The sequence below is a fragment of the Ruegeria sp. AM2 genome (genome assembly GCF_056540685.1).
Genome location: NZ_JBQFXE010000011.1, coordinates 57,672 through 115,342, shown reverse-complemented (window position 1 = coordinate 115,342; position 57,671 = coordinate 57,672). Strand labels below are relative to the sequence as shown.

Sequence of the window (57,671 nt, the reverse complement as noted above, 5' to 3'; positions counted from 1 at the left end):
GGAAAAAATCCGGGTCCGATTGCATTGGCGGTGATCCCGAACTGAGACCAGGCTTCGGCCATGGCGCGGGTCAACTGCCCGACCCCTGCTTTGGAAGCCCCATAGGCGATGCCGCCAGGAAATGCTCGGGTCGTCTGGAGCGACGCAAAGTTCACGATGCGGCCCCATCCCCGCTCTTTCATAGCGGGAACCATGGCCTGACTCAGAAAAAACGGGGCGCTCAGGTTTAGTGCTAGTGTGGTATCCCACCCGTCTGCGGTCACTTCATCGGCGTGCTGGCGCGTGTTCACCCCCGCGGCATGCACAATGATGTCGGGGGGGCCGAATTTGGCGGTAATCTCTGCGCACAAAGATTCCAGCTTGGGCCGGTCTGCAACATCGCCTGTGACCGCTGCGCCCCCCTCTCCGATCTCATCACAAAGCGTTTCCAAGGCCGCAGCGCGACGCGCGACGCCGACAACCCGTGCCCCGGCGGCTGCCAAAGCCTTGGCGGCTTGCCGTCCGAGGCCGGAACTGGCCCCGGTGACACAAGCCACGCGGCCCTCAAGATCAAAGAGTGCGCGCGGATCACCCATCGGCGCTCAGGTCAAACTGTTCATCCGGGAAATACTTTGCCAGCCGCACATCTGCGGCGCGCGCATGTCCTTCCATTCCTTCAAGTCGCGAAATCCGCGCCGTTGCAACGGCAATTGGCTTTGACCCTTCGCGGGTGGCGCGTTGCCAGGTGACGATCTTCATGTATTTGTGCACGCTTAGGCCACCGGTATAGCTGGCAGCGCCTGAGGTTGGCAGGACGTGGTTTGTGCCCGTCGCTTTATCGCCATAGGACACCGTAGTTTCCTCGCCCAGAAACAGCGAGCCATAGCAGGTTAGACGGCCCAGCCACCAATCCAGATCTTCTGCCTGAACAGTCAGATGCTCGGGCGCGTAATCGTCGGAACAGGCGGCCATTTCTTCGCGGTCCGAGCACACGATGACTTCGGCATAGTCGCGCCACGCAGCCGAGGCGTTCTCGCGATTCAATTCCGGCAGGTCGGCTATGAGGTCGGGAACAAGCTCCATAACCTTTTCCGCCAAAGCACGATCATCCGTCACGAGCCAAACCGGCGAGTTGTAGCCATGTTCGGCCTGACTCACCAAATCCGTCGCAACCACGTGCGCGTCCGAGGTGCTGTCTGCAAGGATCAGACTGTCGGTCGGTCCGGCGATCATATCGATGCCAACCTTGCCATAGAGGATACGTTTCGCCTCGGCCACGAACTGGTTACCCGGTCCGACCAGAATATTTGCGCGTGGTAGCCCAAACAGACCATAGGTCATAGCAGCAACGCCTTGTACGCCGCCCATGGCCAGAATGCTGTCGGCGCCGCAGATATGCGCGGCATAGACGATGGCAGGCGCGACGCCTTCTCCGGGACGCGGCGGAGAACAAGCGGTGATATGCCGGCAACCTGCAACCTTCGCCGTGGTCACAGTCATGATCGCGCTGGCGATGTGGCTATAACGCCCGCCTGGCACATAGCAGCCTGCGGCATCTACCGGGATCGCCTTTTGGCCCGCTATGAAGCCGGGAACGATTTCCATCTGGACATCAGAGACAGTCGCTTTCTGCGTTTCGGCGAACCGACGGACATTGTCGTGGGCAAAACGGATATCGGCCTTCAGTTTTTCAGGCACCAAGGCAATAGCCGCATCAATCTCGGCCTGCGTCATCAGAACATTGCCGTCGTACTTGTCGAACTTGGCCGCGTATTCCTTCGCCTTGACGTCACCGCCCGCCTCGATGTCCCCGAGGATGGTCTTGACCGTCTCATGCACCTCGGACGCATGAGATTGTGGGGTAAGCGTTGCCTTTTTCAGGTATTCACGCGGCATAGCAGGCAGGTCCTATTGGTAAATTGCAGGAAGCAGTGTTGTCGACACCGCCGGAACATAGGCGATCAGGATAACCACAATCAGCATCGTTAATACGAATGGCACGGCGCGGGCGGCAATCTTCAGAATCGATTCACCGGTAATGCCAGATACAACGAACAGGTTCAGGCCCAGCGGTGGCGTGATAAAACCCACACCCAGCGCGGTGATCATCATGATGCAGAATTGAATCTCGTTCATGCCGATATTGTCCGCCAATGGCTTGAGGATCGGTGCAAGGATCACGATGTTTGGCGTGGTTTCCATCACGCATCCAGCCGCGATCAGGATGCCGATCATCAGCAGGATTAGAAGATAAGGATCGTCGGTCAGCGATGTCACAGCGGTCACAAAGCCCTGCGGCACACCCATGATTGCCAATGCCTCGGCCAGTGGAGCCGAAAATGCGATGATCGGAAGGATCACTCCGTTTACCTTGGCCGAACTGACCAGCATCGAAGGAAAGTCCGCAAGTGTCAGAGTGCGCAGGATGAAGCCCATAACAATGGTCACGACCACCGCAGTCGCTCCCGCTTCGGTTGGTGTCAGGCGTCCTGAGAAGATGCCATAGAAGATGATCCCTGGCACGATAAATGCATACCAGCCGGATTTCAGCGCTTTGCCCAGATTGGCCAGCCATTCCCCCATGGTCATCATGCCACCGCCTTCATACGAATAGAGGCGGTTCATGATGATATTGGTAACGAGGATCGAAACCAGAATGGCCAGACCGGGGATTAACGCGGCCAAAAACAAGGTGGATGCCGATATGCCCAGCACAAGACCGATGATGATGTAAGCAATCGAGGGCGGGATCAGGATACCAGTACAGGCCCCTGCAGCGACCAAGGCACACGCGTAAGGGCGCGGATAGCCGCTTTCGACCAGACGGTTGATCGTCATTCGACCCACGGCGGCGGCCCCCGCTGCATCCGAGCCAGAGATCGCGGCGAACATGCCGCAGACCAGAACGGTGGCCGAGCCGAAACCGCCCTTGGCAAAACAGGTCAGCGCTTCGGCCACGTCCAGGAATTTGCGCGACAGGCCAGTGCGGACCAGAACGTCTCCGGTCAGGATGAACAATGGCACAGCGGTGAGGGCAAAGGCGTCGATGCCGGTGAACAGGCTTTCGCCCACAAGGCTCAGCGGCAAGTCGCCGGACATGATCAGCATCACGATCGCGGCTGTGCCGATGGCGGCCCAGACAGGCACGGCCAAGGCAATCAGGCCGACGAAGAGGATCACGGGCAGATAAAAATCCCAACCCAGTTCAACAGTTTGATTGAGGGAACCCCAGAGCATCGCTTTCTCCCTCAGTCAAACAGCTTGTCGCCTTCGAAGACGGGCGTACCGTCACGAAGGGATTTCAGATCGCGCATCAGCGACTGGATCAATCGCCAGATCATGAGTGCAAAACCGGTTGGAACGGCCATCAGGAACCAGACCTTTGATATCCTCAGCCCGTCCGTCACTGACCCGAATTTGGCCGAGACATGCACGGCTTCATAAGACCAGTAGAGCGCGATAACCGCGACGCCGAACATCACCAGGTCACCAAAGATGTACAACAGCGCCTTGGGGCGCGGCCCGAGGTAGTGCATGATGACGTCGATGCGGATATGGGCGCGTTCTTTCACCGCCGCTGCCGCACCGATCCAGGCGAGGTAGATAAAGGAATACCGGACGATTTCTTCGCCCCAGATCGACGAGAACGCGAATATCTCGCGCCGAAGGACCTCGATGGCCATGGTGATGACCAGCATCACGTAAAACACCAGCAGCAGCCAGCGTTCGGCGTTGCGGTCTATGTTTTGAAGTAGCGTCATCTGTTCCCTCGACAGTCTAGCAGTCAGGCACAGGCCTTCTGGTTCGGGCCTTTACCGGCCTGACTGCATGCGTTTCGTAAGGTCGACCTGATAGGATCAGGCGTCGTGGACGAAGTACTTTCCTTGCGTCCCGGCGGCCTCGACCAGTTTCTCGAAGGCATCCATCGACCCGGCCAATTCGGTCTTGAATGGGTCCCAATCGGCGTTCTGATAACCGCCGACGCTTTCCCACTCGGCCAATTGATCCGAGCTGAGTGAATGGAACTCGACACCGGCTTTGTTCAATTCGGCCATTGCATAGGCACGGGCCGACGGAACTTTGGCCAGGTTCTGGTGGCTGGTCATTTCCGAACCCCACATGATGCCTTCCTGCACGTCCGACGGCATGGAATTGAACCACTCGAGGTTACAGGAATAGACCTGACTGTCCGGCACCGCCTGCGTGAAGGTCACATGGCTGAGGATGTCCTTGAAGCCGAACACGAACAGAGCACCGACGGATGGATCGAGCGCATCCGCAACACCCTGCTTGATGGCCGAGGGGGTCTCACCCCAAGCGACAGGTGTCGGGTTGGCGCCAACCATACGGTAGTATTGCTGCAGCATCTTTGAGCCCGGTACGCGGAACTTGATGCCGCTCATGTCGCCGGGTGTGATGACGGCGTTTCCACCCTGACGCACGGCGACGACACGCGGGTCGATTACGACATAGAACAGTGCCTTGAACCCGGCGGCTTCGACCTTGGGATGGACCTCATTCTGCCATGTATCGGAATGCACGAGGTTGGTGAATTTCTGGTTCGAGCCGCACAGGTAAGGCATGTTGATCAGGTCAACGGTCGAAGCAAACGGCGCAAAGTTCGACAGCGAGTGCTGCGCGGCTTGAATGGTTCCACCCTGCACTTTTTGCACCAGCGAGCCACCGGCACCAAGCTGACCACCTGGTGCAAGTTTGACATAGACCTTGCCGTTCGTTGCGTTCTGAATGTTTTCCTTCAGGTCCAGCTGCATGATCGGATAGCTGCGGGACGCGCCCAGAACATAGGCAGTCGCGATGGTCATTACGTGGTCCGCGGCCTGCTCACGCTCGCGTTCTTCCTTGGCGGTCTGCGCTGCAGCCTCGGACGACCACAGGACACCCCCTGCCCCGGCGACAAGCGCGGCGGTAAACGCGCCACTGGCGCTGAGTTTCAGGAAATTGCGGCGTTCGGCCGACGCAAGTTCGGTTTTGTCGTTGTTCATGAATTGCCCTCCCAAGCAAAAAATTCAGCTGTCGCTTTCTGCGTTGCGGTCAGCTTCCTTTTTCAGAATTGCGACTACGAACAGGATCGACGCCGCGAACAGAACCAACATCTCACCGACGTCCCCCAGAAACGCGCTGCTTGCAAAAGCGCCCATGGCCACGTTCGCAAAATAGATGGCAAACACGATGATGGATGCGGCAAGAAACATGTCCGGGGTCCTCGTAGAATCGGCTCTAATCTATTTGTAAGCGCTTACATAATAAATGCAAGCGCTTACATTATCGCTTCACACCGCGAGTAAACACAGCTAGAATTGAAAAAAACGATGCAAAGCTTCGAGAATGTCAAAACTCCGATCTGCCCCCACCCTAAGCGACGTGGCCAAACAGGCAGGTGTATCCACGGCGACGGTGTCGAGATGCCTCAATGACCCCGAACGCGTGGTCGAAGCCACGCGCAAGCGCGTTTTGTCGGCAGTTGACGCGTTGGGCTATACCCCGAATTTTGCCGCTCGGGTGATGGCGGCCAAGCGATCCTTCACGATTGGCGCGATCATTCCAACCATGGAAAACGCGATTTTTGCACGCGGATTGCAAGCGTTTCAGGAAGAACTGCACCGGCACGGATACACTTTGCTGGTGTCCAGTTCCGCCTACCAGCCCGAGGTCGAAGAAGAGCAGATCCGCAATCTGGTTGCGCGTGGGGCCGATGGACTTTTGCTGATCGGGCACGACCGCGAAAACCGCATTATCGACTATTTGGCCACTCAACGTATGCCGGTTGTCGTTGCTTGGTCTTTTCGTTCCGTATCAAAGATGCCATCGGTTGGGTTCGACAACAGGCAGGCGATGTTTGAGCTTGCGGAAGAGGTAATCCGGCTGGGTCACACCCGAGTTGCAGTAATCTCGGGGATTACAAAAGGCAACGACCGCGCGAGGCTTAGGATTGAAGGCGTCAGGGACGCGCTTCGGTCGCACGGGTTGTTGCCAGACGCGCTGGAAATCCTCGAAATGCCCTACGAAATCGAAAGCGGAGCAGAGGCTTTTCGTCAATTGATGGCCCTGAAGGCGCAGCCGACTGCGATCATGTGCGGTAACGATGTTCTGGCCGTTGGCGCGATCCGTCAGGCCGCGGCTATGGGATTTCACGTGCCGGAAGATGTTTCGATTACCGGGTTCGACGATATCGAGCTGGCGCGGATCGTAAATCCCGGTCTGACGACCGTTCATGTTCCACATCGGGACATGGGGCGACAGGCCGCCCAGGCGCTGATCGGCGTGATCGAGGGAAAAACGCCAACTTCGGTCCGATTGGACACCGAAATAATATCGCGCGGTTCCCTGTCCCGTAATAAGCTGGCGCAGGCCAGTTGATTAGTGCCGCCATTGCGGCTGGGGGAAAGCGGATATGAAATCACGAACAAAGGTCGCGGTGATCGGTGGCGGCATCGCGGGATGTTCCACGCTCTATCACCTGACGCAGGAGGGGTGGTCGGATGTCGTATTGATCGAACGGGACGAGCTGACGTCCGGTACGACTTGGCATTCGGCGGCACAGGTGACGAATTTTGGGATGAACCAGACAATGGTTGGCCTGAAGTCTCACTCGATCAAACTTTATAAACAACTGCGGGATGATCCTGAATACCCTGTCGGTTACCATCATGGCGACGGCGGCATCCGGTTGGGCAACACCGAAGCACAGATGCAGGGCTACCGGCACTTTGCATCGATGGCGCGCGGCATGGGTGTCGAGTTTGAAATCATTGATGCGCAGGAATGCGCCCGTCGCCATCCGCTGATTTCCACGGAAAACCTGGTTGGCGGCCTGTGGGACGGCGAAGACGGAGACATCGATCCCGCGCAACTATGTCAGGCGCTCGCATTTCACGCGCGAAAGGCCGGGGCGGAAATCTATAGGCATACGGCCGTTACCGGCCTGAGACAGCATCAGGATGACACCTGGACTGTCGAAACCGACAAAGGCAACATCGACGCAGATATTGTTGTGAACGCATGCGGTTACCGTGTGAATGAGGTCGGTGCGATGATGGGTGTTCATCATCCGGTTGCCTCGATGGAACATCAGTATTTCGTAACCGAAGATATGCCGGCAATCATTGAAGCTGGTCACCGAATGCCTCTGCTGCGATGCCCGATTTCGGATTTCTATTCGCGCCAGGAAAAGAACGGCCTTTTGGTGGGGTTCTATGAACAGGATTGTAAGCCCTGGGGGATGGACGGCATAAGCCCCGATTTCTCTAACGATTTGTGCCCCGACGACCTGGACCGCGTGATGGACGTTCTGGAGGGCGCGTTTCAACGTATGCCCGCATTGACCGAAGTTGGGATAAAGCGGGTCGTTAATGGCCCGATCACCTACACGATTGATGGGGCGCCGTTGGTTGGTCCAATCCCGGGGAAACGCAATGCATTTTGCATCATCGGGCTGCGGGCGGGGATCGGAGAAGGCGGTGGTCATGGTTGGTTGCTCGCCCAGCAGATCGTTCACGGTGAAGCATGTTACGACACCTGGTGCCTGGACCCACGCAGGTTCACCGGACATGCCAATGTTGAATTGACCGCACTTAAGGCAATCGAGGATTATCAGAACGAATTCCGTTTTCATTTCCCCCACGAACACCGTCCCGCCGGGCGTATGGCCAAAACAACTCCGCTGACGCCGGTATTGGCCGCAGAAGGTGCAGAGTTCACCGTTGTAAATGGTTGGGAGCGGGTGGATTACATCAAACCGTCCCCGGAATTTCACCCGACCTTGTCCTTTGGCTTCGATGAGGCCTTCGACGTCGTTGGCGACGAAGTTCGCAATGTTCAGCAGAATGTTGGGCTTTGCGAAGTCAACGGGTTCAATCGGTTTGAAATCACGGGGTCAGACCGTCACAGTTTTCTGGACAGGCTGTTCTGCGGCAACGTGACCAGGAAAGATGGCCGCGTGGGCCTTGGGTATCTTTTGAATCACCAAGGCATGGTCAAATGTGAAGCAACAGTTGCGAACCTGCCTGCTTCCGACAGGGGGCCGGATCGGGTTTGGTACGGCTCAGCCGCGGCGGCGGAATATCACGACATGGACTGGTTGGCCCAGCATTTGTCGCCGGACGAGGATGTTCACATCCGCAGCCTCACGAATGAGCAGACCATTCTGGTTCTAGCTGGGCCAAAGTCTCGGGAAGTCCTCTCGCGCTGCGCGCGTGGCGACTGGTCCGCATCAGCCTTTCCTTGGCTTTCGGTTCGCGAGTGCTTTGTAGGCTATGCTCCAGCAACGGTGATGAGCGTCAGTTTTTCCGGTGAGCTGGCTTATGAAATCCACGTGCCTAACGTTTCGCTGTATTCAGCCTATCTTGCTTTGAAGGAAGCAGGGCAAGCGTTTGGACTGCGGCTGTTTGGTGCGCGTGCGGTCAATTCCATGCGAATGGAAAAGGGGTTCTTGCATTGGAAATCAGATCTGATCACAGAATTTGATCCGTTCGAAACCGGGCTGTCGCGATTCGTCAACCTCGAGAAAGGCCCCTTTGTCGGGCGCGACGCATTGCGTGCGCGTCAGGGCGAGCCCGCCCGCAGGCAAATGGTGACACTTGAAGTATTCACAACCGATGCCCCTGCGCACGACGGAGCGTCCCTAATGTCTAATGGTCGTGTCGTCGGCACCGTCACATCCGGCGGCTGGGGGTATCGGAGCGGCAAGAACCTTGCGTACGCGTTTGTTGAACCGGACCTTGCGATGACAGGTTTAGAAATGGAAGTGGACCTCTGCGGTGCTATGGTCAAAGCTAGGGTGATTCCGACTGCGCCATATGATCCCGACTTCGCCAGGCTACGGATCTGAGTTAATTCGTTCCAACGATAGAACCGCTTTGGACTGTTGGCTGACCTCAGAACGTTGCGTCATCGCAATGTCTCGGCGTCTTCCTGCCTGAAGCGCGGCTTTGATGCCGCAAAAATGCCCAAAGCAACGGCGTGTGGCCGTGACCCCCGTTGTTCGCGATCCTGCCCGAATATATAGTGCCCGCAAATGCAGCCCGCCTTCGATCGAAGGAAGCTGGTTTGATGACGGGTGCTTCCTGCAAGAATTTGAGGGCGATACAGCGTGAGCGCGAATAACAGAAAGTCTGCGCCGCAGCGGCACGAGCTGCGAAAAGTGCGCAATCAGGGGAATAATTTTCTGGCTCTGGCATTTTTGTTCAGCATTTTTGTCAATCTGCTGATGCTAACTGGTCCGCTGTTTATGCTGCAGGTCTATGACCGAGTGCTGTCATCTAGATCAGTCGAGACGCTGTCGGCGCTCTTCCTGCTGGTCGCAATTCTATATGCGCTGATGGCGATGCTGGACTACGCGCGGGGTCGAATTGTCGCGCGATTTGGCGCTCAGTTTCAATCTTCGTTGGATGAACGTGTTTTTGACGGAACAATGCGGCGGGCTTTGTTCCCTCAGCTTCGTTCAAAGCCAGCCACCGCATTGCGAGACCTGGAGTCCATCCGTACGCTGTGTTCATCCCCCGTTCTACTGGCTGTGATGGACATACCATGGACACCGGTTTTTCTGGCCGCGATTTTCCTGTTTCACCCTTTGTTGGGATGGCTGTCGGTCGCTGGCGGGGCGCTATTGATCATTATCGCCGTTGTGAACCAGGCTATGACAAGCCGCAAAGTGGCGGAAGCCCAAAGCGCAGCGGCAAGGGCAAATGGGTTCGCTGAACATGCCCGACAAGCGGCTGAAGTCGTGCGGTCGCAGGGGATGCAGGCTGACGTCTCGACGCGGTGGCTCAAGCAACGTTCAGAAGCGCTAACACAAACCATTGCCGCAAATGACTGGACCGGCAGTTTCACATCGCTGACGAAATCGCTCAGGCTGTTTCTTCAGTCGGCAATGCTGGCATTGGGGGCGTGGTTGGTGCTGCGTAACGAAATGACCGCAGGCGCGATGATTGCGGGTTCTATCCTGCTTGGGCGCGCACTTGCGCCGGTTGAAACGGCCGTTGGGCAATGGGGCCTGATCGAGCGCGCCCGAACAGCCTGGATCAGCCTCAGCAAATTCCTCGATGAAACGCCCCCGGAACAGAAACGCACCAAGCTCCCAGCTCCGAAGGCGTCGTTGGAGGCAAAGGGTCTTACAGTGGTGCCTCCGGGATCAAAAACGCCGACGCTGCGTAATGGATCGCTGCAACTGAAACCCGGCAGAGCCTTGGGTGTGATCGGCAAAAGCGGTTCGGGCAAAACCACGCTGGCCAAGGCGCTGTTGGGTCTTTGGCCGCCGGTCGCCGGAGAAATCAGGCTGGGCGGCGCAACCTTGGATCAATACGATCCGGACGATCTTGGTCGCCACATCGGCTATTTGCCGCAGCAGGTTACCCTGTTTAACGGCTCGGTAGCAGAAAACATCGCACGCATGTCCGAGACGCCCGATGCCGAAGCGGTGGTTGAGGCCGCAAAACTGGCCAACGCGCACGAACTCATTCTGAGTCTCGAAAAAGGGTATGACACTTTCCTGGAAGGGAATGACAGCCAGTTGTCAGGCGGGCAAAAACAGAGGATCGCTTTGGCACGAGCACTCTACGGCGATCCGGTTTTACTTATTCTGGACGAACCGAACTCGGCACTTGATGCAGACGGGACGCATGCACTCAACACTGCGGTCCGGCGTTTCAAGGCGATGGGAAAATCGGCAATCATTATGACGCACAGGCCGCAGGCGATATCCGAGTGCGACGACTTGGTCGTCGTCGAAAGGGGCCAGATAGTTAAGTCAGGCGATCGGGATGATGTGCTGAATACGATGGTCCAGAATGCTGGCCTCATCAAGCGGCACCTGAACAAGGTAGGAGAATGATGCCTCAGACAAACCCAAAGCCGAAGTGGAGCATTGCAGTTCCCGCGTGGGTTGGCCTATTTGCACTGTTCGCGCTTGTTGTCGGACTGGGCCTTTGGAGCATTCTGACCGAATTGTCAGGTGCGATCATTTCCCAGGGCGTTGTCGAAGTGCAAAGCAATCGGCAAGTCGTCGAGCACCCCGACGGAGGAGTCGTCGGCGAAATCTTCGTTCGTGATGGCGACTCCGTTGCGCAGGGTGACTTGCTTTTGCAATTGGATGACACGTTTCTTGCGTCGGAAAAGATAATCGTCGAAGCCCAGCTTTTTGAGTTGCTGGCCCGCAAGGCCCGCCTGGAAGCGGAACGTGATGGGGCAAATGCCGATGCGCTTTCGGTGCGCCTGCAAGCGTTGCGAGACGAAGAGAATATTGACGCGGATCTTTTGGCGGGTCAGCAGCGGCTTTTCAGCGCCCGGTTGGATACATTGACCCAACAGATCGAACAATTTGGAAAGCAGAAGGTTCAGATTGAGAACGAAATTGACGGTATCAATGCCCAGTTGATTTCACTGACGACGCAGGTCGATCTGATTGTAAATGAGCTCAAGGATCAAGAGGATTTGCTGCAACGCGGTCTGACCCAAGCCAGCCGCGTGTCAGCTTTGCAGCGTGAAGAAGCCAGCCTGACCGGTGAAATTGGTCGATTGGAAGCATCCGTCGCACGCTTGACTGGGCAGATCGCAACGACCGAAATCCAGATTGTGGAACTGAAGGCCACGAGGCGGGAAGAGGCGATAACCGAGCTGCGCGAAGTTGAGGCAAGAGTGGTTGAGCTTTCGGAACGCCGGTTGTCGCTGACAGAAAGGCTGTCGCGTTTGGATATCCGATCGCCTGTTGCGGGATCTATCTATGACAGCCAGGTTTTTGCCATTCAATCAGTGGTGCAGCCAGGCGAGCCAATGATGTATATCGTGCCGCAGGACACGCCTTTGCTGGTCGCTGCGCGCGTAGATGCGCTGCACGTTGATCAGCTACACCAGGGTCAGGAAGTCGCTCTGCGTTTCCCAGCATTTAACCAACGAGAGACACCCGAGCTTGATGGCCATGTGCTCAACGTATCCGCAGACACGTTCACGGATGAGACCACCGGTTTCACCTTCTATCGTGCTGAGGTTGTCCCTGATGACGGCCAGCTGGAACGTTTGAACGGCCAGGCTCTGTTGCCCGGGATGCCAGTTGAAACCATGATCAAAACGGATGAGCGCACGCCCCTATCCTATCTGGTGAAGCCACTCGCCGACTATTTTTATCGTGCGTTCCGCGAGTGAACTTGCCGCCGGCGATTTGATCTAAACAGCTTCGAGATTACCCAGCAGTATCGAGGTCATGTCCGCGGTCATATCTCCATCGACCACGGTCACCGGCACCTTTGTGTCATAGTGTACGGAGCTTCGGCCAATTCCTGACAGGTCTGCGGCGGAATCGACAAAGACCCATTCGGCCTCGTGGGCGCTTGGAAGTCCGACGGCCACCTGCAGAACGGACAAGGCGTCCAATGCGGTAACCGATCCGTCGCGGGTGATATCAGCCGCGATCCAGTTTTCCGGGGCTGCCGACCCCCATGTGGGGTCAAGCCCAACGGCCATTCGCAAGACCTGCAACGCGTCCAACGCGGTGATCTCATTGCTGGCCGTGGAATAGGATTTGATGATTTCGACATGGCCCGGATACGTACCTGTTGGCAGGTTGAGATCAAATTCTCCCTGATCGTTGGCCTGGACACTCACGGCATTGCCGCCGCTTGGCGTAAAGCGGATTTCTGCCCCCCGCAGACCCGAATTTGCCGCAGTCGAGTCAATCGACACAGCCCCGACTACACCCGGCGCGGCATTGTTTTCAGGCCCGCTGTTCAGCCCAACCGGGATATGGTCCGCACCGGTGAATCCGGCACCAAACACCTCGGCGCTGGTCAAAGGTGAACCTGTCAACGTGTTCAGCACGATGTCCGCGCCGCGATACTGAATCTGTGCCCCCTGAGCGGTGGCGGTAAAGGTCAGTTGTGCTGGGCTGCGCAAGAACTCAAAGTTCGTGAGGTCGAGCTGATCGATGCCCGCTTGAAAATCGGTGACCGTTGTTAGACCGCTGTCCTGACGAACAACAAAGATATCTGCGCCGCTGCCTCCGGTCATGGTCGTCGCGGATGTGCCCGAGATCAGAATGTCGTCCCCTGCTCCGCCGCTCAGCGAGGAATCGAAGAGGCCGCCGGTCAGGATGTCGTTCATCCCGGTGCCTGTCACGGGGCCTGAACTTTCGGCGACGATGCCCAAGTTGCTGACATCCACGCTTAGCTGCGTCAGTCCCGCGTCTGCTTGCGAAGCGGCAAATACCTGTATGTCATTGCCGATTTGCGCGATGCTCAGAGTTTGGACGTTCTGCAGTCCGCTGGCCAATGTATCCGCGAAGCTGTCCCTGTGTATCAGCTGCCCATCCGGCGTCAGGGTGAACAGACTGAGCCCGTCGTCGCCGCCTCCGGCAAGCACAAAGACATGTCCATTGACGTCGATAACCGCCAGATCCTGGACGGCACCAAAACGTGTATGCAGTGTGTCAATTGCATGATCGGTCGGAACCAATTGACCGCTACTGGTCAGTTTCATGACGCTGAGAGAATTGCTGCCAGACCCTGCGACAATGACCCAGGACTGACCGTAGGCCTGCACGACCTCCATCGCCGCAGGCGTATTGATCCCAAGAGTTTGAACGTTTGGGTTGTCGCTGACTTTTGAAAGAGAACCGGTTCCCGGGTCGATGAGATAGGCGCTGACATTATTGCTGATCGAATCCGCGGCAACAACGAATTCCGAGGATCCTTTTTGGAGGCTGTGCATGGTGTCGGCGCGACCTGATAGCGCGTTCACTTCGTTCAGTGAACCATCAGCCTGCACCCGATATGTTGTGATCTGACCGGAGCTATTGTGTGACACAGCCACAAGGTCGAATGTGTCGGTTGAGTATTGAACGACGGATGAAACGCCGCCACTGGTTGCAAGTGTCCCGGTCTCGCGAATCGCATCGATCGTGCCGTCAGGGTCCAGTCCATAGCCAACCAAACCGGTTGCAGTGTCTACGTCAAGAATCAGCACTTCGGTTCCCGCCAGCGAGACTGGAACGCCAAATCGGCCCACGTGCTGATCGATAGAGACATCGAAATACTGAATGTCCGCTACCTGAGGCCCGGCACCGTCCTGCAAGTGCCACGAGACGATTCCACCGCCCTTTCCAGAGACGCTGTAAATGTAGGTTTCGCCGTTAAACGTTTTTAAAGCCGTATCGCCGATACCTGAATCGAGCGCTGCGGTCCCCGTTGCAACCACTCTTTCGAATTGAAGCATCATCACCAATCACCCCCACGCCATATCTGGCGATACGTGAACGATGATCTGATGCGGTGACAGAAAACAGAACGGAATTGTGGTGAAAGCAAGGACTTCAGTTTCAGATTAACTCAATTTTTCTGGTTCGAACGCATGATGCACCGGGTAACAAGTATGATGAACAAGGCCTTTTGGGGCCAAGGCTGTCATCCGGTTCTCTGCGGTTTTCCGATGTGAGGGCACGATGACCAAAGATACCGTTTCGAAAAACGCCTCGACCAATGACGCCTTGCCTGATGAGGGGCGGCGGGAACATATCCGTAAGTGGATCAAAGACAGGCTGAAACGCGGGGCGGACCGTGGCGTGGTCGGGGGGTTGGCGTCAACTTTAATGGCCCTGCCTGCATTTGCGCAAGCCACGGACTCTGATCTTGAAGACTTTCAGTTTGCCGAAGCGATTGCGGGCGTGAAGTCCGCCAAGTTGCTGCCCAACGGTGATGTGTTGCTGAAGATGTCGGATGGCAGATCAATGGTAGTCGCCGCAGAAAACGTTCAGGTTCTGGAAAACGGAACCGTGATGATTTCCGATGATACGGCCGGTGAAATTGCGCAACTGGCCGCCGTTGCCGAAGCCGGAGCCGCCGCGGCTGCTGCCGGCGGAGTCAGCGGTGCAAGTGTCGCGTTGGGTGGGCTCGGTCTGGCAGGGGCTGCCGCTGCAGCTGGCGGCGGTGGCAGTGGCGGTGGTGAGGATGACGAAACGCCTCGGGAAGCACCAAGACCACCCAGCCTGAACCTTGTTGAGTTACAGTCAAGCGCGTTGAATAACCTCAGCACAAACATAGCACCCGCCGAAAACGCGACATCCATAGAGGTAACGATTGGCTCGGTGACGAAAACCGTTGCTCCGGCGGCCGATGGCAGTTGGAGCGTGTCCTTGTCGCAGGCCGAGGCCGCCGGGCTTCCGCAGGGCACAACCTCGGTATCGGTCCGAAGCCTTGACGCAGGCGGGGTTGAGCTTTCGTCAGCAGACAAGCAGTTCCTGGTCGACACGGTCCCGCCCAGCCTGACAGTCGACTCGTATTCTTCGGGTGCCGTTTTGAACGCAGCCGAACAAGGGGCAGCGCTTCGGATCACCGGCTCATCCGACGCCGAATCCGGGCAGGTCGTTACCGTCTCGGTAAACGGTCAGACTTATACTGGTAAGATATCCAGCGGCAGTTGGAGTGTTGATGTCCCGGCTGCGGATCTGTCATCTTTGGCGGATGGATCAACGATTGCGGTGACCGCCAATGTGTCGGATCGCGCAGGCAATCCGGCGACTCAGGCCAGCGGCAGTTTTCAGACGGATTTCACCGCGCCGACGCTTACTCTTGATCCAGTCGCCGGAGGGTCCATCGACCTGGCGGATGTCGTCGGCGACCTGGTTCTAACTGGTAACACGTCGGCCGAAGACAGTCAGACCGTCACAATTACTTTCGAGGGTCAGAACTATGTTGGGTCAGTGTCCAGTGGCAGCTGGTCCGTGACAATACCCAATGCCGATCTTTCCAGCTTGACCACCGGGACCCCGGTTTCGGTCAGCGTTGTGATCAGCGACGCGGCCGGAAACCCGGCCGCACCAGTTAGTGCGAATGTTCCCGTGGATCTGACGGGGCCGTCTGTCGCCATCTCTCCGTTGGGCGTTGGGGATGTGCTGAATGCCGCGGAAATGGGATCGGCTTTGGTCGTAACGGGCACGACAGGCAATGTCACGGACGGGCAATTGGTGACGCTCACCTTGGATGGCCAAACATACACGGGCAGTGTCACCAGCGGAAACTGGAGCGTTACTATTCCATCGGCTGACCTTACCAGCCTCGCAGATGGTGGAACCTTTTCGCTTACAGCAGACGTCACCGACGCGAACGGGCTCGTCGCACCCCAGGCCAGCGCCTCTTTGTCAAAAGACGCTTCAGCACCAACGCTGAGCATAGATGCCTTTTCTTCTGGGGCGATCATGAACGCGCTTGAACAGGGTTCGGACCTGATCATTACCGGATCAACGACAGCCGAGGATGGACAGGCCGTTTCCGTCGGGATGAACGGACAAAACTACGCTGCATCTGCAACGGGAGGCTCATGGAGCGTGACGATCCCCTCGTCCGACCTTAGTGCCCTGTCCGATGCCTCCACGGTTACCGTTGTCGCTAATGTCAGTGACTTGGCTGGAAACCCTGCGGTACAGGCGTCGGGCAGTTTCGGCACCGATTTTTCTGCGCCTTCGATTTCAGTGTCATCGGTGTCCACAGGTGCGGTTTTGAACACCAACGAGCAAACTTCGGGGATGACCATCACAGGTGCATCGAATGCGCCTGACGGCACCATTGTTTCTGTGCAGGTCAACCAGTCCGATGGGTCAACCGCGTTTTCTGGCACCGCAAGTGTATCCGGTGGTGCGTGGACTTACAGCGCAAATAGCGGCACCCTAAGCGGCCTTCAGCACAATGAAACCTACGACGTAGTTGCCGCAGTGGTGGATGCAGCGGGCAACAGCAAATCGGCCTCGACAAGTTTTCAGACTGACTTTGTCGCGCCCGTGATCAGTATAGATACGTTGCCGGTCGGATCCGTTCTAGACGTTACGGAAATGGGCTCGGACCTGATCGTCTCGGGCACCACAACCGCCGACAACGGGCAAGCAGTTGTGGTCGCCTTGAATGGGTCAAACTACTCATCAAGTGTCTCAAACGGGGTCTGGTCCGTTGCAATTCCGGCGGGCGATCTGGCTGCCTTGTCGGACGGCAGCAACTACTCGATTTCCGCGACCGTTGATGACGCGTCCGGCAACAGTTCACCGGCAGCTTCGGCGTCCCTGACGACTGATTTTACGCCAATACTCCGGATCGACCCCGCAGGGTCAAACAGCGTTGTCGGCTTAGGCGACGTTCAAAGCGTCGGCCTGACCGTGACAGGGACATCGCTTGGCCTTTCCGTTGGTCAAACAGTGAACCTTTATCTGAACAGCTCGGCTGTGGGCAGCGCCACTGTTGCGGCCGATGGAAGCTGGAGTGTCACCTTGCCAAGCTCGGATTTTTCCAGCTTGAATGCAGGAGATAATCTGGACTTTTCCGCTCAGGCAACGGTGTCTGGAGGACCCGACCCCGCGCCAGCGTCCGAGCAAGTATTCACACACACTCCGGCTGCCTACGTAATTGCTGAAGCGAGCCGAAGCGGCTCGACGATCACTTTCGACATATTCGCCGACGCGGCCCGAGACACGTCCAGTGGTTTGTCCTTTGACGCCGACCTTGAGTTTGATCCGTCCGTCGTGACGGTCGATACTGGCTCGGTGATCGAGAATTCGGACTTCAACTTGTTTCTGACCAATCAGATCAATTCGACAACGGTCAAGTTCGGCGGGGCCGCGGCTAGTTACAGCGACCTGACGCAACCAGTCGTTTCGTTCACGGTAACCGAACTGTCGCCGGGTCAACCAATTTCATTCAAGTTGACAACCACCGATGGTGGCCCATCCGAATTTCACCTTGGCTCTGGCAGCGACGATGTCCTGTCTGGTAGCTCAGTCGATGATGTGATCCGGGGTGACGCTGGAAACGATACGATTGATGTCACCGGTGCGGGGCGGGACGTTATCGTGTTTGAGACCGATCCCATTGCAAACGGTTTGGACACGATTACCGGTTTCAACCTGGGACCCACGGCCGAGGTTTCCGATGCCCTGATCTTCAGTGGGCTTGATGCAAGCACGCTGCGCGGCAACGGCACGGATATCGAACTTCTCAGTGTTGGCGGCGTGCTTGGTTCAGACACAGGGTTTGTGGCTATCGACGCAGCGCTTTCCGATCTCAGCGACGGCGCGATTGAGGCCGCGGCGGAGAGTTTGACCGGCGCTCAATCGGGTGACGAGGTCTACTTGTTGGCAACAGATGGGACCGACACCGTTCTGGTGAAAGTTGAATACGCAAGTGCGAATTCGGCATCGGTTCAGAAAATGGCCCAATTCGAGGGCCTGTCGGACCTGACGAATTTCAACAGTGACAATGTCTTGATGAGCGACCCGACAGGTGCAACCGCCTGAGGCCGCCAACACGCTGGTCGTGGATTGAGTAAAATCAACTAACAAGGAATGTCCGATGGCACAGAATGGCCTATTTCCAGTCAGCCACACGCGTCACAGGTACAAATTCTGGCATCCATTTGCATCGTACCAATTTGCCCGCTTTTGGTCCGAATGTGCGATCGTGGCAGAGGAATTGCAGCTGGTCGCAGCCGCGTGTCCCATTGTCTTCACCAGCCGCAACTCAGTCATCGAACCAGTGGCGTTGCTGAGCATATCCCCCGGAGCGCCGACGCCATACGTGTCGCCTGCAGGGAAATGGCGCGCTGCCTATGTACCTTCAGCCTTGCGTTGTTTTCCCTTTTCTGCCGGCTCGAAAAGCGATGATGCTTCGCCAACGGGCAATCGACAGCTTTTTGTGGACGAGTCCTCGGGGCTGGTGACCGGCGCACCCGGTGGCCGCCCTTTCTTTGACGAGAAGGGGCGACTCTCACCAGAGCTGGCAAAAGTTGCCGAATTCTTACAGGCTCGTGAAGCTGCGGCTGCGCAAACCAGATGGTTGGCGGCACTTGTTTCAGAAATGGACCTGTTGGTGCCGTTTCATTCTCATGGTGTGGAAAGTCATCCTTCTGCATATATGCGCGTTGATGACGCTCGCCTGAAGCAACTACCCCAAGCACAATTGACTATGCTTGCAACAAGCGGCGCGCTCGAGCTTGTTCTCGCGCACAAAATTTCCTTGGCTCATAGCATTTGGCTCAGGCCGTTCTCGGATTACTCCAAGGACGGCGCGACAGAACAAGAAACCTCGTACAACGACTTTTTGACAGCGTTGGCCGAGGATGTGGCCGGGGCAGATATCAAAAGTGAGGTGGCTGATGCAACGACATGAAATCGCGTTGATTTTCGCGTCGATTGTCGGTCTTTCGGCGTGCACCCCCCCACCCAGTGTTTCGCAGGTCGAGATGTCCTTTGCCAGCGGCACAACAGGTGCAGGTGCGGTCTCAGTTTCAGATCGATTGTCAAAAAGCGAATTCGGAAAACGCGTCAAAGCCGCCGTGCAAAGCAACCCGAATCTGGCACAATCGGACACTCAAATACAGATTGCGCATGCAAATCAGGACGCCGCGCGCGGGGCGTTTCTTCCGCAAGTATCTCTTGGTCTGAACGCGCGCAGCGAACGCTTGCAATCCGACCTGGGCGACGTGTCACCTTATTTTCGGGTGTCACAATTGGTTTACGATGGGGGTGTTGCAGCAGGCGGTCTGGCCGCCGCGCGCGCAGAAGTTCTGGAAAGCCGTGGCGACCAATTGCAAACGGCTTCGGCGACGGCCCTGGCTGCAATTGAATCTTACGTTGCGGTATTGGACCGCAGGAAGCTTCTTGAAATCGCGCAAAACAACGTCTCGTTTCACGAGAGCATTGAAAAGCAGATTGCCGACAGGACCCAAAGCGGCGCAGGGTCAAAGGCGGACGCTTTGGTGGCAAGCTCGCGCACGGCGGACGCGCGCACCCAATTTGCAGATGCCAAGGCGCGGGTGAGTCGCGCCGAGGCGCGCTTCATCGAAGTTTTCGGAACTCCGGCCGGCGCTTTGCCCGCGGTGGTTCCTGCTCCCAAAATGAGGCGGACTGATGATCAGATTGTCATGGACAGCCCGCAAGTTCGACGGGCCGATGCGACGATTGTCGCCGCACGCGCCGAGCAGGCCGCTGCGCAAGCGCGTCGGCGACCAGAAGTTCGAGCCGCCGCATTTGCCGTGCGGGATGACCTGGATTCCGCAGACTTTGGTGTTGATGTCGTCGTAAATTATGAGATCGACAGCACGGGGCAACGCCAAGCGGCCATCGCGGGGGCCGAAGCGCGCGTTGCACAAGCCATTGCAGACCGAGAGGTCCTTGTGCGTGAAATTCGCCGCGAACTGGGTTTCATCCGATCCGACCAGGAAGCGGGTGCAGACAGGTTGCGACAGGCGCGAACCGCCGTAAAGGCGAACAAGGACAGTATCGTCGCAGCGCGTGAGCAATTCGGGATCGGGCGCCGCAGCCTTTTGGACATTCTCGACGCACAACGAGACTACGTAAACGCGCAAGAACGCCTGATCCTCGCAGAACAGAACTTTTTCCTCACGAATTATGCCGCGCTTAGTCTGACGGGTGACATTTTGGATCTGCTGGGTGTCTCACTTGGTATTTGGGATGGGTTGTGATGCACGCCGAAAAAATCGAACTGACCGCTTTGGAAAATTGCCTGCTAAACGTGGCCAAAACACTGGAACGCCCGTTGACCGTGGCGTCACTTCATGCCGGTCTGTCCGGTAGCACAGACAGTCTGACGGTGCGAGACGTCATCGATATCGCGCGCCGCGGCGGTTTACAGGCGGCATTTGGAGCCCGGCCCCTGAATGCGTTTAATGCCGCGCTCTGCCCTGCGATCTTGCTGCTAGAAGGTGATCGGGCCGTCGTATATCATGGTCGATCGGACAATGGCGACTTGCTTGTTTTTGACCCCCACTTGGGTGAGGGGGCGGGCGAAGTCAGGGAAAATGAGCTTCAAAAAGATTATACCGGGTATGCGATCCTGTTTCGCAGAGAGCACACAGAAGGGGTAGATTCAGCAGACGTTGACCGTCGCGGGCACTGGCTTTGGTCGGCGTTGTCGGCCAACCGGTGGTCATATTTTCAGGTTGCCTTGGCCGCCGCCGTGGCGAACCTGCTTGGATTGTCGACTTCGGTTTTTATCATGATCGTTTATGATCGCGTTTTGCCTAACGGTGCGACCGAGTCTTTGATTGCGTTGACAATTGGCGTTGGTCTGGCCCTGGTTTTTGACTTCATGTTGAAACTCTTGCGGGCCGGGTTCATAGATCGCGCCGGTCAGTTCGCGGATATGTCGATTGGCCGTCGCGTGTTCGACCAACTGCTCAACATCCGTTTGGACTCTCGCGTGGGTTCAACCGGAGCCACAACAAGCACGGTGCGAGAGTTCGAAACGCTTCGAGAGTTTTTTACCTCTGCCACGCTTGCGGCCGTTGTCGATCTGCCGTTTGTGGTGATTTTTGTCGCAGCAATCTACTTGATAGCAGGCCCATTGGCGTTTGTTCCAGCGCTGGCAGTTCCCGTTGTTCTTGTCACCGGAATGGCGATCCAACCGTTTTTGTCACGCCTTGCCGAGCGGAGTTTCTCGGACGGGCAGTCAAAACAGACGGTCCTTGTCGAGGCGATTACGGGACTGGAAACGATAAAAACCACTGCTGCGGGAAGGCATATGCGCAACCGTTGGAGCGAAGCGATGGAGCGTCATTCGTCGCACGGAAAAAGCAGCAGGGCGATTACCCAATTTGCGCTGAATCTGACGGGATTTGTTCAGCAAACGGCGCAGGTTTTGGTTGTTTTCTATGGGGTGTTCCTTGTTACGGCTGGTAACGCGACTATGGGGGCTTTGGTCGCCGCGGTCATGTTGACCGGAAGAGCGCTGGCACCAATGGGTCAACTGGCGCAGACTTTGACGCGGGTAAATCAGGCGCGCAGTGCATATCGAAATCTGGATGGGTTGATGAATGCGCCAAATGAGCGCCCGGACAGACGAAGCTGGGTCAATCGTACGCAACTGAACGGCCGGATCGCTTTCAACAATGTGTATTTTTCGTACCCCGAGCAATCCGAAGACGCGCTAAAGGGGCTGACTTTTGCGATCGAGCCGGGTGAAAAAGTTGCGATCCTCGGACAAATTGGGTCCGGGAAAAGCACAATCGCACGGTTGTTGCTGGGGCTTTATCAACCGCGCGTTGGGTCAGTGATGGTCGACGGATTGGACATTCGGCAAATTGATCCCGGCGACCTTCGCAGGAACATCGGTTCCGTCATGCAGGACATCTGGCTGTTCTCTGGATCAATTCGCGACAACATTACAAGCGGGGCGACCAATGCGAAGGAAGATGATCTGATTCGTGCTGGTCGGATTTCGGGTGTTGAGGATTTTGTCTCGCGCCATCCCAGCGGGTATGACCAGCGTTTGGGCGAACGAGGTGAAGGTCTGTCCGGTGGGCAACGTCAGGCGATAGCTTTGGCGCGAGCGTTGATCGGACGCCCTCCGATCATGCTTTTGGATGAGCCGACAAGCGCGATGGATGTCAGAAGCGAAACCGAGATCATTCGCCGATTGAAGGCGGCGGGCGACGATACGACGATGGTGGTCGTAACCCATCGCACCAGCCTTTTGGAATTGGTCGACAGGATCATTGTTATCGAAGACGGTAAGGTAGGAACGGATGGTCCTAAGTCCCTACTGACCCAACGTATCCGCAAACAGGGGAGGCATCTCAATGTCGCGGCATCCTGACCTGGACCGTCTGGCCCGCGAGATCAAAGGCCAGTCACCGTTGCGCGGCTCTTTACTTTTAGCCGTCATTCTAGCGTGTTTGGTTTCGGCGGTGCTTTGGGCCAGGTTTACCGAATTGGACAATGTGGTTCGTGCGGACGGCAGAATTGTTCCATCCAGAGACATCCAGCTGATAGAGGCAACAGAGCCCGGCGTATTGCAACATCTTCACGTGAGCGAGGGCGAAATCGTCGAAGAAAACAGTTTGCTGATGGAGTTGGATGCAACGCAAATTGACAGCGAACTGAGTCAAGAACGTCAAAGGGTTTACGGATTGAAGGCGCGCGCACAGCGCCTTCAGGCGGAAATCGACGGTACAGATCTGATATTTGGGGAAGATTTGGCACGCATGGCTCCGACTGTAGTCCAGTCCGAACTGGCGCTTTTTCGCGGTCGGCAGGCCGAACTTCTGGCCGAAGTAGCCATCCTTGAACGCCAGCGTATGCAGCGTCGGCAGGAATACGAGGAAGGGTTGGTCGATCAGGTTACGGCAGTTGAAACACTAAAGGTTCTAACCGAAGAACGGTCTATGATGGAACCTTTGGTTGAACGACACATGGAGCCGGCGACAACTTTGTTGGCGTTGCGGCGCGACGAAGCGGAATGGCAGGGCCGTAAAGTCCGGGCAGCGGCAGTGATCAACAGGCTAAGAACGGGTTTGGATGAGATTGACGACCGTATAGACGCCACACGAAACAGGTTTCGCAGCGCTGCTTTGACTGATTTCGCTCTTGTAACGGCAGAGCTTGCGACGTTGCAGCCATCGTTACCGGCCCTGCAATACAGAGCTGATCGTGCCCAAATCCGAGCCCCGGTTCGCGGCGTCGTCAATCGAATTCATCGAACGACGCTTGGTGGCCTTGCGCGGAGAGGCGAAAAGCTGATCGAAATTGTGCCGTTGGACGACTCGCTGTTGGTCGAGGCATATGTAAGGCCCAAGGACATCGCGTTTCTATACCCGGGACAGCCCGTGAATGTGAAGATTACGGCCTATGACTATTCAAGATATGGTGGTCTGGACGGTGAAATCATTCGCATCGGCGCGGACACTGTCACCCGAACGGAGCGTTCAGAGGAAGAGGTGTTTGTGGTGGAGATACAGACTTCAGGCACCATGTTGGACGCAGCAGGTGTTGCGGTTGAAACTATCCCGGGCATGATCGCTGAGGTGGATATACTTTCTGGCCGGAGAACAGTTTGGGAATACCTCGTCCAGCCAGTTCTGAAGGTCAAAGACAATGCACTCCGCGAATGAGCATCCTGGGCGGGGACCAAGCCAAGACGACCGGTTGTACCGTCTATATCTCGGTCAATGCCATTCTACTTGCCCCAAAAAAATGTACCCGGCACCGTAGATGGTCTTTATCAGTTGCGGGTTTCGCGGATTTTCCTTCAGTTTGGTACGCAGCCGCGAAATCCGAACATCCATGGCGCGATCAAAGCTTTCCCCAGCGCCGCTACCCAACATTTCCTGCATGCGGGTACGGCTGATCAGTCTTTTTGGGCTTTCCAGAAACAGCCGTAAGACTTCGCCCTCGGCGTGACTGAACGGTGTTTCATCGCCCTCTGCATCTACCAGAACATACCTGTCAAAATGGGCTGTCCAGCCATTGAAAACTGCAACATCCCCGCTTTGAACCAATGCTCGGGGTGATCGCAGCCGGGCGCGAATTCGGGCCACAACTTCGGCAGGGTCAAACGGTTTGGTTATATAGTCGTCCGCGCCCAACTCTAAACCGGTGACGCGGTCTTGCACTTGCGCCCGACCGGAAATGATGATGACCGCTGCGCCCTGCTCCAACGCCAGACGATGCACAAGGGCGAGACCATCCGTGTCCGGCAAAGACAAATCCACCAGACACACGTCCGGCGTGACCCGCTTGAGAGCTGCTTCAAATTCCCGCGCGCGTGCGAAGCTCTGGGTGCGAAATCCGGCATCTTCCAGAGCGTCCGTCAGCATTCTGCGGATTTCGGGCTCATCATCTAGGATGGTCACCAGTGGTTGGCTCATCGCGCGGCCTTTGTGCGGATCAGTGCCGCCAATTGGGCATGGTTAAATGGCTTTTGCAAGACCGGAGCAAGGGTTAGGGCCTGGCGATGAAGCGGATCGGAGTTCTGCAGCGATGTCATAAGAATACACGGCAATTTTCCCTTGTTTTGCTCTACAACATCGAGACCGGTGCCCTGACCCTTTAGGCGAATATCAGACAGAATAAGCTGAATGTCTTTGACGTCCTGTGCCAGTGCAATGGCTTCGGCCGCCGACGTTGCCTCGATCACGGAACACCCCATTTCGACAAGAAGCTCGCGGAATTGACCTCGCAACTCATCATCGTCTTCGACCAGTAGAACCAAACCCGCCTGATCTGCCGGTGCGGGCCTGTAAGGCAGGCGTAAGACGACGGTCGCACCGAAAGGCGTATTGCGCAGGTGCAAATCTCCGCCAGAAAGTTTGACGGTGTCGTAGACCATCGGCAATCCCAACCCAGAGCCATCGCGACCCTTCGTTGTAAAAAACGGGTGAAGCGCTTTTTCCAGGGCTTCGGGCGAAAATCCCGGTCCGGTGTCCGAAACCGTTATTTCCGTCCAGATTGTGCCTATGGAATGCGCGCTGATTGTTATTTGGCCGGATGAGCCGCAGGCATCCCGGGCATTCAGAACCAAATTCAACAGCGCATCCTGCAACATACCGGGGTCCAGCATGAGAGCGCGATCCGGCAGTGCATTTACAACTGACAGCCCGATGCCTCGCGGGAGAGATGGGGTGGCCAGCGTTCTGAGGTCCTCCATCAGTTCCCGCATGTCCGTGGCGCGCGGTTGCGGAGTTCTGTTCCCTGTCATGTCGGCAATTCTGTTCAACAACTGACCTCCGCGTCGTGCGGTTTGTTGCGTTGCGGCGACCAGTTTTTCGGCCTCTTCGGGAAGGTTCATTTTGTCCAACCGGGCCTGCATGCCCAGTATTATGGTCAGCAAGTTGGAAAAATCATGGGCCAATCCGCTTGTCATTTGCGCCGCCATCGCTCGGCGACGGGTTTGTTGCAAGGCAACGCGCGCTTGGGTTTCCTCGGTGATGTCCACCGACATGACATAAATACCGCCGCTCCCGTCCGGTGTAAACGAAACCCGCAACCGGCGAGAGTCGTGGTCTTCAGTGAATTCAAACACCGACGGGTGACTGGAATAGGCGCGCTCAAGATGTTCCTTGACCCGCTCATAGGCCGCAGGCCCCAAAGCCTCAGAGACATGCAGACCGAGAATGTCGGACGGCCGACCCGGCATGACCGAGCTCAGGCGACGGTTTGAATAGATATACCGCATGTCGGCATCCAGGTGGGCAATATGCGCGGGCATCATCTCGGTCGTCATGCGGGTCCGCGCTTCGATCTCGGTCAGCTGACGCTTGGCCTCTTCCAATGCGGATATCGTCGCAGCGAGCTGCCGGTTCGTTGCGGACAGTTCTTGGGCGTGGCTCAACAATTGGTCCGAGAGCTCTTCAGATCGGGTCCGCAAAAGGTTCTCGACCCGCTGCGTGCGTGATATGTCTGTGTATACCGCAACCCAACCTCCTGTCGGCAGCGGTGCCCCCTCGACAGAGATCACCTGCCCGTTAGGGCGGGCACGTTCGATGTAGTGGGGTTCGAACGCTAAAGCCTGTTCGACGCGTTGTTGAACCATGTCTTCGACGTTCTGCAAATCGCCGTATTCCCCGCGGCTGGCAAGAAAGCGGATGGTGTCACTAAACAACGCGCCGGGCCGAACCAAATCGTCAGGAAGGTCAAACATTTCTTGAAAACGGAGGTTGCAGACGACAAGGCGCAACCTGTTGTCGTATATGGATAAAGCTTGGCCAATGAGGTTCAGCCCAGCCGTTGTCATTGCCTTGATGCGCTGTTCAGAAATCTCCAACTTCGCCCCCTCGTTGCAGCTTATGCCTAGCATCAGATACGGTGCAGGTGTAGGGGTTCTGGACCTTGAGGGCTTCAATGCAATTGCGCAGGGCCTACAGTTAATGCGCGTCCCGGAATATTGGCCCCAAGTCAGTCCTCTAAACGTACCGTTTTTGCCTTTTGGGCCCTTCAGCTGTAATTGTCTCAAGCGACAGTGTGTGGTCGGCGTTGCGCATCCGATGCCGCAACATTAGACGCCCCAGCCGCGCAAGATCGGCGGAGAACTCGGGTTTATCAGCAACGTTCTGCTGTTCACCCCGACCTCGATGATCGAACAGGATCGGGGGCAAGTCGCCTGCAAATTCAACCAGAGTAAAACGCGAATCCCGAATGATACTCAGGCACGAGTCGCTGTTACCGGTGCCTAACCCTTGCTGCCAAAGCGTAGGGTTCTCTGGCTCAGAGAAATCCAGTTCACTATATGAATAATCACGCCAGTCTGGCGGAATCGCTCCGTTCAATATCGGCAACAAGGACCGTCCATCCATCGAGTTCGGTACGTCTTGCCCAACCCACTCCAGAATAGTCGGTGTGACATCGACGGATTCCGTCGGTACGTTTACCACCCTGCCATGTTTGGTGCCCGGCATCCGAATGATCAAAGGCGTGTGATAAGCTGCATCATAGACAGTCATCTTGCCCCAGGTGTGGCGGTCGCCCAACATTTCGCCGTGGTCGGCGGTGATCACAAGCAGCGTGTCATCATACTGGTCGCTGTCCTTCAGAAATTGCAGAATGCGGCCAATGTGATAGTCTACCTCGGTTGCCAGTCCAAGATAGACTGAGCGCAGCGTCTGGATGTTTTCGATTGTAGGTGGAACGTCTTCGAAACCACTTACCGTATCGGCTGGGTGACTGCTTTTGATTGTCGGCTCAAAGAACGGGTGCAGCGCACATTCGTGTTCGGGCGATTCCAGGACGTCTGGAAGCGGGATCGACCGAGGGTCATACATCTTGTTGTAGGGTTCGGGCGCGACCAGTGGTGGGTGGGGACGAATATAAGTCAGGTGCGCGAACCAGTTTTCTTTGTGGTAGGCGGCAATCCCATTTAGAAATGCATCGGTCAGAAATGCGGTGTCACTGTCTTCTGCCCGATACAGGGCGGGATCGTTCAGTTTTGGTTTTCCACCATTTTTTGAAACAGGTTTGAATACATCCATGTAGTCTTCAAACGAATATCCTTTTCGCATCAGGTGCGATTGCCAGGGATAGGATTCCTCAAGGCGCATTTCGACGACCTCGTGAAATCCAACCATTGGATACTCATAAGTCTTCAGCGCCGGGTCGTTGGCATCATAATGGCGTGGGTCCGCTGACGTGTCCGTGTATCCGAACAACTGGGGTAGATACCCCGCCTTTCGCATTTCGGTGGCAATATTGGGTGTGTCATGCCGCAGTGGCGCTCCATTCCGGACCGAGCGGTGGTTCATGGCATATTGACCCGTAAGCAATGAAGTGCGCGATGGCCCGCACGGGTTGGTGACCGAATAGTGCCTGTTGAACGTCACCGCATCATCCATGAGTTTCCGCAGGTTCGGCAGTTCAACATGCGCCGCCAACGCTCCATTCAGGCAGTCTGCGCGCAGTTGGTCGATAATAATGAATAGAACATTTCCAGCGCGCCGCATTCACACTCTCCAGGTTCGAGACAGAGATTCAGGCAGACTTTGTCGGCGTTCCCGTTCTCATTCAACCCGATTTAGTCATTGCTCTGACGGGTATGCGGATTTTCAGTGCCCCACGTGGGTTTGTCCCCTGAATCGACTGTAACCCCTTGGCAATCCCCACCGTCAAAATTCCGGAAAAGGCCACAATTCCGTTGCAGCCGATAGCTGTTTCACATCACATACCGCCATGACGCAACCGACGATTACCACTGAAACCGATGCAACCGGCGTTTGTATCCGGATTTCCGGTAATCTGGTGACGCAATCGCTGGAAATAGTTGAAAAAGGCTTCAAATCCATTGCACCCGTCAATCAGGGTGTTGTCCTCGACATGTCTGGGCTTGAGGCGATAGACACCGGCGGCGCATGGATGATCGCGGATTTGTCGCGTCGGTTGACCGAAGGTGGCGCGAGCGTACAATACAATGGTCTCAAACCCGCACACTTGTCACTGATTGAGACGGTGACCCGCAGCATTCCGGACAAGTTGGGTGAAGCTGACCCACCGCGCGGGTTTATCAACTGGCTTGCGAAACTGGGTGAACGAACGGTTGGAAGCTGGAAAGAAACACTCTCCGTTTTGGAGTTTCTTGGCCTCACGCTTCACCGGCTGGTCCGTACGATGATAATGCCCTGGCGTTTGCGCCGCGCGGCATTGGTGTCCCAGATGGAACAGACCGGGTTCAAGGCGTTGCCCATTATTGCGCTGATGGGTTTTTTGATCGGAGTGGTGCTGGCCTTTCAGGGCGCCACACAGCTTAAGCAGTTCGGTGCCGAGATATTCGTGGTCGAACTGATCTCAATCTCGATCCTGCGGGAATTGGGTATCCTGTTGACGGCCATTATTGTTGCGGGTCGGTCCGGGTCGGCGTTTACGGCCTCCATCGGCTCGATGAAGGTTCAAGAAGAGATTGACGCCATGCGCTCTTTGGGGCTGGACCCAATCGAAGTTCTGGTGATCCCGCGCGTCGTGGCCCTGCTGATCACTCTCCCTATTCTTGGCTTTGTCGCAGACGTCTCGGGCCTGATCGGCGGCGCGTTGATGAGTTGGATTGATCTGGGGGTCAGCCCTGGCATGTTTCTGACCCGCTTGAAGGAAAACACCGGCGTCTGGCAATTGGCGATCGGGATGATCAAGGCACCGTTCTTTGCACTGGTCATTGGTGTGATTGCCTGCTGGCAGGCGATGCAAGTCAAAGGGTCATCCGAAAGCGTTGGGCAGCGCACCACCGCTTCGGTTGTGCAATCAATCTTCATGGTCATCGCGTTGGACGCATTGTTCTCAATCTTTTTCTCGGTCTTAGGTGTCTGACATGGATGGAGCGACCCTACAGGACGACACAAAGACAGAGGCGCAAAGACAGGCCGTCATTCGCGTCCGCAACCTGACCAATCAGTTTGGTGATCAGGTTGTGCATAAAGACCTCGATCTGGACGTTTGGCGGGGTGAAGTTCTGGGTGTTGTCGGAGGCTCGGGCACCGGGAAATCCGTTTTGCTGCGCACGATTGTCGGTCTTAACAGGCCCGCCGCAGGCAGTATTGAGGTGCTTGGGGTCGATGTTCTCAATGGGCCCGAGGCTGATCGTCAACGTATCGAAAGAAGCTGGGGCGTGGCGTTTCAGGATGGTGCACTGTTTTCGTCCCTGACCGTCTTGCAAAACGTCATGGCTCCGATGCGCGAACACACCGGGTTGAGCGAGAGCTTGATGAAAGCGCTTGGGGGCCTCAAGATCAGCCTAGTGGGCTTACCACAACTGAGTTGCGGCAAGTTTCCGTCAGAATTGTCCGGCGGCATGCGGAAAAGGGCTGCGCTGGCGCGCGCATTGGCTTTGGACCCCGAGATCGTCTTTCTGGATGAACCAACAGCCGGGTTGGATCCGATAGGTGCTGCGGCATATGACGATCTCATTGGAGAGCTTCAGCAGGCGCTGGGGTTGACCGTTTTCATGGTGACCCACGACCTCGACAGCCTTTACGCCATTTGTGACCGCATTGCAGTGCTTGCAGAAAAGCACGTCTTGGTTGAAGGTCCCATAGAAGAGATGACCCATGTGGATCATCCGTGGGTGCAGGAATACTTCACCGGCCCCCGCGCCCGAGCAGCGCAGCTAAAAGGGCAGAACAGGTAGAGGCGATGGAAACCCGAGCAAACTACGTTCTAATCGGCGCATTCACACTTGCGGGCATCCTGGGTGTCTTCGGGTTCTTCCTTTGGCTCGCAAAGTTTGAGGTCTCGCGGCAATATGCCTATTACGAGGTTCTTTTCGACAATGTTTCGGGCCTGTCCGCTGCCGGTGGCGTCAGCTATAACGGCTTGCCCGTGGGTCAGGTGATTTCTCTGCGGCTGGACGACGAAGACCCATCCAAGGTCCGCGTCCGGCTTGAGGTCGACGCTGACATTCCGGTCACCAAGGAAACGATTGCACAGCTTCAATCCCTGGGGGTCACGGGAGTTGCCTATGTGGAACTGACAGGCGGGTCATCTTCGGCCGAGCGATTGCCTGATAACAGTCTGATCCAAAGCAAACGAAGCGCGATCCAATCCCTTTTTGAGGGCGCGCCCCTGCTGCTTGAAAAGGCGATCAAGCTGATTGAAGATTTGAATTCGGTTGTGGACGAACAGAACCGAAAGTCTGTATCCGATATTCTGGCTAATCTTGCTTCGGCTTCGGGTCGTTTGGACAAGACCTTGTCCGATTTTGAATCTCTATCCAGTGATTTGGGTGGCGCGGCCAAGGAGATTGGTGATTTTACCAAACGGCTCGATCAGTTAGCGGATACGGCTGAGAAGACACTGACGACCGGCACAGACACTCTGAACAGCATCAAAGAGGCTTCCGTTTCCGCCAAGACGGCGCTGGAAACCGCAGACGAGACTTTGAAAACGGCCCAGCAAGTCATCGCTCAGGACGTCCAACCCTTTGTTCAGAAAGGGTCGCAATTGGCTGACAACCTTATTGTGTTGTCACAAGAAGGTCGCGCATCCTTGGCGACCATCACCGAGACATTCGTGAATGCAAACACGACTTTGGGCACGATCAGTGCAACTATGAAAACGGCTGAAGCGGCGCTGAAATCGGCCGAAACCGCCTTTGACTCGGTCAACCGCGTGATGGACGAAGATGTGGCTGCGGTGGTCAAGGATATCCGCAATGCGGCCAATCAGGTGGCGACGACGGTCACCAAAGTCACCGACAGGATTGACGACATCTCGGCGGATATCCTGAGCGCATCTAAATCTGCCTCTAATCTGCTGGGTACTATTGACGGAATAATCCAGGACAACCGCCGCCAGCTGTCGGATTTTCTTCGGGTTGGCCTGCCGCAATTCACGCGCTTTATCGAAGAAGCGCAACGTTTGACCATCAGCCTCGACCGGTTGGTCGACAAGCTTGAACGTGATCCTGCACGTTTCCTTCTGGGCACCCAAGCATCGGAGTTTCGGCAATGATTAAGCCTGCATTATTGGTTCTTGTGCTTGCGTCGCTTGTTGGCTGCACCGGATTGGGAACGCTTCGTCAGGCGTCAAAGCCCAATGACCTGTATCTGCTGACGCCCAAAAGCACCTTCTCGACATCCCTGCCACAAGTTCAACGGCAGATTGTTGTCGAAGAGCCGACGGCGACGGCGGCGGTGAACACGGATCAGATCGCGATCCAACCTACCGCATTGCAGGTCCAATATCTGCCCCGCGCCCGTTGGGTCGATCGGGCTCCGCTGATCGTGCAGGCGCTGCTTGTGGAAAGCTACGAAAATTCCAACCGGGTGGCAGCAGTTGGCCGCTCGACGGTGGGTTTGCGCGCCGATTATGTCATCGCGCCTGATTTGCGTGAATTTCAAGGCGTTGTCATCAGCGACGAAAACAACACCAAAACGGTTCGGGTCGAAGTGCGCCTCAACATCAAAATCATTGATGAGTTCGAAGACAAGATCATTGCTTCAAGCTCGTTTCAGGAAAACGTCGTGGCGGCGAGTGACGAGACGCCGGATCTGGTCAGGGCCTTTGACGACGCGTTGGGGGCGACAATGCGCGACGCGGTTGAGTGGAGCGTTCGCAAAATCCACACACATGCCGCAAACCACCCCAGAGAAATTTCTCGCTGACCAGGTCAGTAGATCGTCGTTTGAAAAACGCTCAGAAATGATCTGCCGTCGCATGTCGCCAATCAGCGGCAAAATCTGGTGGCAAGTCGTCTTTTAACAGGGCTCCTTCCTCAAGAAGCTCGTATAGGTCAGCATAGGTTTTTTCGTGCTCATCCGCCGTCCGGCGTAGAATGTCCGAGGGATGAAGATCTGCGACTTTCTGTTTGCCCATAGCACCCAGAATTTCACGAAAGCTTTCCAGGGTTGCATCGTGAAAGCGGTGCACCCGTTGGCGTTTTTGCGGGACATTTACGGCGCGCCCGCGGATCGGGTCCTGTGTTGCCACACCCGAGGGGCAACGGTTCGTATTGCAATGCAACGCCTGAATACACCCCACGGCAAACATCATCGCACGGGCGGCATTGCACATGTCGGCCCCAAGCGCACATTTCTCGATCATGTCAAATCCGGTGGCAACTTTGCCCGAACAGATCACGCGGATTTTGTCCCTCAGGCCGACACCCCGCAAGCAGTTGTCCACAAAAACCAATGCTTCGTTCAATGGCATGCCCAGTCGGTTGGTGAACTCGACGGGTGCTGCGCCGGTGCCGCCTTCGGCACCGTCGACTGTAATGAAATCCGGCAGGATTCCGGTCTCTAGCATTGCCTTGCAGATGGCCATGAACTCAGACGGTTTACCGATGCAAAGCTTGAATCCGATCGGTTTGCCGCCCGACATTTCACGCAAATGCTGAACAAAGTGCATCAAACCCGTAGGGCCTTCGAAAGCCGAATGTGTCGGCGGTGAGATCACATCCTGATGCAACGGAACGCCGCGGATTTCCGCAATTTCTTCGTCCACCTTGGCGGCCGGTAACACGCCACCATGTGATGGCTTGGCGCCCTGAGAGAGCTTGATCTCAATCGCCTTCACCACGTCCTTTTGCGCCTTTTTGGCAAACGCATTTTTGTCAAATCCACCCTCGGGCGTGCGGCAGCCGAAATAGCCCGTGCCAATCTGCCAAATGATATCGCCGCCTTGCGACAAGTGGTGTGGAGAAAGGCCGCCCTCGCCCGTATTGTGCGCAAACCCGCCATCCTTTGCGCCGCCATTCAATGCCATGATTGCATTTGCGCTCAATGCCCCAAAGCTCATGGCGGACACGTTCAGGCGAGAGGCATGATAGGGCTTTTCGCATTGTGGACCGCCAAGCATGATCCGTTCTTCCGCCTCGTCCACATGTTTCGGCGCAAGTGAGTGGTTGGCGCGGTGGTAACCCGTCTCGGTGATGTCATATTGGGTCCCGAAGGCTTGGGTGTCCTGTTGGCCTTTGGCGCGGGAATAGACCAAGGCGCGGATGATCCGATTATATGGCCGCCCGCTTTCGTTGGTTTCTACAAAGTACTGTCGAATTTCGGGGCTGACAAACTCCAACATATAGCGGAAATGGCCCAGAACAGGGTAGTTGTTGAGAACGTTGTGGCGCGTTGTCAGCAGATCATAAGCGCCGACGAAAACGTAAGGCAAAACCAAGACAAGCAACCAAAATGCTGGCGTCCAAAGCATCCCAACGATTACCGTCAGCGGCAACACTAGAAAGGCAACCGCAAAGTAAATCCTGCGTACGATCATTGGAATCTCCTTGGCTGTTACGCGCTGAGTTCATAGATGACGGGTTGAGCGTTCGTCCTGACCATCGCGGCAATCGTTGAACAGATTGGCGTTTGATTGCAAGTGATTGTCCCGCAGCCCATGCGAACTAACGGCAATTTGAGGTCGTGTTGGATGGTGGCGCTTTGGTTGATCCGAGCGGGCTCAACCGGTAATCCGGACGTAGCACAAGGAATCTCGGGTCGGGCACAGTGGCCAATTCAAACACGTCATTTGGTGATCGGACCTTGATGTACGCTGCGGTGTTCTCAGGCGGAGCAGCTGGTTCCCTGTTTCGTGAGGTCTTTTCTCATAGCATTCCGGGTGCCCCTTTTCTGACCGAGACATTCGGCATCAACATCGTCGCCTGTTTTATCCTCGGGTGGCTTTACGCAATTCGTAACAAAATTCACGCGCATGTACTGCATCTGGGTGCGGTTGGGTTCTGCGGCGGGCTGTCGACCTTCTCGTCTTTTGTTGCCGAACTTGAGAGGCTCGCGGAAACAAACGGCTGGAGCGTTGTCATCGCCATCCTCGCGGAGATCACCGCGGGTTTAGGGGCCGCAATGTTCGGAGAAATGCTGGGCCGCCGTTTCGGCAGGAGAGAGGCAAAATGACCGACCTCTATCTGCATGCGATGTTCGGGTTGGGCGGTGGATTGGGTGCGGTTTTACGCCATTGGCTTTCGCTTCGCATCACGCACAACCTTCCGATTTCCACTTTGATCGTAAACGTTGTGGGCAGCCTGCTTTTGGGCCTCTGGATCGGTTACCTGGGTGGACCGGTCGAGATGGGAGAAGAAGAAAGGCGTTTGGTGTTCGGTTTCTGCGGCGGGTTCACGACGTTTTCGAGCTTTGCCTATCAGTCCTTGCAACTGCACCGAGAACGCTCAGTCGCATTGGCGGCTGGCAACATATTGGTCAGTCTTGCACTGTGCTGGCTGGCGTTATGGTTGGGTTTGCGCCTTTCGACCCTTACATGACGTGCATATGCATGCGCAGGGCCAGATTGCCCATGATCCAGACCGTTCCACCGATGATGATCAACAAAACGAGGGTTGAGAACAGGACCAGGTCCAGGTCTTCACGGCTGCTGCGGCGGCGGTCGATATGCAAGAAGTAGACCAGTTGCACCAGCAGCTGCGTCAGCCCGAGCAGACCGATTGAAAAGTAAACTCCGGGCGTTTCGATCCCATAGACGTAAGCGATCAGGAATACGATCAGGGTCAGCAGCAACGATCCGCCATAGCCGATTGCATATCTGCGCCTTTCGCGCCGGTGCATTTCCGTTCGTCTATCCATAGGCCAGCCCTCCGAAATACACGATGGTAATGATGCCGATCCAGATCAGGTCGAGGAAATGCCAGAAAAGTGCCAAACGCACGACGCGAGATTTCACGAGGTCGGTCATCCCCATGACGCGTAGCTGGATGCCTAACACGATCAACCACAGACACCCGGCGGCGACGTGAAGCCCGTGTAGTGGCACGAGACCAAAGAACGCGGACAGAAATCCACTACGCTGCGGTATGCCTCCCTGAGCGGCCATGTTCATGAAATCCCGAATCTCAAGCACCAGAAAGCACAGCCCTAGAAACAACGTGACTCCAAACCAGAGGACAATCCGTGCACGCGGCAGGTTGTATTTTAACGCAAGCATGGCCAGACCAACCGTAAAGCTGCTGGTCAGCAAGATCAGAGTCTGGGCAAAGACGCTTTTGAGATCGAATAATTCATGTGGTCCGGGCCCGCCGGCCTGCGCATCGATCATCGTGATGTAGATCGCGAACATCAGGCCGAAGTAGACCAGATCGCTCATCAAGAAGACCCAAAAGCCGAAAGTTACGACCTCAGATGCTTTGTCCGCGCTGGCGTGATTTTCGCCGAGGTTGATCCCCGGATAACTGTGCGATGGCGCGCGCTTCATGTCACCGCCTCCATATCCGGTCGGGCAAGGCCGCAGTTCTCTGGAGCACTCTCATGATCGCGATCAACCGCTTTCGAACTGTGGACCAAGGCAAGCCAGGCTTCGTGATCCTTTCTGACCTCCTCAGCTGGAATGATCAGTTCGGTGCTGGTGTCAAAGCTCCAGACGATGATGGCCAGAATGATCAGGATCGTCATCGCGGCGGCCAGCCACCAGATCCACCACACCAAAGCAAACATCCAAACACCGCTGAGCACGCATAGAATAAAACCGATTCCAGTGTTGCGAGGCATCACGATGTCCTCGTATGCGTCCGCGTCAGGGTAGGCCTCTCCACGCTCTTTCGCGGCGGCGAAATCATCCCGTTCAGTCACGGTTGGAACAATTGCAAAGTTGTAAGGCGGCGGCGGGGCCGGGATTGACCATTCCAGTGTACGTCCATCCCATGGATCGCCAACAGGCACCTGTGTCTTTTCCCGGTCCCGAATACTGACCCAAAGTTGGATCAGGACCGAAAATAGGCCGCAGGTAATGATCAGCGCCCCGATGATGGCGACTATCATGAAGGGTTGGAAAGACGGGTCACTATAGCTGAAAGACCGTCGCGGCATTCCCATAAGGCCGACGAAATAGAGCGGCATGAAGGTCAAAAGGAAGCCGACCGTCCAGCAGGCAACGGACACACGTCCCCAAAACTCGTTCAGGCGGAAGCCGAAGGCTTTGGGGAACCAGTAGTTGTAGGCGGCCAGCAGCCCAAACAGCACGCCCGGCAGCAGCGCATTGTGGAAATGCGCGACAAGAAACAAGGTGTTGTGAACCTGGTAGTCAACGGTTGGGTTGGCCAGGATTACTCCGCTCAACCCTCCGATCACGAAAAGCATCAGGAAGGCCAGGCCGTACAGCATGGGTACCGAGAACCGAATGCGGCCACGGTACAAGGTCGCCATCCAGTCATAGACCTTCACGCCCGTAGGAATAGCGATCAGCATGGTGGCTATTCCAAACACCGCGTTGATAAGTGCGCTTTGTCCCATCGTGAAGAAATGGTGTAGCCACACCGTGAACGACAGCACCGCGATGGACATGGTCGCGATGACCAGCGAGTTGTATCCGTAAAGCCGTTTGGCCGAGAACGTCGCGAAGACTTCGGAATAGATGCCATAGGCCGGCAAAACCAGCAAATATACCTCGGGGTGGCCGAACAACCAGAACAGATTGGCATAGTTCATCATGTTGCCGCCGAGATCATTGGTGAAAAAGTGGAAATCCAGATAGCGATCAGCGGCGAGCAACAACGCGGCTACGCCCAAAGGCGGCATTGCAAACACAATCAGGATCGAACTGCAGATGATCGTCCAGCAATACATCGGCAACCGCATGAATTTCATTCCGGGCGCGCGTAGTTTGTAGATTGTGACGGCGAAATTTATGCCTGTCAGGGTGGTGCCAATTCCGGACACGACAATGGCCCAAATCCAATAATCTGGCCCTACCCCGGGGTTGAACGCGGCACCTGTGTAAGGCGGATAAGCTGTCCAGCCACCGGTTGAAAACTCACCAATAACAAGCGAGATCATCAGCATCATGCCCGCCGAAACCGTCAGGCCCAGCCCGATCTGGTTCATGACCGGAAAAGCGACATCACGCGCGCCTATCATCAGTGGAACAAGGTAGTTGGCGACGCCGAACACAAACGGCACGGCAACAAAAAAGACCATAATCGTCCCGTGCGTGCTGAACAGCTCGGCAAAGTGTTCCGGTTCCAGAAACCCATCCCCGGGGCCCATCGCCTGTTGCGCGCGCATCACGACGCCTTCCAAGACCCCGCGTGCCAGCATGACGATCGCGAACACGATGTACATGATGCCGATTTTCTTGTGGTCCGCGCTGGTCAACCAATCCCGCCAAAGCGGTCCCCACAAACGAAACCATGTCAGCAGGCCGATAACGGTCGCGGCCCCAATCAAGACGATTGCGGCGGCGGCGTTCGCAACGATTTCGTTCGCTCCGGGGTTCTGGATAAGTCCAGCGACGGGAAATGCATCCCAACTAAGGCGGCCAAAGAAGCTGTCAGTGGATGTCATTGACTGGCCTCCTGCCCGAATGAAACGGTCCCGGGTTGCTGGTTTGGCGCCAAGGATTCTCCGCTGTGATACCTGCCGAGGATCGTATGGAAGAGGTCACCGTCATCCAGAGTGAAATACAGCGCATTCTCGGGCATCTGCGGTGTGCCGAGCGCGGCCTGAACCTCATCGCGGTCGGTTCGCATTGCAAGTGTATTGTACGTGGCCGGGTCCAGCAGAATTCCGTTGGTCCTGACTTTTTCTACCCAAGCGTTGAAATCGGAAGGCGTCATCGACTTGGTGTTGAACTTTTGTTTGGTAAAGCCACGACCGTTGTACTGCGTGTTTTCTCCCAACATCGTCTCGGGCGTATCTGCCACGATGTGCAATTGGGTCGTCATGCCTGGCATCGCGTAAATCTGCCCCGCCAGCGCCGGGATCAAAAATGACTGCATCACCGTGTCTGTCGTCAGCGTCATAGCAACCTGCTGTTTGGTTGGAATGCCCAGCTCCCCCACACTGGCAATTCCCAGATCGGGGTAAATGAACAGCCATTTCCAATCGAGACCAACAACCTGCACCCGCAACGCGGGTTCCTCGCCGAATGGTGCGCTGTATGGGTCAAGCCTGTGGGTCGCTTTCCATAGGTAGACCGAGAGAATTATGACGATCAGAACCGGTATGCCCCACATCAGAAATTCCAGCTTTGCTGAAAAATCCCAATGGGGTCGGTAGACCGCCGCGCTTTTCGCACGACGCCGATACCGAAAGGCGATGAACGGCACGAGGATCAGAACAGGAACTACAGCGATCATGATAAGAACCGTCGCTCTTATCAGATGCGTTCTTTGAACCGCCGCAATTGGTCCCTGCGGGTCCAGGAAACTGTCGCTCGCGCCAGCGGACCGCGCCAAAAACAGGACTCCGAACACTAATGTCAGATGTAGCAGTATTGCCGTAGACACTCGGGAATTTGTCACGCCTGCCCAACCTCTGATACCTCGGGTTCGGGTCAACTATCGGCAGAGTCACAGAATTTCTCAAGGCCTTTTGCTGTGCTCAAGGCAGAGGTGGTCCACCTGAACACCATTCAGCGTCCAAATACGTTGACTTGCAGAACCGCACGGGCGAGGAAAAACAATGCGCACCCTACTTCTAACTCTTTCTTTCATTTGTGCGGCGACAACTTTGCACGCGCAAAATAAGGCTGAAGTTGAAGGCCTGTTCCAGTCATGGTTGTGGGAAGCCGTCTGGCCGCGCGCAAAAGCAAAGGGCGTCTCACGGGACACCATGACGCAGGCCTTTGAAGGTGTGACACTTAATTGGGACCTGCCGGATTTGGAGCCGCCGGGTTTTCCCAAAAAGACACAGAAATCCCAGAAACAGGCCGAGTTTGGGGCACCTAAGCGTTATTTCAATGCTGGATCGGTAAAGGGTGCGACTTCGGTCGGGCGGAAAATGGCGCACCGTCACCGCGAAACCCTGAACCGCGTGGAGGCGCATACTGGGGTGCCCGCACATATTATTCTGGGTATTTGGGGGCGTGAGAGCGGCTATGGGCAGGTGCCCATTCGCCACAACACATTTCAGGTGCTCGGCACAAAAGGATTCATGAGCACACGGGCGGATTATTTCACCGGAGAACTCATCGCAGCCCTGCAAATCGCTGAGGCGGGTCATGCGGGCGGCGTGGCAATGAAAAGCAGTTGGGCAGGCGCGCTGGGGCAGCCACAGTTCATGCCCTCGAACTTTCTAACGTTCGCAACGGATGGCAACAGCGACGGCAAGGCCGACATTTGGCGATCGGCTGATGACACGATCGCATCAATCGGGAACTATTTGATGCGCCATGGTTGGGTTCCCGGTCGCGACTGGGGGTTCGAAGTCTCGTTGCCCAACAACGTCTCCTGTACGCTGGAAGGCCCTGATCAAGGGCGTCCCATTCAAGACTGGGCAGACATGGGTATAACTCGGGTTTCAGGCCGCCCCTTCCCGGACCATGAACTGGCCGGCGAAGGGTATCTGATGTTGCCGGCCGGGCGCTTCGGGCCGGCGTTTGTCGTCACGCCCAATTTCTATGTCCTCAAAGACTACAACACCAGCGACCTCTACGCTTTGTTTGTGGGTCACGTGGGGGACCGTATCAAATATGGCGTTGGCGATTTCAAAGCGCCTTGGGACGCAGTGGGAAAGCTTTATCGCTCTGACATCGCGCAAATGCAGAGCGCTCTCGTGGAATTGGGCCACGATGTGGGCGGCGTTGACGGTCTGCCGGGATTTAAGACTCGTCGTTCTATCGGGCGGTGGCAGGAGGCGACGGGACAGCGATCCAATTGCTTTCCTGACCGGGACGCGACGCAGAAACTGGCACGCTGACGCGCGAAACGAATCACGCGGCTTCGCGATATTTGCAGATTCGTAAATCCTGGGTTCACAAAAATGTCATGCGAACGAGGTGTCGCAAAACAAAATTTCGTCACCCGGGCAAACACAGACCAAATCTGCCGATTGGCCTGCAAAACAACGCTATGGCTTTCGCATTCGCCGAATAAATGCCACGTTCCGCGGTAGTGAAAGACAACTTTCGCAACCAAGTTCCGACATCTCATCGGTCGAAGCGGCCGAAAACTGTGCGCTGCTGCGATCTAGATCAAAGCAAAGGCCTGCTGGATTTCGGAAACAACGGTATCCGGTGCCGTGTCACCTTTGCGAGACGGCCCGAAACCACAAAAAATGGGAGCAACCAGAATGAACCGCTTAGTCAAAACGTCATTGGCGGGGCTATTGTCCTCGACCCTCATCACAACTGCGGCCTTCGCGGCTGGAACACATCCGGAAACCGGCGAAGCGCTGGCCGATGATCAGACCTTTACCTATCGTGTTCTCGATGAACACAGCTCGGTAGACCCGCAGGTCGTTGAGGATGTGTCTGGCGCCGAGATTGTGCGCGACCTTTTCGAAGGTCTGATGAACCAGGACGAAGACGGCAATCTGGTTCCCGGCGTGGCGACAGGCTTTGCGGCCAACGACACCAAAGACGTCTACACCTTCACCCTGCGCGATGACGCGAAGTGGTCGAACGGTGATCCGGTGACTGCCGGCGATTTCGTCTATGCGTGGAAACGTGCCGTCGATCCCGAACTCTCGTCGCCCTACGCGTGGTTCATGGAATTGATGTCGATTGAAAATGCGGCCGCCATTATTGCCGGTGAAAAACCTGTCGACGATCTGGGCGTAAAAGCCCTCGACGACAAAACTCTGGAAGTCCGCCTGAGCGCCCCCCTGCCCTATTTCCCGCAGATGACCACACATTCGACCACCTTCCCGGCCCCGCAGAAAGTGATCGAAGAATTTGGTGATGCGTGGACGAAACCGGGGAACATTGTCTCGAACGGTGCGTATGTTCTGACCGAACATCTGCCGCAGGAACGTTCTGTACGTGAACGCAATGAAATGTACTGGGACAATGACAATACGATCATCGAAAAGGTCGTAGCGTTGGTCATCAATGACGAAAACGTGGCTTTGACCCGCTACCTGGCAGGTGAGCTTGACCGTACCGAGATCCCTGCAGGGCAGTATCCGCGCCTGAAAGTCGAGCATCCGGAAGAAGCCATCAGCTTCCCGCGTCTGTGTAACTATTATTACACCTTCAACCTATCGGAAGGCGGTCCAGAAGCTTTCAAAGACCCGAATGTCCGTCAGGCTCTTTCACTGGCCGTGGACCGCGCGATTATCACCGAAAAAGTGATGGCCGGTGGTCAGCCACAAGCCTTTACTTTTGCGCCCGAGGCGACTGCGGACTTTACCGCCCCGGAAGTGGAAATGACATCAATGTCTCAGGCCGAGCGTGATGAGCTGGCCAAAGAGTTGTTGGCAGAGGCTGGATATGGCCCCGGCAACCCGCTGAGTTTCGAGATGGTCTACAACACCTCGGAAGCGCACAAGAAAGTGGCCGTTGCTCTCAGCCAGATGTGGAAGCAAAAGTTGGGCGTTGATGCGCAACTTGCCAACATGGAATGGAAAGTGTTCCTGGAGGAGCGCGGCAATCAGAACTTTGATCTGGCCCGCGGCGCGTGGTGTGGCGACTATAACGAAGCCTCGACCTTCCTCGATCTGCTTCAGTCCGATTCTGGCTACAACGACGGCAAGTACAACAACGGCCGCGTTGATGAACTGTTGGCCGAAGCCAAGACCTCTGATGATGCAGCGCCGCTTTATACCGAGGTTGAGCGTATCATCGCGCAGGAAACCCCTGTGATCCCGATCTATCACTATGCTGGCGTCTACATGATGGACAGCGACGTCGGGAACTGGCCGGTGAACAATGTCGAGCAGAACTGGTACTCGAAAAACCTCTACAAGATCGCCGAGTAATCGTCTTTGAACCACGCCTTGTCCCGGGACCACCCGGGGCAAGGCCAATAAACGTGGGGGCAGAACAATGCTTGCCTATAGTGTTCGGCGACTGTTGGTCGCAATTCCGACGATCCTTTTGCTGATCGTCGCTTGTTTCTTTCTGATGCACTTCGCGCCTGGCGGGCCTTTCACCTCGGAGCGGCCTCTACCGCCTCAGGTTCTGGCCAATATCGAGGCGCGTTACGGGCTGGACCAACCGCTGTGGAAACAGCTCTGGGACTACCTGTACAATATCGTCGTGCATTTCGATTTCGGCCCGTCCTTCAAATTCAAGGACCGGGACGTCAATGACATCATCGCGCAGGGATTCCCGATTTCGCTCACCTATGGATCGCTGTCATTTCTGGTCGCGACCGCGGTTGGTGTCAGCCTGGGGATCGCTGCCGCAATCAAGCACAACAGCTGGATCGACTATTTCGCCGTCGGTCTCGGGATCGCTGCACAAGCGTTGCCGAACTTCATCATGGGCCCGATCCTGATCCTGACCTTCACGCTCTGGCTGGGATGGTTGCCCGGCGGTGGCTGGAACGGAGGGCAATGGCAATACCTGATCATGCCGGTCATCGCGCTGGCGACCTCTTACATGGGGTCCATCGCCCGGATCACCCGGTCGTCGATGCTGGAGGTTCTGAACTCGAACTTCATCCGCACCGCCCGCGCCAAGGGGCTGCCGACAAGAACCGTGATCTGGCGTCATGCGCTGAAACCTACCCTGTTGCCCGTGGTGTCTTATCTGGGCCCGGTCTTTGTCTATGTGCTGACCGGTTCGGTCTTTGTGGACATCTATTTCTCGACCGGCGGGTTGGGGCAAGCCTATGTCGGCTCGGCCCTGTCGCGTGACTATGCGGTACTGCTGGGTGTCACGATCCTGTACGGAGCGCTCACCGTCATCGTCAACCTGCTGACCGACCTGGCCTATGCCTGGTTCGATCCGAAAATCCGTTACTGAGGGGCAGGCACATGCTTGGAAAATCACAAAAAGCCGCCCATCTGGCCGAAGACATCACCGATTACACGGTCGTTCAAGGGCGTTCACTCTGGCAAGACGCGCGAATGCGTTTTGTCAGGAACAAAGCTGCAATGGCGAGTGTCTTCATTCTGGGACTGATCGTTCTGTTCACGATCCTCGGTCCATACTTTGCCGTCTGGAGCAATGAAGAGATCGACTGGGATGTCATGGGCGACGTGCGTGGAATGGGTATGCCATCCGTCGAAACCGGTCACTATTTCGGTGTCGATGATCTGGGGCGCGACCTTTACAGCCGCGTTATTCAGGCGACAACGACGTCGTTGCTAGTGGGCCTGATCGGGGCCGCAACTGCTCTGATCGTCGGCACCTGCTACGGGATCGCCGCCGGTTACATCGGCGGGCGGACCGATAGCGTGATGATGCGTTTTGTCGACATTCTGTTGGCGATCCCGGCGACATTGGTCATCATTTTGCTGCTTGTGGTGGCGGGACGGTCGTTCTTCATGCTTTTCATCGCCCTTGGTGCGGTCGGATGGCTTACCATGGCGCGGATTGTCAGGGGGCAGACTCTGACCCTGAAGAACCGTGAATTTATTGAGGCGGCACGCGCGGCAGGCGTCAGTGAGTTCACCATTATGTATCGCCACATCTTGCCCAATCTTCTGGGGGTCGTGATCGTCTACGCCTCGCTTCTGGTGCCCGAGATGATCCTGACGGAAAGCTTTATCTCTTTCCTAGGCCTTGGCATCTCGGAGCCCTATACATCATTGGGACGCCTGATCGCCGAAGGGGCCGGCACCATGAGCTACGGCACGTTGTGGCAATTGATGTATCCGCTGACATTCTACGTCGCCATCATCATCACCATGTTCTTCATCGGTGATGGCCTACGAGACGCCCTGGACCCAAAGGATCGCTGATATGAGTTTGTTTTCCGTCAAAAACCTGAGCGTCCGCTTTGACACCCCTGATGGAGTTGTCGAGGCCGTCAAAGGTATCAGCTTCGACATCAACCCCGGAGAGTGTCTGGGAATTGTCGGCGAAAGTGGGTCGGGCAAAAGTCAGACCTTCATGGCGGCGATGGGGTTGTTGCCTCCGGCTGGTCACGCGGCTGGTTCAGCGATGCTAAACGGCAAGGAAATCCTGAACCTGCCCGTGAACAAGTTGAACCAAATCCGCGGTGACGACGTTGGGATGATCTTTCAGGACCCATTGACCGCCCTGACACCGCATCTGAAGGTCGGCCAGCAAATGCGCGAGGTCCTTCAGGTTCACGAAGGTCTGCAAGGGTCAGCCGCGCGGGCGCGTTGTCTCGAATGGCTAAACCGCGTGCGTATACCCGAAGCCGCGCGCCGTCTGGACCAATACCCACATGAGTTGTCGGGCGGTATGCGCCAACGGGTCATGATCGCAATGTCGATGCTATGTAACCCAAAGCTGCTGATTGCGGATGAACCGACCACGGCTTTGGATGTCACCGTTCAAGCCGACATTCTGGATTTGATGGTGCGCCTGCAAAAGGACGAAGGCACTGCAATTGCCCTGATCACACATGACATGGGTGTCGTCGCGCGGATGTGTGATCGCATCCAAGTCATGCGTATGGGCGAGTTTGTCGAGAATGGCGACACGCGCGACGTCTTCCGGTCGCCTCAGCATGATTATACGCGCACGCTGCTTGAAGCGATGCCGCGTATTGATGCTGGTGACGCGCCGAAGGCCCTGGAAAAAAACGAAGAACCGTTGCTGAAAGTCGACGATATCAAGGTGCATTTTCCCATCGCCGTTTCCGGAGGGTTGTTTGGCCGCAAAGTGCCGCTGAAAGCCGTGGATGGCGTCAGCTTTGATATCCGCAAGGGCGAAACCTTGGGTATCGTTGGCGAATCCGGCTGTGGCAAATCCACGTTGGCGCGCGCTGTTTTGCAACTGATCGAACCCAATGCGGGCAATGTCAGTTGGCTGGGACATCCTATTGTTGGTCTGAGACGGTCAGAGCTGAACAAATACCGCAAGGACTTGCAGATCGTGTTTCAGGATCCGCTCGCCAGCCTTGACCCGCGCATGACAATTTCAGCGTCCATTGCAGAGCCCCTCAAAACTTATCGCCCTGACCTGACCGAGCGTGAACGCAAGGCGTTGGTGGCAAGCATGATGGAACGCGTTGGGCTTAGCGCCAATATGATCAACCGCTATCCGCATGAGCTGTCTGGCGGGCAGAACCAGCGGGTTGGTATTGCAAGGGCCATGGTCAACAAGCCCAAACTGATTATCTGTGACGAAGCGGTGTCCGCTTTGGACGTGTCCATTCAGGCGCAAATCGTCGCATTGTTGCGTGAACTGCAACAGGAGTTTGGGTTGTCGATGATCTTTATCAGCCACGATCTGTCCGTCGTTCGCGCGATCTCGAACAGGATCATGGTGCTGTATCTGGGCCGTATCGTTGAATTGGGGGATGGAGAGGTAATCTGCTCGGAGCCCGTGCATCCGTACACCCAGTCCTTGATCTCGGCTGTCCCTATTCCGGACCCGGATGTCGAGCGCACCAGGCAAAGGTTGAAACTGCCAGGCGAGCTACCGTCGCCAATGGACCCCAAAGCCGGATTACGGTTCCTGCCCAGCCGTTTATCCAAAGGACAAACGGATTATGTCCCGCGTTTAAGCGAAATTGCGCCCGACCATTTCGTGGCCGAACACGATTCGCTGGACGCTATTCTGGCGCGAAGCTGACTGATGCGCCCTCGATTCCAAATTTAGGGTCGGGGGCGCTCCATTCTGATCATGATGGCAATGTGAAACTAAGTAGCCCGCCAACCTAAGGACGCGGGTTTTGACTTCGCCATATCAAGCTGGCACCATTTGTCCGATAACTTCCCTGTGTGAACCGGAACATTGAATGATCCGTAGTTGGCGCATATTAAAAGGCAAAGACGACGCAGCACGTCGACAGATACGAATCGAATTTGAGAGGTAAAATGACACGCAAGGTTACCAAAGCGATTTTCCCTGTCGCGGGAATGGGTACGCGGTTTTTGCCGGCGACAAAATCGGTTCCCAAGGAAATCATGACCTTGGTGGACCGACCTCTGGTTCAGTACGCGATCGACGAGGCCCGCGCGGCGGGGATCAAGGAATTCATTTTTGTGACATCGCGCGGCAAGTCCGCACTTGAGGACTATTTTGACCACAACTTGATCCTGGAACAGGAGCTCAAGGCCAAGGGTAAGGATGACCTTCTGGAAACCTTGAGTGCGACCAATATGGAAAGTGGCGCGATTGCTTATATCCGCCAGCACAAGGCCCTGGGGCTTGGTCACGCAGTCTGGTGCGCGCGCCGCCTGATTGCAGATGAGCCATTTGCCGTGATGTTGCCGGATGATGTTATCGCGGCAGACAAGCCCTGCCTTCAGCAAATGATTGAAGCTTACGAAGAGACGGGCGGGAACATGGTCGCGGCCATGGAAGTGCCGCCAGAGCAAACGTCTTCATACGGAATTCTGGATGTTGGCGAGAACATTGGACCCGTCGTCAGAGCAAAGGGCATGGTCGAAAAGCCTGAGCCCGACAAGGCACCTTCGCGGCTGGCTGTCATCGGGCGCTATGTGCTTGGGCCGTCCGTGCTTTACAACCTGAACAAAACGAAGACCGGCAGCGGCGGTGAGATCCAACTGACCGATGCAATTGCCGAAGACATTGGAAACGGCGTGCCCGTATTTGGTTACAAATTTGAAGGGCAGCGTTTTGATTGCGGTTCAAAATCGGGGTTCTTGCAGGCAACGGTCGCGTTCGCGCTGGCGCGCGAAGACCTGCGCGGCGATCTGAGCCGGTATTTGCACGACATCGTCGCCGCAGAACGCGCCGCGCAGTAATAGTCTAATCCGCAATCTTTTTTCGTATGGTCATAAGCGTTGGCCAAACGACTTCTATCCGCAGTCGTTAACAGATCATGGCCCAGGCGTTCGGCTAGGTCAGCCGGGATTCATAAGAGATACGGCAGTGTGGCGCGCAATCAATGTCGGATTGACAGCCACAGGAGGACGTTCGTGTCTCAAATTTCTCCCCGATTGAACCTGCCCTTTCTGCAACCCGCACAGGCGCAGAAGCATGTCACCCACAACGAAGCGTTGCGGCAGTTGGACCTGGTGGTTCAGTTGACTATCACATCGTTGAACGCGATCACACCTCCCTCTGCGCCATCGCAAGGCGAAATTCATGCGCTTGGTGCCGCCCCCACCGGCGATTGGAGTGGTCAGGCGGGCAATCTGGCGGCATGGATCGACAATGGCTGGTCCTTTGTCACACCTGTTGAGGGCTGGCGCGCTTGGGACAGCAATTCAGACCAAATGAAAGTGTGGGATGGGTCAGACTGGATTGACCCACCGGTCAACACACAAAATCTGACTGGTGTCGGAGTTGCCACAAATTCCGACAGCACCAACCGCCTGTCCGTGAGATCCCCAGCCACATTGTTGAGCCACGATGGCGGTGGTCACCAGCTGAAGATCAACAAGGCGAGTTCTGGTGACACAGCTTCGCTGTTGTTTCAGTCAAACTGGACGGGCCACGCCGAGATGGGGTTGTCCGGCGACACCGGGTTTACCATCAAGGTCTCACCAGATGGCGGCAACTGGACCGAGGCGATGCGATTTGATCCCGCATCGGGGGTTGTGAGTGGCGCCGCGGTTCAATCCAGTGCAGACGACATTTCAACCGGGCGTCTCATGCGCGCCGACTACGGGTATGGGCCCGGGAATGTGTTGGGATCAGTTTCCGAAAGCAGCGGGACGCCGACTGGATCGGTCATCGAACGTGGCAGCACATCCGATGGCGAGTTTGTTCGTTTCGCGGACGGCACCCAAATTTGCACAGCAAAACTAAGCGCGGTCGACTGTACTGCAAACCTGGGTCCCTTGTTCACCAGCACTGTGCAGACGTGGAGCTTTCCAGCCACCTTCGCGGCTGGCAGTGAAACCGCAATAAGCGGCAGCGGCGGTGGTTTATCGCGGTTTTTGAGCGTCGGTGCCGCTTCGGACTCCCAAGTGGATGTTCAAGTTATTTCCGCGATATCAGACACAACGACATTGGAACCCACACTGGTTGCGGTCGGTCGCTGGTTCTAATACTGCACGCCGCTCGGGAAATGCCTGGGCGGCGGTCACACGCCAGACCCATCGGCGGCATGGTCAAGATACCACGCGTAGGTGTCCCGCAACCCCTGCTCGAAAGAAATCTGCGCTTTCCACCCCATATTGGCAAGGCGAGAGACATCCATCAATTTGCGCATTGTTCCGTCCGGCTTGCTGGTGTCAAACGTGATGCGACCTTTGAACCCAGTGACGTCGGCAATCAAGGCCGCCAGTTCGGAGATCGAGATGTCCTGACCGTAGCCCACGTTGATGTGGCTGAGCATAGGTTGCGTGTTGGCCTCATAGTCCTTTCGCGGAAGGTCCAAAACGAACAAAGAGGCAGCGGCCATGTCATCGACATGCAAAAACTCGCGCCTTGGTTTGCCGCTGCCCCAAACCACGACCTCATCCCGGCCGTCAAGAACAGCTTCATGAAACCTGCGGATCAAGGCCGGCAGGACATGGCTGTTCTTTGGATGAAAGTTGTCACCGGGACCATACAAGTTTGTCGGCATAACCGAGCGGTAGTCGACGCCGTGTTGACGATTATAGCTTTCGCACAATTTGATGCCCGCGATTTTCGCGACCGCATAAGGCTCGTTTGTGGGCTCTAGTTTGCCCGTCATCAACGCATCTTCTGACATCGGCTGCGCGGCGTCTCGCGGGTAGATGCAAGAGCTTCCCAATTGCAGCAGGTGACGGACACCTGCAGCGAATGCCTGATGGATTACGTTGCATTCAATCATCATGTTCTCATAAATGAAATCAGCAGGGTACGTGTTGTTGGCGTGAATTCCACCCACCTTGGCGGCGGCCAGAATAACGACGTCTGGACGTGTCCTTTGCATAAAGTCGCGAACATCTGCCTGTGAGGTCAGGTCCAATTCATTTCGAGAACGCGTAATCAGTTCAAACGCGTCCCCCGTCGATTGGCGGGCAACCAGTTGGCGCAAAATGGCGCTGCCCACCATGCCGCGATGACCTGCCACGAATATCTTGCGCATGGCTGGACCTCAATTGACCTCGAAACTTACGGGGGTTGAATACCCGTGTTCTTTCAATAGGGCATGGCGTTTGGCCGTTTTCAGATCTTCAGCGACCATTTCGGCGCACATGTCCTGCGCGGTTTGCTCCGGCTGCCAGCCAAGTTTCTGCCGCGCCTTCGAAGGGTCGCCTAGCAATGCGTCGACTTCGGCGGGACGGAAATAGCGTGGATTGATGCGCATAATTACGTCTCCGGTTTTCAAGGCTGGCGCATCATCCCCTTCGATATGCGACACGATCGCAGTTTCGTCTAGGCCTTCACCTGCAAACTCAAGCGTGATGCCCAACTCCTGCGCTGACCATTCAATGAATTGACGCACCGAATATTGCTTTCCGGTCGCAATAACGAAGTCGTCGGGAGACTCTTGCTGCAGCATCAACCATTGCATCTGAACATAGTCGCGTGCGTGCCCCCAATCTCGCAGGCTGTCGATATTCCCCATATACAGACAGTCTTCCAACCCTTGGGCAATATTGGCCAATCCACGTGTGATTTTACGTGTCACGAAAGTCTCTCCCCTTCGGGGGCTTTCGTGGTTGAAGAGGATCCCGTTGCAAGCATACATGCCATATGCCTCGCGATAGTTAACGGTAATCCAATAGGAATAGAGTTTGGCAACTGCATAGGGCGAGCGTGGATGAAACGGCGTGTTTTCCCGTTGCGGCGTTTCCTGCACCAAGCCATAGAGTTCCGAGGTCGATGCCTGGTAAAACCGGGTCTTCTTCTCAAGACCCAGAAATCGGATCGCTTCAAGCAGGCGTAGCGTTCCCAACGCATCAACGTCAGCTGTGTATTCAGGCGCTTCGAAACTGACGGCGACATGTGATTGTGCGCCGAGATTATACACTTCGTCAGGCTGCACCTCTTGAATGATCCGCGTCAGGCTCGAAGAGTCCGAGAGATCTCCGTAGTGAAGGTGAAACTTTGGATTAGGGACGTGCGGGTCCTGATAGATGTGATCAATGCGCTGCGTGTTGAAAGAGGAAGCCCTGCGTTTAATCCCGTGAACTTCATACCCTTTTGCCAACAACAGCTCGGCCAAGTAAGAGCCGTCCTGACCGGTAACGCCCGTGATAATTGCTTTGTTTGTCATGGTTTTACTCCACCGGGCTGGTTGATCCATTTGGCCTTCCAGAAACAGCAAGACCCATCTGAATGCAACTGAATCTTGCTAATGCGCGGTCACAAGGCGGCGGTCCAAACCCTGTACCTGCCCTGTCCCGTGACTTCGCGCAGCAATCCGCGTTTGTAGAATCGATCCAGGTTTCGTTGCACCGCCGCACGTGAGGCTTGCGTCAGTTCTTCGGCCAAAGGAGCAGAAATCATCGGCCATGCGATCAATGCATCAATCAGCAAAGGTGGTGTGCGACCGCTGAGATCCTGCGTCGCATCCCGCGCCTTTTGCCCCCAGAGCCGGACCCGATCCAGATGCAGCAACGCCGCGAGTGAGGCCTGCCCTGCGCCGCCAATCCAGGCGGATAGTTTTTCCACGGGTGTGCCACTGCCCCTCAGCGCTCCGGGGCCAGACAAGGCAAGAGGCATGAACCGAGCGCCGCCGCGCCCCATGGTGGCCGCATGGCGGGCGGCGATTATGGCGGCTTCGGTGTCTTCACTGATCCCTTGCGCCAAAGCCCGCCAGGCATGAAAACCGATCGCGGCTTGGATCACCGGGTGCAATGGTTCCGCGCTATTCATCACATCGGCGAGGTCCGAGACCGATTCGGGCACGTCTTCGATCCCTTGTGCCTGTCGATCCAGAAATGCTGAAAGACCGTTTTGCCACCCCCCGTGGGAGGGGCCTGCCCCTGATGTCAATCGCCGCACGGCCCAGCCTGCGCGGAACAAGGCCTGCACATCATCGCCCGTCGCACCAATACGCAATCCGGTCCAAAGTGCCAGCCGGTCCACACTGATGCGGTCACCTGTCCACCATCCCAGATCAGAAACCTCCATCAATGCCAGTCGATGACCCCAGCCATCCGGTCCCGCGCGAAGGCGCTCATCCAATGCCCCGAAGGTTATCGCCAAATCGGCCAGTTCTGCGGACAGCTCAGATTGTGCCTCGCGCCATTCCCTTGGGTCAAACAGGCGCTTCTGTTCTGATCTGGGGCCCAGCGGAAGGATGTCGGATGTCTCGTCCGCCTCGTCCTGCGGCAGGAACCACAGGTCTTCCTCATCCGGCGTGTCGACATCGTAGATGCTGCGCGGCCAGTCCTCAGGGTCCGGCTGGTCTGTATCTGTCAACACATTCTTGGGCGTCATAAGCCGTATTGTTCGGGCTTTCGACATGGTTCACAAGAGGTTTTGTGAAACTCATTTGATCAACCCGTGAATGCGCCGGTCAGAAGGTCGATGTTCTCGGTCAGATCAGTTTGTTCACTGCTTCCGATCAGCATGTAGCCATAGCCGTCCTTTGACCAATCCGCGGTGGCCAGACCGCTGAGAACGGTGTGGTTGACGTCCTTTTCTGGTGCGGCTGCCCCCTGACGGATCACACAAAAAGCCAGAGGCTGGCCATGTTCATCGGCGAATACGATCTGTACCAGTGGTTTGCCCTTGAAGGACAATACTTGCGCCCGCTTGAGGTCCAAGCCCGGAATACTTTCAAGAACATCCCGGTTCAGCGACCGCCCAAGTTGCGCTTCGGCCTGCGCGAATTGCGCATCAATTGCCTGTGGTGAGCTATCCAGCGCAGCAATCGTTTCCGGAACATAGAGCGACTGATAAATCGCCGCCTGTTCGGTCCATCCCAAGGGTTTTGGACGCATGGCCCAATAGGTCGCCGACACGGCCAAAATCGCAACCGATGCTGCAACGGCCAACAACCGCAATGGGTTGTGGTCCCGCATAGCAGGCGGTGGCAGCACCACATCCGGCGTTTTTGCGGGCAGGTCTTCGAACACGCGTTGGACAACAGGCGCAAACGGATCAAGCGCCATCAGGCGACTCTCAAGCTCGTGATCCTCGGCAACCGCTGTTTCCAGCACGTCTGCCTCGGCCTCATCCAGTTTGCCTTCCAGATATGCCACAAGCGTTTCGTCGGAAAACTTCATTTACCACCCCGTCGAACGGTATCAGCCGCGTCGTGCTGCAGAACTGTTTTAAGTTTTTGCCGGGCGTTTGACAGCCGGCTCATGATTGTGCCGATTGGAACGTCCAGCAAAGCCGCCGCTTCGCGGTAGCTGTATCCTTCAACAAACACCAGCATAACCGTTTCGCGCTGCGCCTCCGGCAACTCCATCACTTTGGTAAACACTTCAGCGGCGAAAATATTCGTTTCAACATCTGTGCCAGTGGCAACCAACTCGGTTTCCGGTGTCACGGACAGCGCCTGCGCCTTGCGTACAGATCGTGCGCGCAGCTCGTTCAGCCAGATGGACCGGCAGATTGTCATCAGCCAAGAGTCTAATCGCTCATAGGATGTTACCTGATGGTGCTTTTCCAGTGCGCGCAAGCAAGTGGCCTGCAACAAGTCATCTGCAAGATCCGACGCACCCGAAAGCGCAAGACCAAATCGCCACACGCGTTTGGAATGTGTTTGGACTGCGGCGCGTACCGCCTGTTCGGAATTCATTTCGGCGACCATCGAATAAATCGCGCCCTGTCTGTGTTTGTCATGACATGGGCCGTGCCCACGCGGTCAGACCTTGCATATACCTTGGAGGAAAGAAATGAAACTTCTGCACATTGCGTTCACGATTGCGTCGGCAATTGTTGCGACCCCGGCACTTTCGGCGGGTTGGGATCTGAACTCTGACACGTCGCACTTGGCTTATGGGACAATCAAGATCGACGACATTGGCGAGGTCAACTCATTCAACAACTTGTCAGGCCATGTCTCTGAGGACGGTAAGGTTGAAATCGGGATCGACCTGTCCTCAGTCGAGACAAATATCGACATTCGAAACGAGCGGATGATCGAACATGTCTTTCGCAAAGCGGCAACAGCGACGCTGACGGCGGATATTGATATGGAGGAGGTTTCGTCCCTGAACGTTGGTCAATCGACAGTGGTCGAAGTTGATGCAACGTTATCCTTCGTTGGGACAGATGTCGCGTTCTTCACCGAAATGTACGTCCTGCGTGTGTCCAAGGATCAGGTGATGGTGTCGACCAACGACATGGTTTTCATCAGCACCGAAGACGCGGGCGTAAGCGATGGCGTGGACAAGCTGATGGAGTTGGCGCAGTTGCCCAGCATCGCCCGCACCGTCCCCGTGACCGCGCGGTTGATGTTCGACATGCAGGGGTGACAGGCTTTATCTTACTGGCTGGGCTATTTCTGAACTGCGGTTGGCCATCAGCGCCAGCAACTGATCCCGGGCCCGGCCAATATGGGTTTCCAGCAGCGCGCAGGCAGTTGCAACATCACCTGCCTGTGCCAACGCCAAAAGCTCGCGATGCTCTTTGCGCGCGGGCTCTCTCTGTTTCATGACGCTCAGGTGCATACGGATGTAGCGATCGGATTGCAGTGACACTTTGTTCAATAGCGTGTTGGTCAAACCGCGACCGGCGGCCGCGTAGAGAGAGGTGTGGAATTGATGGTTCAGCGCCCCCCATTCGCCCACATCGTTGGCGTCATACGAAGCCTCCATCTTCTCGAGTATCCGTTCGCACGCCGTGACATCCGTGGTGGTCATCCGCGGAATCGCGCGACGAAAAAGATCGACCTCCAGCAATGCGCGCAGGTCGAAGATTTCGGCGATTTCAGAAATGGAATGCTGAGTTACCGACGCCCCCCTGTTGTTGGTCAGAACGACCAGCCCCTCGGCATCCAACTGTTTCAGCGCTTCGCGAACCGGCATGCGTGAAACGCCATACTCTTCGGCCAGGGCTTCTTGCCGGATGGTTTCGCCGCCCGCCAACTCGCCGCTGAGGACGCGGTCGCGCAGGTCATTTGCAATAACTTCCGGCAGGCTTTGCCGTGCTATGATGCGTTTTGCTGTCAACGGGATGCCCAGTTTTGCATTTTGGATACACTTAACCGTCGACGCGAAGATTTCCAACTCTGTTCCCGACCGCAGACATTGAATGCCCACAGTTTTCCCCGGTATCCATTGACCAGACAACGCAAACGAGAGGGCTTGTCATGAGCGAGATGATCAGAATGACATCAGACGAAATCGAGAATCTCTCGCTGCGGGTTCTGGCCCGAGTGGGTTTTGGCCCCGAGCACGCACGGGCCATCGCGACCATGCTGACCACCTGTCAGATGGATGACTGTCAGTCGCACGGGTTGTTTCGGCTTTTCATGTGCGCCCAGACCATGAAGGCGGGTCAGGTTGATGGTCATGCGGTTCCGGTTGTCGCGCCCTCGGACAATGCAATCGTGCGGGTAGATGCGAAAGGTGGAATGTCTTTGCTGGCGTTTCAGCAGGGGTTGCCGATTTTGATCGAGAAAGCGCGCGCACACGGAATGGCGGCCATGGCAATCAACCGCTGCTTTCATTTCTCGGCACTTTGGCCCGAGGTTGAGCGATTGTCCTCCGCCGGGCTCGCCGGGCTCTCTATGGTGCCCAGCCACGCCTGGGTTGCCCCGGCGGGCGGCACGCGGGGAAGTCTCGGAACAAATCCGCTGGCCTTTAGCTGGCCGCGAAAGGACAAGAACCCCTTCACCTTTGATTTCGCCACAAGCGCTTTTGCGCGGGGTGAGATCGAGCTTTACAAACGCGCGGGTAAACCTTTGCCGGAAGGGGTTGCGATTGACGCCCTGGGCAAGCCAACCACCGATCCGCAGGCCGCGCTTGACGGATCGATGCTGACATTTGGTGGCTACAAAGGTTCAGCATTGTCGATCATGATCGAACTATTGGCGGGGCCTCTGATCGACGACCTCACAAGCCTTGAAAGCATGGAGTTTGCAAAGGGCGATGGCAGCGCGCCGTATCACGGACAAATCGTACTAGCGTTCGATCCGGATCAATTTAGCGGAGGGCAAACCCAAGCCAATGACGCGCGGGCCGAACGCTTGTTTGCGGATATCGTGGATCAAGGCGCGCGGTTACCTTCAGAACGGCGCTATACAGCGCGCGTGCGAAACCGCGAGCGTGGATATGCTGAGGTTTCAAAGCAGCTCGTTGACGATCTTCAAGCACTGCTGGACTAAACACCCCAGGTATCGCTAAGCCGATAGCCTTCAGGCCAGGGATCGTCGGGATCCAGCATGTGCTGATGGGTGCCGGTGATCCAACCCCGCCCGCTGATCTCGGGTATGATCGCATCCCGGTCGCCGATCCGGGTTTCGCCGACGATGCGCCCTGTAAACCGGGATCCGATGATCGAAACCGCCTCAAAGCTTTGTCGCGCCTTAAACTGTCCTTTGGCAGCCATCAAAGCCATTCGTGCCGAAACCGCCGTTCCGGTGGGTGAGCGATCCACCTTTCCGGGTCGAATGGCCACGGCGGATTTTCCGCGCAGACCGGTCTCGGTCTCTTCCAAGGGACCACAGAACGCGCAGAATGAGATGTGGTTCCAATCCGTATTGCCGGGATGGGCAAAACCAAGCTGTTCGTTGGCGGCTTGTATAATGATCACGCCGAGGCGCGCGATGTCGCGCGCTTCGTCTTCAACAATCTCGAACCCGAGGGCAGATGCATCGACAACGACAAAACTGTCGCCGCCAAACGCAGTATCGACGGTCAGGGTTCCTAGGCCCGGAACTTCGAGGGGAACCGCAATCTTGTCAGCAAAACTTGGCAGGTTGCGGACAAAGATACGCTTTGCCTTGCCGTCCCTGCATTCTGCGCGCACTTGAACAAGCCCCCCTGGCGCTTCGAGAGTAAGGTGCGTTTCAGGCTCGCGCATCGGTACGATCCCGCGGTCCAGTAACACTGTCGCCACGCAAATTGCGTTCGACCCAGACATGGGCGGCGTATCTTCAGGCTCCATTATGATGAACGCCGCGTCGGCTTTGGGGTTTTTTGGCGGGACCAGCAGGTTTACATGGCGAAAGACACCGCCGCGCGGCTCGTTCAGCATGAAGTTCCGTAGTACCTGATCCTGCGCGATGAATGAGCGTTGCTCCCAGATCGTATCACCGGGTGGGGGCTGCACACCGCCCACAATCACATCGCCTACTTCGCCTTCCGCCTGAGCCGAGATCACGTGAATGGTCTTTACGCTGCGCATGCCTCCTCCTCAGAAACGAGTGGGGGAAAATGGGGTTAGGGATAGAGATGGCGTTTGGCCGTCAATCAGATCTCCGACCAGTTCTGCGGTTCCTGCGGATTGGGTCAACCCCAGATGCCCATGACCAAACGCATAGATCACATCGCGCGCTTTGGGTGAGATTCCGATCACCGGCAGACTATCCGGCAGAGAGGGGCGAAACCCCATCCATTGCGTGCCTCCTTGGGTTTGCAGTCCCGGCAGGAACTGCGCGGCCTTGTTCAACAACGTGTCCGCGCGTTTGTAGTTTGGCGGCAGAGTCAAACCGCCGAGTTCCACCGCGCCGCCCACGCGCACGCCACCATTGATCCGGCTGGCCACAAATCCGTGCCCGGAGAAGGTCAGGTGCATCCGCAGATCAAAGGCCCCTTTTGGGAGGGTCGTGTTGTACCCACGTTCCGTTTCCAACGGGATGCGGTCCCCGATTGTCTTCGCCAATTGATGGGACCACGCACCGGCGCAAAGGATAACTTTGGATGCCTGCAACGCCTCATCCGTCAGGATCAGAACTCCGTCGGAATTCGGCCGGAGTGCCCGAGTGTCTTTGCGGATAATCTGACCGCCGCGCGTACGAAACGCCCTCGCCAAATGTTCCACCCAGGCTTTTGGGTCAATCGTGTTCAGCCAGTGCGGAGTGAACCCCGCATGAGTAAAACGTTTGCTTAAGCCGGGTTGCTTTTCAGCGATTGCGGCGGGACTTTCCAACAATTCGAACTCAATCCCGTGGTCCCGGCGCAGCGCCCAACCGGGCAGGCTTGCACGAAACTCAGCCTCGGATTCATACAGTTGCAATTGCCCGTCCCGCTGCATCAAAGGCTCGCCCTGAACCGAAATGATCAGCCGTTCCAATGCAGGGGTGGAGACGTTCATCAAACTGGCCTGGGCGGACAGCAGATCTTTGTACCGCGCCGGACGACTGGCTTTCCAGAAACGAAAAAGCCATGGCGCAATCTGAAGTGCATAGGCGGGCGGAATGGAGAGCGGTCCCAGTGGA

General features: G+C 56.3%; 47 protein-coding genes (2 of these 47 cut by a window edge). 24 read left to right on the top strand and 23 right to left on the bottom strand.

Translation table 11 applies throughout. The features are described 5' to 3' along the window. The 6 genes from ACR0CR_RS17275 to ACR0CR_RS17250 form a co-directional block, all read right to left on the bottom strand. A protein-coding gene (locus ACR0CR_RS17275) for an SDR family NAD(P)-dependent oxidoreductase (protein ID WP_480601488.1) crosses the window boundary here: on the bottom strand, positions 1–575 show its 5' portion. 187 nt of this gene lie to the left of the window's left edge; 575 of the gene's 762 nt are visible here — the first part of the coding sequence; the start codon lies at positions 573–575; its stop codon lies beyond the left edge, outside the window. Beyond that, a complete protein-coding gene (gene hisD / locus ACR0CR_RS17270) occupies positions 568–1,875 on the bottom strand; it encodes a histidinol dehydrogenase (RefSeq protein ID WP_480601485.1) in 1,308 nt (435 codons plus the stop codon). The genes ACR0CR_RS17275 and hisD overlap by 8 nt, the downstream gene beginning before the upstream one ends. 12 nt (positions 1,876–1,887) lie before the next feature. Then, positions 1,888–3,216 carry a TRAP transporter large permease gene (locus ACR0CR_RS17265; RefSeq protein ID WP_480601483.1) on the bottom strand — a complete coding sequence of 443 codons (1,329 nt, stop codon included), beginning with the start codon at positions 3,214–3,216 and terminating at the stop codon, positions 1,888–1,890. A gap of 11 nt (positions 3,217–3,227) precedes the next feature. Next, positions 3,228–3,740, bottom strand: a complete 513-nt coding sequence (locus ACR0CR_RS17260; protein WP_480601481.1) for a TRAP transporter small permease — start codon at positions 3,738–3,740, stop codon at positions 3,228–3,230. A gap of 96 nt (positions 3,741–3,836) precedes the next feature. Further along, positions 3,837–4,982: a TRAP transporter substrate-binding protein gene (locus ACR0CR_RS17255; RefSeq protein ID WP_480601479.1), complete on the bottom strand. Its 1,146-nt coding sequence runs from the start codon at positions 4,980–4,982 to the stop codon at positions 3,837–3,839. A 24-nt stretch (positions 4,983–5,006) separates the two neighbouring features. Further along, a complete protein-coding gene (locus ACR0CR_RS17250) occupies positions 5,007–5,192 on the bottom strand; it encodes a hypothetical protein (protein WP_480601477.1) in 186 nt (61 codons plus the stop codon). A gap of 133 nt (positions 5,193–5,325) precedes the next feature. Here ACR0CR_RS17250 and ACR0CR_RS17245 point away from each other — a divergent pair, with 133 nt between their 5' ends. From ACR0CR_RS17245 to ACR0CR_RS17230, 4 genes are all read left to right on the top strand, one after another. Next, on the top strand, positions 5,326–6,357 hold the full coding sequence (locus tag ACR0CR_RS17245; protein ID WP_480601475.1) for a LacI family DNA-binding transcriptional regulator: 1,032 nt from the start codon (positions 5,326–5,328) through the stop codon (positions 6,355–6,357). 34 nt (positions 6,358–6,391) lie between these two features. Then, positions 6,392–8,827 carry a GcvT family protein gene (locus tag ACR0CR_RS17240; protein WP_480601473.1) on the top strand — a complete coding sequence of 812 codons (2,436 nt, stop codon included), beginning with the start codon at positions 6,392–6,394 and terminating at the stop codon, positions 8,825–8,827. Between the two features lie 261 nt (positions 8,828–9,088). Continuing rightward, positions 9,089–10,828: a type I secretion system permease/ATPase gene (locus ACR0CR_RS17235; RefSeq protein WP_480601470.1), complete on the top strand. Its 1,740-nt coding sequence runs from the start codon at positions 9,089–9,091 to the stop codon at positions 10,826–10,828. Continuing rightward, on the top strand, positions 10,825–12,135 hold the full coding sequence (locus ACR0CR_RS17230; RefSeq protein ID WP_480601468.1) for an HlyD family type I secretion periplasmic adaptor subunit: 1,311 nt from the start codon (positions 10,825–10,827) through the stop codon (positions 12,133–12,135). The genes ACR0CR_RS17235 and ACR0CR_RS17230 overlap by 4 nt, the downstream gene beginning before the upstream one ends. A 21-nt stretch (positions 12,136–12,156) precedes the next feature. Here ACR0CR_RS17230 and ACR0CR_RS17225 read toward each other — a convergent pair whose 3' ends face one another. Continuing rightward, on the bottom strand, positions 12,157–14,202 hold the full coding sequence (locus ACR0CR_RS17225) for a beta-propeller fold lactonase family protein (protein ID WP_480601466.1): 2,046 nt from the start codon (positions 14,200–14,202) through the stop codon (positions 12,157–12,159). Between the two features lie 223 nt (positions 14,203–14,425). Between ACR0CR_RS17225 and ACR0CR_RS17220 the strand changes: the two genes are divergently transcribed. The 5 genes from ACR0CR_RS17220 to ACR0CR_RS17200 are packed head-to-tail and all read left to right on the top strand — an operon-like array spanning position 14,426 to position 23,871. Beyond that, on the top strand, positions 14,426–18,259 hold the full coding sequence (locus ACR0CR_RS17220) for an Ig-like domain-containing protein (protein WP_480601464.1): 3,834 nt from the start codon (positions 14,426–14,428) through the stop codon (positions 18,257–18,259). A 55-nt stretch (positions 18,260–18,314) separates the two neighbouring features. Further along, positions 18,315–19,130, top strand: coding sequence for a SapC family protein (locus ACR0CR_RS17215; protein WP_480601461.1), 816 nt, complete (start codon positions 18,315–18,317; stop codon positions 19,128–19,130). After that, positions 19,117–20,445: a TolC family protein gene (locus ACR0CR_RS17210; protein WP_480601459.1), complete on the top strand. Its 1,329-nt coding sequence runs from the start codon at positions 19,117–19,119 to the stop codon at positions 20,443–20,445. The genes ACR0CR_RS17215 and ACR0CR_RS17210 overlap by 14 nt, the downstream gene beginning before the upstream one ends. Beyond that, complete coding sequence (locus ACR0CR_RS17205; protein WP_480601457.1) at positions 20,445–22,577, top strand: type I secretion system permease/ATPase; 2,133 nt, start codon at positions 20,445–20,447, stop codon at positions 22,575–22,577. The genes ACR0CR_RS17210 and ACR0CR_RS17205 overlap by 1 nt, the downstream gene beginning before the upstream one ends. Next, positions 22,561–23,871, top strand: a complete 1,311-nt coding sequence (locus ACR0CR_RS17200) for an HlyD family type I secretion periplasmic adaptor subunit (RefSeq protein ID WP_480601454.1) — start codon at positions 22,561–22,563, stop codon at positions 23,869–23,871. Before ACR0CR_RS17205 ends, ACR0CR_RS17200 begins: the two co-directional genes overlap by 17 nt. Before the next feature lie 54 nt (positions 23,872–23,925). On the opposite strand, the gene ACR0CR_RS17195 is transcribed toward ACR0CR_RS17200, so the two are convergent. The 3 genes from ACR0CR_RS17195 to ACR0CR_RS17185 form a co-directional block, all read right to left on the bottom strand. Next, positions 23,926–24,627: a response regulator transcription factor gene (locus ACR0CR_RS17195; RefSeq protein WP_480601452.1), complete on the bottom strand. Its 702-nt coding sequence runs from the start codon at positions 24,625–24,627 to the stop codon at positions 23,926–23,928. After that, complete coding sequence (locus tag ACR0CR_RS17190; RefSeq protein WP_480601540.1) at positions 24,624–26,492, bottom strand: hybrid sensor histidine kinase/response regulator; 1,869 nt, start codon at positions 26,490–26,492, stop codon at positions 24,624–24,626. Before ACR0CR_RS17190 ends, ACR0CR_RS17195 begins: the two co-directional genes overlap by 4 nt. Before the next feature lie 169 nt (positions 26,493–26,661). Then, entirely contained in the window at positions 26,662–28,191 is a 1,530-nt protein-coding gene (locus ACR0CR_RS17185; protein ID WP_480601450.1) for a sulfatase-like hydrolase/transferase, read from the bottom strand. A gap of 226 nt (positions 28,192–28,417) precedes the next feature. On the opposite strand from ACR0CR_RS17185, the gene ACR0CR_RS17180 reads away from it, so the two are divergent. From ACR0CR_RS17180 to ACR0CR_RS17165, 4 genes are read left to right on the top strand one after another with little or no spacing between them, the layout of a single operon-like run. Further along, positions 28,418–29,542 (top strand): MlaE family lipid ABC transporter permease subunit, encoded by a 1,125-nt coding sequence (locus ACR0CR_RS17180; RefSeq protein ID WP_480601448.1) that lies wholly within the window; start codon positions 28,418–28,420, stop codon positions 29,540–29,542. A 1-nt stretch (position 29,543) separates the two neighbouring features. After that, on the top strand, positions 29,544–30,359 hold the full coding sequence (locus ACR0CR_RS17175; protein WP_480601446.1) for an ABC transporter ATP-binding protein: 816 nt from the start codon (positions 29,544–29,546) through the stop codon (positions 30,357–30,359). A gap of 5 nt (positions 30,360–30,364) precedes the next feature. Then, positions 30,365–31,681 (top strand): MlaD family protein, encoded by a 1,317-nt coding sequence (locus tag ACR0CR_RS17170; protein WP_480601443.1) that lies wholly within the window; start codon positions 30,365–30,367, stop codon positions 31,679–31,681. Continuing rightward, a complete protein-coding gene (locus tag ACR0CR_RS17165) occupies positions 31,678–32,334 on the top strand; it encodes an ABC-type transport auxiliary lipoprotein family protein (protein WP_480601441.1) in 657 nt (218 codons plus the stop codon). Before ACR0CR_RS17170 ends, ACR0CR_RS17165 begins: the two co-directional genes overlap by 4 nt. Before the next feature lie 31 nt (positions 32,335–32,365). On the opposite strand, the gene ACR0CR_RS17160 is transcribed toward ACR0CR_RS17165, so the two are convergent. After that, positions 32,366–33,946, bottom strand: coding sequence for an FMN-binding glutamate synthase family protein (locus tag ACR0CR_RS17160; RefSeq protein ID WP_480601438.1), 1,581 nt, complete (start codon positions 33,944–33,946; stop codon positions 32,366–32,368). Positions 33,947–34,176: 230 nt separating this feature from the next. On the opposite strand from ACR0CR_RS17160, the gene ACR0CR_RS17155 reads away from it, so the two are divergent. Together ACR0CR_RS17155 and crcB are read left to right on the top strand one after the other, a co-directional pair. After that, positions 34,177–34,581: a fluoride efflux transporter FluC gene (locus ACR0CR_RS17155; RefSeq protein WP_480601436.1), complete on the top strand. Its 405-nt coding sequence runs from the start codon at positions 34,177–34,179 to the stop codon at positions 34,579–34,581. Continuing rightward, positions 34,578–34,946, top strand: coding sequence for a fluoride efflux transporter CrcB (crcB, locus tag ACR0CR_RS17150; protein WP_480601434.1), 369 nt, complete (start codon positions 34,578–34,580; stop codon positions 34,944–34,946). The genes ACR0CR_RS17155 and crcB overlap by 4 nt, the downstream gene beginning before the upstream one ends. Here the strand turns inward: crcB and ACR0CR_RS17145 are convergent. The 4 genes from ACR0CR_RS17145 to ACR0CR_RS17130 are packed head-to-tail and all read right to left on the bottom strand — an operon-like array spanning position 34,939 to position 38,768. Then, entirely contained in the window at positions 34,939–35,265 is a 327-nt protein-coding gene (locus tag ACR0CR_RS17145; protein ID WP_480601432.1) for a cytochrome o ubiquinol oxidase subunit IV, read from the bottom strand. The genes crcB and ACR0CR_RS17145 overlap by 8 nt on opposite strands. Next, positions 35,258–35,890, bottom strand: a complete 633-nt coding sequence (locus ACR0CR_RS17140) for a cytochrome c oxidase subunit 3 (protein ID WP_480601430.1) — start codon at positions 35,888–35,890, stop codon at positions 35,258–35,260. The genes ACR0CR_RS17145 and ACR0CR_RS17140 overlap by 8 nt, the downstream gene beginning before the upstream one ends. After that, positions 35,887–37,974: a cbb3-type cytochrome c oxidase subunit I gene (locus tag ACR0CR_RS17135; RefSeq protein WP_480601428.1), complete on the bottom strand. Its 2,088-nt coding sequence runs from the start codon at positions 37,972–37,974 to the stop codon at positions 35,887–35,889. The genes ACR0CR_RS17140 and ACR0CR_RS17135 overlap by 4 nt, the downstream gene beginning before the upstream one ends. Beyond that, positions 37,971–38,768 (bottom strand): cytochrome ubiquinol oxidase subunit II, encoded by a 798-nt coding sequence (locus tag ACR0CR_RS17130; protein WP_480601425.1) that lies wholly within the window; start codon positions 38,766–38,768, stop codon positions 37,971–37,973. The genes ACR0CR_RS17135 and ACR0CR_RS17130 overlap by 4 nt, the downstream gene beginning before the upstream one ends. 325 nt (positions 38,769–39,093) lie before the next feature. Between ACR0CR_RS17130 and ACR0CR_RS17125 the strand changes: the two genes are divergently transcribed. From ACR0CR_RS17125 to ACR0CR_RS17095, 7 genes are all read left to right on the top strand, one after another. Continuing rightward, positions 39,094–40,329: a lytic murein transglycosylase gene (locus tag ACR0CR_RS17125; RefSeq protein WP_480601422.1), complete on the top strand. Its 1,236-nt coding sequence runs from the start codon at positions 39,094–39,096 to the stop codon at positions 40,327–40,329. 372 nt (positions 40,330–40,701) lie between these two features. After that, positions 40,702–42,330, top strand: coding sequence for a peptide ABC transporter substrate-binding protein (locus ACR0CR_RS17120; protein WP_480601420.1), 1,629 nt, complete (start codon positions 40,702–40,704; stop codon positions 42,328–42,330). 67 nt (positions 42,331–42,397) lie between these two features. Continuing rightward, positions 42,398–43,321: an oligopeptide ABC transporter permease OppB gene (gene oppB, locus ACR0CR_RS17115; protein ID WP_480601417.1), complete on the top strand. Its 924-nt coding sequence runs from the start codon at positions 42,398–42,400 to the stop codon at positions 43,319–43,321. Positions 43,322–43,332: 11 nt separating this feature from the next. After that, complete coding sequence (locus ACR0CR_RS17110; protein ID WP_480601414.1) at positions 43,333–44,262, top strand: ABC transporter permease subunit; 930 nt, start codon at positions 43,333–43,335, stop codon at positions 44,260–44,262. A 1-nt stretch (position 44,263) separates the two neighbouring features. Beyond that, positions 44,264–46,069 (top strand): ABC transporter ATP-binding protein, encoded by a 1,806-nt coding sequence (locus ACR0CR_RS17105; RefSeq protein WP_480601411.1) that lies wholly within the window; start codon positions 44,264–44,266, stop codon positions 46,067–46,069. 245 nt (positions 46,070–46,314) lie between these two features. Next, the gene (locus ACR0CR_RS17100) at positions 46,315–47,208 is read left to right on the top strand and encodes a UTP--glucose-1-phosphate uridylyltransferase (RefSeq protein ID WP_480601408.1); all 894 of its coding nucleotides are present in this window, start codon (positions 46,315–46,317) and stop codon (positions 47,206–47,208) included. 174 nt (positions 47,209–47,382) lie between these two features. After that, positions 47,383–48,459, top strand: a complete 1,077-nt coding sequence (locus ACR0CR_RS17095; RefSeq protein ID WP_480601405.1) for a DUF2793 domain-containing protein — start codon at positions 47,383–47,385, stop codon at positions 48,457–48,459. Positions 48,460–48,494: 35 nt separating this feature from the next. Here ACR0CR_RS17095 and fcl read toward each other — a convergent pair whose 3' ends face one another. The 5 genes from fcl to ACR0CR_RS17070 form a co-directional block, all read right to left on the bottom strand. Continuing rightward, complete coding sequence (gene fcl / locus ACR0CR_RS17090; RefSeq protein WP_480601403.1) at positions 48,495–49,469, bottom strand: GDP-L-fucose synthase; 975 nt, start codon at positions 49,467–49,469, stop codon at positions 48,495–48,497. A gap of 9 nt (positions 49,470–49,478) precedes the next feature. Continuing rightward, on the bottom strand, positions 49,479–50,603 hold the full coding sequence (gmd, locus tag ACR0CR_RS17085) for a GDP-mannose 4,6-dehydratase (protein ID WP_480601400.1): 1,125 nt from the start codon (positions 50,601–50,603) through the stop codon (positions 49,479–49,481). Positions 50,604–50,692: 89 nt separating this feature from the next. Beyond that, positions 50,693–51,757: a helix-turn-helix domain-containing protein gene (locus ACR0CR_RS17080; protein ID WP_480601537.1), complete on the bottom strand. Its 1,065-nt coding sequence runs from the start codon at positions 51,755–51,757 to the stop codon at positions 50,693–50,695. 74 nt (positions 51,758–51,831) lie between these two features. Next, on the bottom strand, positions 51,832–52,563 hold the full coding sequence (locus ACR0CR_RS17075; protein ID WP_480601398.1) for an anti-sigma factor family protein: 732 nt from the start codon (positions 52,561–52,563) through the stop codon (positions 51,832–51,834). Continuing rightward, positions 52,560–53,084: an RNA polymerase sigma factor gene (locus ACR0CR_RS17070; protein WP_480601396.1), complete on the bottom strand. Its 525-nt coding sequence runs from the start codon at positions 53,082–53,084 to the stop codon at positions 52,560–52,562. The genes ACR0CR_RS17075 and ACR0CR_RS17070 overlap by 4 nt, the downstream gene beginning before the upstream one ends. 97 nt (positions 53,085–53,181) lie before the next feature. Between ACR0CR_RS17070 and ACR0CR_RS17065 the strand changes: the two genes are divergently transcribed. Then, entirely contained in the window at positions 53,182–53,763 is a 582-nt protein-coding gene (locus tag ACR0CR_RS17065) for a YceI family protein (protein ID WP_480601394.1), read from the top strand. Positions 53,764–53,769: 6 nt separating this feature from the next. Here the strand turns inward: ACR0CR_RS17065 and ACR0CR_RS17060 are convergent, their stop codons facing one another. Beyond that, a complete protein-coding gene (locus tag ACR0CR_RS17060) occupies positions 53,770–54,459 on the bottom strand; it encodes a GntR family transcriptional regulator (protein ID WP_480601391.1) in 690 nt (229 codons plus the stop codon). A 140-nt stretch (positions 54,460–54,599) separates the two neighbouring features. Here ACR0CR_RS17060 and ACR0CR_RS17055 point away from each other — a divergent pair, with 140 nt between their 5' ends. Continuing rightward, entirely contained in the window at positions 54,600–55,616 is a 1,017-nt protein-coding gene (locus ACR0CR_RS17055; protein ID WP_480601389.1) for an Ldh family oxidoreductase, read from the top strand. Here ACR0CR_RS17055 and ACR0CR_RS17050 read toward each other — a convergent pair. Together ACR0CR_RS17050 and ACR0CR_RS17045 are read right to left on the bottom strand one after the other, a co-directional pair. Then, positions 55,613–56,638, bottom strand: a complete 1,026-nt coding sequence (locus tag ACR0CR_RS17050; protein WP_480601387.1) for a trans-3-hydroxy-L-proline dehydratase — start codon at positions 56,636–56,638, stop codon at positions 55,613–55,615. The two genes, ACR0CR_RS17055 and ACR0CR_RS17050, sit on opposite strands and share 4 nt — an antisense overlap. A 9-nt stretch (positions 56,639–56,647) precedes the next feature. Next, on the bottom strand, positions 56,648–57,671 hold the 3' portion of the coding sequence (locus tag ACR0CR_RS17045) for an NAD(P)/FAD-dependent oxidoreductase (RefSeq protein ID WP_480601385.1). 212 nt of this gene lie beyond the right edge of the window; the window shows 1,024 of its 1,236 coding nt (coding positions 213–1,236); its start codon lies off the right edge, out of view; it ends in the stop codon at positions 56,648–56,650.

Bases quoted from the DNA above. Each gene is read 5' to 3' on its own strand.
- ACR0CR_RS17075 (WP_480601398.1), bottom strand. From the start codon at position 52,563: ATGAAGTTTTCCGACGAAACGCTTGTGGCATATCTGGAAGGCAAACTG.
- ACR0CR_RS17190 (WP_480601540.1), bottom strand. From the start codon at position 26,492: ATGACAACGGCTGGGCTGAACCTCATTGGCCAAGCTTTATCCATATAC.
- ACR0CR_RS17140 (WP_480601430.1), bottom strand. From the start codon at position 35,890: ATGAAGCGCGCGCCATCGCACAGTTATCCGGGGATCAACCTCGGCGAA.
- ACR0CR_RS17135 (WP_480601428.1), bottom strand. From the start codon at position 37,974: ATGACATCCACTGACAGCTTCTTTGGCCGCCTTAGTTGGGATGCATTT.
- ACR0CR_RS17250 (WP_480601477.1), bottom strand. From the start codon at position 5,192: ATGTTTCTTGCCGCATCCATCATCGTGTTTGCCATCTATTTTGCGAAC.
- oppB (WP_480601417.1), top strand. From the start codon at position 42,398: ATGCTTGCCTATAGTGTTCGGCGACTGTTGGTCGCAATTCCGACGATC.
- ACR0CR_RS17215 (WP_480601461.1), top strand. From the start codon at position 18,315: ATGGCACAGAATGGCCTATTTCCAGTCAGCCACACGCGTCACAGGTAC.
- ACR0CR_RS17200 (WP_480601454.1), top strand. From the start codon at position 22,561: ATGTCGCGGCATCCTGACCTGGACCGTCTGGCCCGCGAGATCAAAGGC.
- ACR0CR_RS17105 (WP_480601411.1), top strand. From the start codon at position 44,264: ATGAGTTTGTTTTCCGTCAAAAACCTGAGCGTCCGCTTTGACACCCCT.
- gmd (WP_480601400.1), bottom strand. From the start codon at position 50,603: ATGACAAACAAAGCAATTATCACGGGCGTTACCGGTCAGGACGGCTCT.
- ACR0CR_RS17120 (WP_480601420.1), top strand. From the start codon at position 40,702: ATGAACCGCTTAGTCAAAACGTCATTGGCGGGGCTATTGTCCTCGACC.
- ACR0CR_RS17205 (WP_480601457.1), top strand. From the start codon at position 20,445: ATGCACGCCGAAAAAATCGAACTGACCGCTTTGGAAAATTGCCTGCTA.
- ACR0CR_RS17265 (WP_480601483.1), bottom strand. From the start codon at position 3,216: ATGCTCTGGGGTTCCCTCAATCAAACTGTTGAACTGGGTTGGGATTTT.
- ACR0CR_RS17240 (WP_480601473.1), top strand. From the start codon at position 6,392: ATGAAATCACGAACAAAGGTCGCGGTGATCGGTGGCGGCATCGCGGGA.
- ACR0CR_RS17070 (WP_480601396.1), bottom strand. From the start codon at position 53,084: ATGAATTCCGAACAGGCGGTACGCGCCGCAGTCCAAACACATTCCAAA.
- ACR0CR_RS17170 (WP_480601443.1), top strand. From the start codon at position 30,365: ATGGAAACCCGAGCAAACTACGTTCTAATCGGCGCATTCACACTTGCG.
- ACR0CR_RS17195 (WP_480601452.1), bottom strand. From the start codon at position 24,627: ATGAGCCAACCACTGGTGACCATCCTAGATGATGAGCCCGAAATCCGC.
- hisD (WP_480601485.1), bottom strand. From the start codon at position 1,875: ATGCCGCGTGAATACCTGAAAAAGGCAACGCTTACCCCACAATCTCAT.
- ACR0CR_RS17055 (WP_480601389.1), top strand. From the start codon at position 54,600: ATGAGCGAGATGATCAGAATGACATCAGACGAAATCGAGAATCTCTCG.
- ACR0CR_RS17185 (WP_480601450.1), bottom strand. From the start codon at position 28,191: ATGCGGCGCGCTGGAAATGTTCTATTCATTATTATCGACCAACTGCGC.
- ACR0CR_RS17230 (WP_480601468.1), top strand. From the start codon at position 10,825: ATGATGCCTCAGACAAACCCAAAGCCGAAGTGGAGCATTGCAGTTCCC.
- ACR0CR_RS17225 (WP_480601466.1), bottom strand. From the start codon at position 14,202: ATGATGCTTCAATTCGAAAGAGTGGTTGCAACGGGGACCGCAGCGCTC.
- ACR0CR_RS17260 (WP_480601481.1), bottom strand. From the start codon at position 3,740: ATGACGCTACTTCAAAACATAGACCGCAACGCCGAACGCTGGCTGCTG.
- crcB (WP_480601434.1), top strand. From the start codon at position 34,578: ATGACCGACCTCTATCTGCATGCGATGTTCGGGTTGGGCGGTGGATTG.
- ACR0CR_RS17110 (WP_480601414.1), top strand. From the start codon at position 43,333: ATGCTTGGAAAATCACAAAAAGCCGCCCATCTGGCCGAAGACATCACC.
- ACR0CR_RS17125 (WP_480601422.1), top strand. From the start codon at position 39,094: ATGCGCACCCTACTTCTAACTCTTTCTTTCATTTGTGCGGCGACAACT.
- ACR0CR_RS17245 (WP_480601475.1), top strand. From the start codon at position 5,326: ATGTCAAAACTCCGATCTGCCCCCACCCTAAGCGACGTGGCCAAACAG.
- ACR0CR_RS17160 (WP_480601438.1), bottom strand. From the start codon at position 33,946: ATGATCGTACGCAGGATTTACTTTGCGGTTGCCTTTCTAGTGTTGCCG.
- ACR0CR_RS17210 (WP_480601459.1), top strand. From the start codon at position 19,117: ATGCAACGACATGAAATCGCGTTGATTTTCGCGTCGATTGTCGGTCTT.
- ACR0CR_RS17255 (WP_480601479.1), bottom strand. From the start codon at position 4,982: ATGAACAACGACAAAACCGAACTTGCGTCGGCCGAACGCCGCAATTTC.
- ACR0CR_RS17220 (WP_480601464.1), top strand. From the start codon at position 14,426: ATGACCAAAGATACCGTTTCGAAAAACGCCTCGACCAATGACGCCTTG.
- ACR0CR_RS17050 (WP_480601387.1), bottom strand. From the start codon at position 56,638: ATGCGCAGCGTAAAGACCATTCACGTGATCTCGGCTCAGGCGGAAGGC.
- fcl (WP_480601403.1), bottom strand. From the start codon at position 49,469: ATGCGCAAGATATTCGTGGCAGGTCATCGCGGCATGGTGGGCAGCGCC.
- ACR0CR_RS17180 (WP_480601448.1), top strand. From the start codon at position 28,418: ATGACGCAACCGACGATTACCACTGAAACCGATGCAACCGGCGTTTGT.
- ACR0CR_RS17065 (WP_480601394.1), top strand. From the start codon at position 53,182: ATGAAACTTCTGCACATTGCGTTCACGATTGCGTCGGCAATTGTTGCG.
- ACR0CR_RS17165 (WP_480601441.1), top strand. From the start codon at position 31,678: ATGATTAAGCCTGCATTATTGGTTCTTGTGCTTGCGTCGCTTGTTGGC.
- ACR0CR_RS17175 (WP_480601446.1), top strand. From the start codon at position 29,544: ATGGATGGAGCGACCCTACAGGACGACACAAAGACAGAGGCGCAAAGA.
- ACR0CR_RS17145 (WP_480601432.1), bottom strand. From the start codon at position 35,265: ATGGATAGACGAACGGAAATGCACCGGCGCGAAAGGCGCAGATATGCA.
- ACR0CR_RS17100 (WP_480601408.1), top strand. From the start codon at position 46,315: ATGACACGCAAGGTTACCAAAGCGATTTTCCCTGTCGCGGGAATGGGT.
- ACR0CR_RS17130 (WP_480601425.1), bottom strand. From the start codon at position 38,768: ATGATCGCTGTAGTTCCTGTTCTGATCCTCGTGCCGTTCATCGCCTTT.